General features: G+C 42.0%; 55 protein-coding genes and 2 pseudogenes (2 of these 57 running past the window's edge). 32 read left to right on the forward strand and 25 right to left on the reverse strand.

The window, feature by feature from the left end; translation table 11 throughout:
* Together E7X57_RS06750 and E7X57_RS06755 are read left to right on the forward strand one after the other, a co-directional pair.
* Positions 1–233, forward strand: the 3' portion of a protein-coding gene (locus E7X57_RS06750; RefSeq protein ID WP_135611917.1) for a CGGC domain-containing protein. 100 nt of this gene lie to the left of the window's left edge; only the last 233 of its 333 coding nucleotides appear in the window; its start codon lies beyond the left edge, outside the window; the stop codon is at positions 231–233.
* Between the two features lie 35 nt (positions 234–268).
* Positions 269–1,141 carry an ATP-binding protein gene (locus E7X57_RS06755; RefSeq protein WP_135611919.1) on the forward strand — a complete coding sequence of 291 codons (873 nt, stop codon included), beginning with the start codon at positions 269–271 and terminating at the stop codon, positions 1,139–1,141.
* Between the two features lie 37 nt (positions 1,142–1,178).
* On the opposite strand, the gene nadA is transcribed toward E7X57_RS06755, so the two are convergent.
* Positions 1,179–2,099: a quinolinate synthase NadA gene (nadA, locus tag E7X57_RS06760; RefSeq protein WP_135611921.1), complete on the reverse strand. Its 921-nt coding sequence runs from the start codon at positions 2,097–2,099 to the stop codon at positions 1,179–1,181.
* A gap of 255 nt (positions 2,100–2,354) precedes the next feature.
* Between nadA and E7X57_RS06765 the strand changes: the two genes are divergently transcribed.
* The 12 genes from E7X57_RS06765 (at position 2,355) to ftsA (ending at position 16,266) form a co-directional block, all read left to right on the forward strand.
* Positions 2,355–2,558: a heavy-metal-associated domain-containing protein gene (locus E7X57_RS06765; protein ID WP_135611923.1), complete on the forward strand. Its 204-nt coding sequence runs from the start codon at positions 2,355–2,357 to the stop codon at positions 2,556–2,558.
* 113 nt (positions 2,559–2,671) lie between these two features.
* Complete coding sequence (locus E7X57_RS06770; RefSeq protein ID WP_135611925.1) at positions 2,672–5,455, forward strand: heavy metal translocating P-type ATPase; 2,784 nt, start codon at positions 2,672–2,674, stop codon at positions 5,453–5,455.
* Between the two features lie 214 nt (positions 5,456–5,669).
* Positions 5,670–7,001: a hypothetical protein gene (locus E7X57_RS06775; protein WP_135611927.1), complete on the forward strand. Its 1,332-nt coding sequence runs from the start codon at positions 5,670–5,672 to the stop codon at positions 6,999–7,001.
* Positions 7,002–7,188: 187 nt separating this feature from the next.
* Positions 7,189–7,743 (forward strand): helix-turn-helix domain-containing protein, encoded by a 555-nt coding sequence (locus tag E7X57_RS06780; protein WP_135611929.1) that lies wholly within the window; start codon positions 7,189–7,191, stop codon positions 7,741–7,743.
* A gap of 61 nt (positions 7,744–7,804) precedes the next feature.
* Complete coding sequence (locus E7X57_RS06785) at positions 7,805–9,478, forward strand: AMP-binding protein (protein WP_135611931.1); 1,674 nt, start codon at positions 7,805–7,807, stop codon at positions 9,476–9,478.
* Between the two features lie 139 nt (positions 9,479–9,617).
* Positions 9,618–9,860 carry a ferredoxin family protein gene (locus E7X57_RS06790; protein WP_135611933.1) on the forward strand — a complete coding sequence of 81 codons (243 nt, stop codon included), beginning with the start codon at positions 9,618–9,620 and terminating at the stop codon, positions 9,858–9,860.
* Between the two features lie 25 nt (positions 9,861–9,885).
* Entirely contained in the window at positions 9,886–10,947 is a 1,062-nt protein-coding gene (locus E7X57_RS06795; RefSeq protein ID WP_135611935.1) for a 3-methyl-2-oxobutanoate dehydrogenase subunit VorB, read from the forward strand.
* A gap of 2 nt (positions 10,948–10,949) precedes the next feature.
* On the forward strand, positions 10,950–12,377 hold the full coding sequence (locus E7X57_RS06800) for a 2-oxoacid:acceptor oxidoreductase family protein (protein ID WP_135611937.1): 1,428 nt from the start codon (positions 10,950–10,952) through the stop codon (positions 12,375–12,377).
* Positions 12,378–12,418: 41 nt separating this feature from the next.
* Positions 12,419–12,595 (forward strand): hypothetical protein, encoded by a 177-nt coding sequence (locus E7X57_RS12480; protein WP_167880926.1) that lies wholly within the window; start codon positions 12,419–12,421, stop codon positions 12,593–12,595.
* On the forward strand, positions 12,596–13,018 hold the full coding sequence (locus E7X57_RS06805; RefSeq protein WP_135611939.1) for a GNAT family N-acetyltransferase: 423 nt from the start codon (positions 12,596–12,598) through the stop codon (positions 13,016–13,018). It begins immediately after the preceding gene.
* 219 nt (positions 13,019–13,237) lie between these two features.
* A complete protein-coding gene (locus tag E7X57_RS06810; protein ID WP_135611942.1) occupies positions 13,238–14,860 on the forward strand; it encodes an AarF/ABC1/UbiB kinase family protein in 1,623 nt (540 codons plus the stop codon).
* A 92-nt stretch (positions 14,861–14,952) separates the two neighbouring features.
* Positions 14,953–16,266, forward strand: a complete 1,314-nt coding sequence (ftsA, locus tag E7X57_RS06815; protein WP_244603631.1) for a coenzyme F390 synthetase — start codon at positions 14,953–14,955, stop codon at positions 16,264–16,266.
* Positions 16,267–16,810: 544 nt separating this feature from the next.
* Here the strand turns inward: ftsA and E7X57_RS06820 are convergent.
* Positions 16,811–17,215: a pyridoxamine 5'-phosphate oxidase family protein gene (locus tag E7X57_RS06820; RefSeq protein ID WP_135611946.1), complete on the reverse strand. Its 405-nt coding sequence runs from the start codon at positions 17,213–17,215 to the stop codon at positions 16,811–16,813.
* Positions 17,216–17,458: 243 nt separating this feature from the next.
* Here E7X57_RS06820 and E7X57_RS06825 point away from each other — a divergent pair, with 243 nt between their 5' ends.
* Positions 17,459–18,217 (forward strand): class I SAM-dependent methyltransferase, encoded by a 759-nt coding sequence (locus E7X57_RS06825; RefSeq protein ID WP_135611948.1) that lies wholly within the window; start codon positions 17,459–17,461, stop codon positions 18,215–18,217.
* Positions 18,218–18,287: 70 nt separating this feature from the next.
* On the opposite strand, the gene pdxT is transcribed toward E7X57_RS06825, so the two are convergent.
* The 5 genes from pdxT to E7X57_RS06850 all read right to left on the reverse strand — a co-directional run bounded on the left by pdxT (position 18,288) and on the right by E7X57_RS06850 (position 25,208).
* Positions 18,288–18,881 carry a pyridoxal 5'-phosphate synthase glutaminase subunit PdxT gene (pdxT, locus tag E7X57_RS06830; RefSeq protein WP_135612105.1) on the reverse strand — a complete coding sequence of 198 codons (594 nt, stop codon included), beginning with the start codon at positions 18,879–18,881 and terminating at the stop codon, positions 18,288–18,290.
* Positions 18,882–18,917: 36 nt separating this feature from the next.
* Positions 18,918–19,814, reverse strand: coding sequence for a pyridoxal 5'-phosphate synthase lyase subunit PdxS (gene pdxS, locus E7X57_RS06835; protein WP_135611950.1), 897 nt, complete (start codon positions 19,812–19,814; stop codon positions 18,918–18,920).
* A gap of 65 nt (positions 19,815–19,879) precedes the next feature.
* Positions 19,880–22,375 carry a DNA gyrase subunit A gene (gene gyrA, locus E7X57_RS06840; protein ID WP_135611952.1) on the reverse strand — a complete coding sequence of 832 codons (2,496 nt, stop codon included), beginning with the start codon at positions 22,373–22,375 and terminating at the stop codon, positions 19,880–19,882.
* Between the two features lie 11 nt (positions 22,376–22,386).
* Positions 22,387–24,291 (reverse strand): DNA topoisomerase (ATP-hydrolyzing) subunit B, encoded by a 1,905-nt coding sequence (gene gyrB, locus E7X57_RS06845; protein WP_135611954.1) that lies wholly within the window; start codon positions 24,289–24,291, stop codon positions 22,387–22,389.
* 308 nt (positions 24,292–24,599) lie between these two features.
* Positions 24,600–25,208 (reverse strand): ASCH domain-containing protein, encoded by a 609-nt coding sequence (locus E7X57_RS06850; protein ID WP_135611957.1) that lies wholly within the window; start codon positions 25,206–25,208, stop codon positions 24,600–24,602.
* 358 nt (positions 25,209–25,566) lie between these two features.
* On the opposite strand from E7X57_RS06850, the gene E7X57_RS06855 reads away from it, so the two are divergent.
* From E7X57_RS06855 to rpiA, 4 genes are all read left to right on the forward strand, one after another.
* Positions 25,567–26,073: a hypothetical protein gene (locus E7X57_RS06855; protein WP_135611959.1), complete on the forward strand. Its 507-nt coding sequence runs from the start codon at positions 25,567–25,569 to the stop codon at positions 26,071–26,073.
* Positions 26,074–26,141: 68 nt separating this feature from the next.
* On the forward strand, positions 26,142–26,468 hold the full coding sequence (locus tag E7X57_RS06860) for a hypothetical protein (RefSeq protein ID WP_135611961.1): 327 nt from the start codon (positions 26,142–26,144) through the stop codon (positions 26,466–26,468).
* A 167-nt stretch (positions 26,469–26,635) separates the two neighbouring features.
* The gene (aspS, locus tag E7X57_RS06865; protein ID WP_135611964.1) at positions 26,636–27,967 is read left to right on the forward strand and encodes an aspartate--tRNA(Asn) ligase; all 1,332 of its coding nucleotides are present in this window, start codon (positions 26,636–26,638) and stop codon (positions 27,965–27,967) included.
* A 45-nt stretch (positions 27,968–28,012) separates the two neighbouring features.
* Entirely contained in the window at positions 28,013–28,708 is a 696-nt protein-coding gene (rpiA, locus tag E7X57_RS06870) for a ribose 5-phosphate isomerase A (RefSeq protein ID WP_135611966.1), read from the forward strand.
* 111 nt (positions 28,709–28,819) lie between these two features.
* Here rpiA and E7X57_RS06875 read toward each other — a convergent pair whose 3' ends face one another.
* From E7X57_RS06875 to E7X57_RS06910, 8 genes are all read right to left on the reverse strand, one after another.
* Complete coding sequence (locus E7X57_RS06875) at positions 28,820–30,091, reverse strand: hypothetical protein (protein ID WP_135611968.1); 1,272 nt, start codon at positions 30,089–30,091, stop codon at positions 28,820–28,822.
* Positions 30,092–30,132: 41 nt separating this feature from the next.
* Entirely contained in the window at positions 30,133–30,783 is a 651-nt protein-coding gene (locus tag E7X57_RS06880) for a phosphatidylcholine/phosphatidylserine synthase (protein WP_135611970.1), read from the reverse strand.
* A complete protein-coding gene (locus E7X57_RS06885; protein ID WP_135611972.1) occupies positions 30,783–31,901 on the reverse strand; it encodes a histidinol-phosphate transaminase in 1,119 nt (372 codons plus the stop codon). Before E7X57_RS06885 ends, E7X57_RS06880 begins: the two co-directional genes overlap by 1 nt.
* A 229-nt stretch (positions 31,902–32,130) precedes the next feature.
* A complete protein-coding gene (locus tag E7X57_RS06890; protein WP_135611974.1) occupies positions 32,131–32,880 on the reverse strand; it encodes a phosphocholine cytidylyltransferase family protein in 750 nt (249 codons plus the stop codon).
* Positions 32,881–33,071: 191 nt separating this feature from the next.
* Positions 33,072–33,539 (reverse strand): hypothetical protein, encoded by a 468-nt coding sequence (locus E7X57_RS06895; RefSeq protein ID WP_135611976.1) that lies wholly within the window; start codon positions 33,537–33,539, stop codon positions 33,072–33,074.
* 496 nt (positions 33,540–34,035) lie between these two features.
* Complete coding sequence (locus E7X57_RS06900; RefSeq protein WP_135611978.1) at positions 34,036–35,241, reverse strand: potassium channel family protein; 1,206 nt, start codon at positions 35,239–35,241, stop codon at positions 34,036–34,038.
* 68 nt (positions 35,242–35,309) lie between these two features.
* Complete coding sequence (locus tag E7X57_RS06905; RefSeq protein ID WP_210409041.1) at positions 35,310–35,870, reverse strand: magnesium transporter; 561 nt, start codon at positions 35,868–35,870, stop codon at positions 35,310–35,312.
* A complete protein-coding gene (locus E7X57_RS06910; protein ID WP_135611981.1) occupies positions 35,867–36,487 on the reverse strand; it encodes a magnesium transporter in 621 nt (206 codons plus the stop codon). Before E7X57_RS06910 ends, E7X57_RS06905 begins: the two co-directional genes overlap by 4 nt.
* Positions 36,488–36,674: 187 nt before the next feature.
* Here E7X57_RS06910 and E7X57_RS06915 point away from each other — a divergent pair, with 187 nt between their 5' ends.
* The 3 genes from E7X57_RS06915 (at position 36,675) to E7X57_RS06925 (ending at position 38,347) form a co-directional block, all read left to right on the forward strand.
* Entirely contained in the window at positions 36,675–36,938 is a 264-nt protein-coding gene (locus tag E7X57_RS06915; protein ID WP_135611983.1) for a helix-hairpin-helix domain-containing protein, read from the forward strand.
* Between the two features lie 227 nt (positions 36,939–37,165).
* Positions 37,166–37,561, forward strand: a complete 396-nt coding sequence (locus tag E7X57_RS06920) for a hypothetical protein (protein WP_135611985.1) — start codon at positions 37,166–37,168, stop codon at positions 37,559–37,561.
* 96 nt (positions 37,562–37,657) lie between these two features.
* Complete coding sequence (locus E7X57_RS06925; RefSeq protein ID WP_135611987.1) at positions 37,658–38,347, forward strand: hypothetical protein; 690 nt, start codon at positions 37,658–37,660, stop codon at positions 38,345–38,347.
* 61 nt (positions 38,348–38,408) lie between these two features.
* Here the strand turns inward: E7X57_RS06925 and E7X57_RS06930 are convergent.
* Together E7X57_RS06930 and E7X57_RS06935 are read right to left on the reverse strand one after the other, a co-directional pair.
* Positions 38,409–38,854 (reverse strand): annotated as a pseudogene (locus tag E7X57_RS06930) (type I restriction endonuclease); the annotation flags it as partial.
* 207 nt (positions 38,855–39,061) lie between these two features.
* On the reverse strand, positions 39,062–41,038 hold the full coding sequence (locus E7X57_RS06935) for a DUF2341 domain-containing protein (RefSeq protein WP_135611989.1): 1,977 nt from the start codon (positions 41,036–41,038) through the stop codon (positions 39,062–39,064).
* Positions 41,039–41,622: 584 nt separating this feature from the next.
* Between E7X57_RS06935 and E7X57_RS06940 the strand changes: the two genes are divergently transcribed.
* Positions 41,623–41,778, forward strand: a complete 156-nt coding sequence (locus E7X57_RS06940; RefSeq protein ID WP_371413172.1) for a CxxC-x17-CxxC domain-containing protein — start codon at positions 41,623–41,625, stop codon at positions 41,776–41,778.
* Positions 41,779–42,168: 390 nt separating this feature from the next.
* Here E7X57_RS06940 and E7X57_RS06945 read toward each other — a convergent pair whose 3' ends face one another.
* Positions 42,169–43,434 (reverse strand): ABC transporter substrate-binding protein, encoded by a 1,266-nt coding sequence (locus tag E7X57_RS06945; RefSeq protein WP_135611993.1) that lies wholly within the window; start codon positions 43,432–43,434, stop codon positions 42,169–42,171.
* Between the two features lie 346 nt (positions 43,435–43,780).
* On the opposite strand from E7X57_RS06945, the gene E7X57_RS06950 reads away from it, so the two are divergent.
* A complete protein-coding gene (locus tag E7X57_RS06950; protein WP_135611996.1) occupies positions 43,781–44,626 on the forward strand; it encodes a metallophosphoesterase in 846 nt (281 codons plus the stop codon).
* A 21-nt stretch (positions 44,627–44,647) separates the two neighbouring features.
* Here the strand turns inward: E7X57_RS06950 and E7X57_RS06955 are convergent, their stop codons facing one another.
* Positions 44,648–45,103 carry a GNAT family N-acetyltransferase gene (locus E7X57_RS06955; protein WP_167880927.1) on the reverse strand — a complete coding sequence of 152 codons (456 nt, stop codon included), beginning with the start codon at positions 45,101–45,103 and terminating at the stop codon, positions 44,648–44,650.
* A 451-nt stretch (positions 45,104–45,554) separates the two neighbouring features.
* Here E7X57_RS06955 and E7X57_RS06960 point away from each other — a divergent pair, with 451 nt between their 5' ends.
* Complete coding sequence (locus E7X57_RS06960; RefSeq protein WP_135612001.1) at positions 45,555–47,078, forward strand: PAS domain-containing sensor histidine kinase; 1,524 nt, start codon at positions 45,555–45,557, stop codon at positions 47,076–47,078.
* A 166-nt stretch (positions 47,079–47,244) separates the two neighbouring features.
* On the opposite strand, the gene E7X57_RS06965 is transcribed toward E7X57_RS06960, so the two are convergent.
* Positions 47,245–47,592 carry a hypothetical protein gene (locus tag E7X57_RS06965; protein ID WP_244603632.1) on the reverse strand — a complete coding sequence of 116 codons (348 nt, stop codon included), beginning with the start codon at positions 47,590–47,592 and terminating at the stop codon, positions 47,245–47,247.
* A 322-nt stretch (positions 47,593–47,914) separates the two neighbouring features.
* On the opposite strand from E7X57_RS06965, the pseudogene iorA reads away from it, so the two are divergent.
* The 5 genes and pseudogenes from iorA to E7X57_RS06990 form a co-directional block, all read left to right on the forward strand.
* Positions 47,915–49,714 (forward strand): annotated as a pseudogene (iorA, locus tag E7X57_RS06970) (indolepyruvate ferredoxin oxidoreductase subunit alpha); the annotation flags it as partial.
* Positions 49,711–50,334, forward strand: coding sequence for an indolepyruvate oxidoreductase subunit beta (locus E7X57_RS06975; protein ID WP_135612005.1), 624 nt, complete (start codon positions 49,711–49,713; stop codon positions 50,332–50,334). The pseudogene iorA and the gene E7X57_RS06975, both read left to right, overlap by 4 nt.
* Before the next feature lie 18 nt (positions 50,335–50,352).
* Positions 50,353–51,669, forward strand: coding sequence for a phenylacetate--CoA ligase family protein (locus E7X57_RS06980; protein ID WP_135612007.1), 1,317 nt, complete (start codon positions 50,353–50,355; stop codon positions 51,667–51,669).
* Positions 51,670–51,806: 137 nt separating this feature from the next.
* Entirely contained in the window at positions 51,807–52,232 is a 426-nt protein-coding gene (locus E7X57_RS06985) for a zinc-ribbon domain-containing protein (protein ID WP_244603626.1), read from the forward strand.
* A gap of 162 nt (positions 52,233–52,394) precedes the next feature.
* A complete protein-coding gene (locus E7X57_RS06990) occupies positions 52,395–52,865 on the forward strand; it encodes a metal-binding protein (RefSeq protein WP_135612009.1) in 471 nt (156 codons plus the stop codon).
* A gap of 111 nt (positions 52,866–52,976) precedes the next feature.
* Here the strand turns inward: E7X57_RS06990 and E7X57_RS06995 are convergent, their stop codons facing one another.
* On the reverse strand, positions 52,977–53,180 hold the full coding sequence (locus E7X57_RS06995) for a hypothetical protein (RefSeq protein WP_135612011.1): 204 nt from the start codon (positions 53,178–53,180) through the stop codon (positions 52,977–52,979).
* Between the two features lie 493 nt (positions 53,181–53,673).
* On the opposite strand from E7X57_RS06995, the gene E7X57_RS07000 reads away from it, so the two are divergent.
* Positions 53,674–53,832 carry a CxxC-x17-CxxC domain-containing protein gene (locus E7X57_RS07000; protein WP_135612013.1) on the forward strand — a complete coding sequence of 53 codons (159 nt, stop codon included), beginning with the start codon at positions 53,674–53,676 and terminating at the stop codon, positions 53,830–53,832.
* A gap of 235 nt (positions 53,833–54,067) precedes the next feature.
* Here the strand turns inward: E7X57_RS07000 and E7X57_RS07005 are convergent, their stop codons facing one another.
* Both E7X57_RS07005 and E7X57_RS12485 read right to left on the reverse strand, forming a co-directional pair.
* Positions 54,068–54,247: a hypothetical protein gene (locus tag E7X57_RS07005; protein ID WP_135612015.1), complete on the reverse strand. Its 180-nt coding sequence runs from the start codon at positions 54,245–54,247 to the stop codon at positions 54,068–54,070.
* A 132-nt stretch (positions 54,248–54,379) separates the two neighbouring features.
* Entirely contained in the window at positions 54,380–54,538 is a 159-nt protein-coding gene (locus E7X57_RS12485; RefSeq protein WP_167880928.1) for a hypothetical protein, read from the reverse strand.
* 333 nt (positions 54,539–54,871) lie between these two features.
* On the opposite strand from E7X57_RS12485, the gene E7X57_RS07010 reads away from it, so the two are divergent.
* Positions 54,872–55,531: a DUF1614 domain-containing protein gene (locus tag E7X57_RS07010; RefSeq protein WP_244603633.1), complete on the forward strand. Its 660-nt coding sequence runs from the start codon at positions 54,872–54,874 to the stop codon at positions 55,529–55,531.
* Here the strand turns inward: E7X57_RS07010 and E7X57_RS07015 are convergent.
* Together E7X57_RS07015 and E7X57_RS07020 are read right to left on the reverse strand one after the other, a co-directional pair.
* On the reverse strand, positions 55,511–56,413 hold the full coding sequence (locus tag E7X57_RS07015) for an ATPase domain-containing protein (protein WP_135612017.1): 903 nt from the start codon (positions 56,411–56,413) through the stop codon (positions 55,511–55,513). The two genes, E7X57_RS07010 and E7X57_RS07015, sit on opposite strands and share 21 nt — an antisense overlap.
* Before the next feature lie 69 nt (positions 56,414–56,482).
* Positions 56,483–57,671, reverse strand: partial view of a dihydroorotase gene (locus E7X57_RS07020; protein ID WP_135612019.1) — the 3' portion only. 182 nt of this gene lie beyond the right edge of the window; the window shows 1,189 of its 1,371 coding nt (coding positions 183–1,371); its start codon lies beyond the right edge, outside the window; the stop codon is at positions 56,483–56,485.

A 57,671-nucleotide genomic window follows, 5' to 3' on the forward strand; every position in this document is an offset into this window, starting at 1 on the left:
AGTTCAAGGATGAGGATATTGATATTATTGGCATGGTCACATGCGGAGGATGTCCGGGAAGAGATTCGATTAGACAGATCAGGGAAATGATAAGGAGAGGAGCTGAAGTAATATTCCTCTGCACCTGCATGATAAAACCGATCCCTAACCCGCCTAAATGTCCTTATGCTGAAGAACTTGCAGAAGCGATCAGGGATATGTGTGATGTCAGGGTCATCATGGGAACACATTGATGTTTCCTGAAATATTTTGAGATCGGAGAAATAACATGAAACAGCTTACTATAATAAGCGGAAAAGGTGGCACAGGGAAAACTACTATCGCAGCAGCTTTTGCTTCACTTGCAGATAATGCTGTGATAGCTGACTGTGATGTGGATGCAGCCGATATGCACCTTATATTGGACCCGAAGATAACTGAAACAATCGATTTCTATGGGCTAAAGGAAGCATCCATTGATGACTCTCTGTGCATCAAATGTGGCTTGTGTAAAGAGGCCTGCAGGTTCGATGCAATTACTGATGATATCAAGATCGATAGCTGCGAATGCGAGGGCTGTGGGGTATGTGCCCATACCTGTCCTGAAGGAGCTATAACGATGGTCGAAAGAAAGGCAGGAGAAGCTTATCTTTCTGAAACCAGGTTCGGAACAATGGCACATGCAAAGCTCAGTGTAGGAGAGGAAGCAAGTGGTAAACTGGTAGCGTTTGTCAGGGAGAATGCCAGAGACCTTGCTGATAGATATGACAAAGACCTGATAATCATCGATGGTCCCCCTGGAACAGGTTGCTCTGTTATTGCTTCCATTACCGGTGTTGATATGGTTGCAGTCGTAACCGAACCCAGCGTATCAGGAATTCATGATCTCGAACGGGTTCTGGGCGTAGCCGGCCACTTTAATATTCCGGCTGTGGTCTGTATAAACAGGTACGATATAAATGAAGATAACACCCGTGTCATTGAAGATTATTGCAGAGAAAACGGGATCGATGTTGTGGGAAAACTTCCTTTTAGCAGAATTCCGACCGAGGCAATGATCCAGGAAAAAACAGTGATAGAATATTCAGATAATGAAATGTCAAATGAGTTTTCAGAGAAACTAAAAGAGATATGGGATAACATTGTGAGAAGCCTGAACTGAAATGTGGTTTCGTTTTCAGGCTATGCTCTCATTAATATTACATAGTGCGTTTTACCGCAAGCATCCTGTCAAGTGCTTCTTTTGCTTTGAGCCTTGTTTCTTCAGGAACTGTGATCACATATTCCATTTTCTCAAGTGAATTGAGCACTGACTCCAGGGTTGTGATCTTCATGTTAGTACAGATAGTGAACTCGGACACATAGTAGAACTTCTTGTCAGGATTCTCTTTCCTTAACCTGTGGAGCAAGCCGTTCTCAGTTCCAATGATGAATTCCTTTGCATCAGAGTTCTTTGCATACTTGAGTATTCCTGTAGTACTGAGAACCTCATCTGCAAGGTCCAGTACTTCTGTCCTGCATTCCGGATGTGCCAGGAACAGTGCGTCAGGATGCTCTTCTTTTGCCTTGATGACATCCGGTGCACGCATCTGGTGATGGGTTGGACAGAAACCTTCCCATGTAATGATCTTCTTGTCAGTGAAATGTGAAACATAGGTGCCGAGGTTCTTGTCAGGGACAAAGATGATCTCGTCCTCTTCAATGGAGTTGACCACATCAATGGCATTTGCAGATGTACAGCAAATATCACACTGGGCCTTGATCTCAGCAGAGGAATTTACATAGCAGACCACGGCTGCATCCGGGTGTTCTTTCTTTACATCGTCAAGGGAGATCACATCGACCATTTCAGCCATCGGACAACCTGCATCTTTATCAGGCAAGAGTACAGTCTTTTCCGGACTGAGTATTGCAGCACTCTCTGCCATGAAATCCACTCCACAGAAAACGATGACATCAGCGTCTGAATAGACCACCTGCTGGCTGAGTCCCAGGGAATCACCTGTGAAATCCGCAATGTCCTGTACTTCCGGACGCTGGTAATTGTGGGCAAGGATAACTGCATTATGTTTTGCTTTCAGGGTATTTATCCTGTCAATTATATCTTTCATGTCCTGCATATTCCCACCACGTTATAATTTATATTGCATAGTATATCAAAGCTCTTGGATTTTTATAAGGGTAATTACACCCCATTATGCTTTTTTGTTTTTATAAATATGGGTAGCATATACCTATAATATACTTAGGCATGGTATATTTAAGTAGGTTAACGGCGTTAACTAACCGGCTGACACATTAAGTAGTTTGCGCTGACATAAAAATATTGGAAAAAGTATTAATCTAATAATTACACATTTCTAATGGGAGTAAAAATGGTTGAAACAACTATAAAAGTAGAGGGAATGTCCTGTGGACATTGCCAGATGGCTGTTACAAAAGCAATATCCAGTGTTGAAGGTGTCTCTTCTGTTGATGTCGATCTTGAGAAAGGAGAAGCTAATGTTTCCTACGATCCACAAACAGCAGATCTTGACACAATTAAAAAAGCAATCAATGGTGCCGGATATAAGGCCTGACCTTATCTGACCTTATCTGAAACCTTATATCTTTAATTTTTGCTGCATGGTAGCACTGAAAGTACTGATTGATTGACGAACCTAAGTTTCTTTATTTTTTTTGGTGTGATAATATGAAAGTCACGATCGATGTCCATGGAATGACCTGCATGCATTGCCATGACAGGATTACGAAAGTAATTTCCTCTCTTGAAGGGGTGGAAAGTGTAGAGGTAAGTCTTGAGGAGAACAATGCTACTGTTAGTTTCGATCCTGAAAAAGTAACTCTTGATGAGATCAAACAGGCAGTTGAAGATGCCGGTTACGATACCCGTGAAGATAGCGGTTCAGAAGATCCATCAGAAATATCGACAAGAAGCTCAACTGAGACTCCATCAGAAGAGCCTGTAGAAGAGCCTGTAGAAGAGCCTGTAGAAGATACCACAGGGAAACCCGCGGATTCTACATTAAAAGTTACAGGTATGACCTGTGCTGCCTGTGCATTACGCATAGAAGATGCACTGAAGAAACAACCCGGTGTCCTTTCGGCGACTGTCAACCTCCCGCTTGAAAAAGCATCTGTGACCTATGACCCAAAGCTGATAACCACTAATAAACTAGAAGATACGATCGTAGACACAGGTTATGGAGTACTGAAAGATGAGATCGATTTTGATGTGGGAGGCATGGCCTGTGCTGCATGTGCGTCTAACATCGAACGTGCTCTACGGAAACTTGATGGTGTAAGTAATGCCAGTGTGAATTTCCCAATGTCAAGTGCGCATGCTGAATATGATTCCTCAAAGGTTTCTGTCGCTGACATGCTTAGCGCTATAGATGGGATCGGCTATACAGCATCCGTAAAGAAGGAAGGAAGACCTGCTGATCGTGAACAGGCTGCAAGGGACCTGGAGATCACTCACCAGAGGAACAATCTGCTAATTGCTTTCCTATTGACAATCCCGATCGCTCTTGGTGGAATGAGTGGGGGATTCCCACAGTATCTTTATTTTGTACCTCCTATACTTGCTGACAGGATTGTACTTTTTGTCCTTACTACTATAGTAATGGCTTTCCCGGGAAGGCAGTATTTTGTTGGTGCCTACAAAGGACTTCGACATGGTTCAGCTGATATGAACCTTTTGATAGCAACGGGTACTGGTGCTGCTTATACCATCAGTGTTGTGACAAGTTTCATCGATCTGGGACCGGGATACCAGCATACTTTCTTCGATTCAGCTGCAATGCTAATCACTTTCATAACCTTTGGACGTTACCTCGAAGCAAAGGCAAGAGGCAGAACATCTGAAGCTATCAGGAAGCTTATCGGACTGCAGGCAAGGACTGCAAGAGTCATGAAGAATGGCGAAGAGATCGAAGTAGCTGTGGAAGATGTGGTCACTGGAGACATTGTTGTTGTCAGGCCGGGAGAGAAACTACCGGTGGATGGTATCGTGACCGAAGGTACATCTTCCATCGACGAATCCATGATAACCGGTGAAAGCATTCCTGTTGAGAAGAATGTAGGTGACCAGATAATAGGTGCTACTGTTAATGGTACCGGTTCTTTCAGGTTCGAGGCTACAAAAGTAGGTGCTGATACTGCACTTTCACAGATCATCAAGCTGGTGGAAGATGCACAGACATCCAAGGCACCTATCCAGAGAATAGCTGACTTTGTTGCCGGTCGCTTCATTGTCGCAGTCATAGCAATTGCTTTACTTTCATTCCTGTTCTGGCTTTTTATCGGATACAACATGTTCGATGTTGGACAGTATTCTGTAATCACAAGTCCGTTCCTGTTCTCACTTCTGATCGGAATAACAGTTCTTGTGATATCCTGCCCCTGTGCTGTGGGACTTGCAACTCCGGTGGCCATAATGGTAGGTACCGGAAAAGGAGCTGAGAATGGTATCCTTATCAAGGGTGGTGAAGCACTTGAGGTCAGCCGCAAGATCAATACTATAATATTTGACAAGACAGGTACGCTTACAGAAGGAAAACCTGTATTAACTGATATTATCGCTTTTGGAGAACACACTGAAGATGAAGTGCTTTCCCTTGCAGCTACTACGGAGAAGGGATCCGAACATCCTCTGGGCGAAGCTATCGTGAACGCTGCTGTAGATAAAAGCGTCCCTATACTTGATGTTTCATCCTTTGACTCCATCCCGGGACATGGTGTAAAGGCAGTGATCAAAGAGCAGGAAGTACTGCTGGGTACCAGAAAGCTCATGGCTGACAGCAATGTTGACGTTTCTTCCCTTACTGGCAGGCTTGAAGAGCTTGAACATCAGGGCAAGACCGCTATGTTGGTCTCAGTTGATGGCAATGCAACAGGCATCGTAGCGGTAGCAGATACTCTCAAGGCAAATTCCATAGAGGCTGTTTCCAGGCTCAAAGAGATGGGACTTGAAGTTGTGATGATTACAGGAGATAATAGCAGGACCGCATCAGCAATTGCATCTAAAGCTGGTATTGATCGTGTTCTCTCTGAAGTGTTACCTGAAGACAAAGCCGCTGAGGTCAGGAAACTTCAGGATGAAGGAAAGACAGTTGCAATGGTCGGTGACGGTATCAATGATGCACCTGCACTTACCCAGGCGGAAGTAGGGATCGCCATGGGAGCCGGTACAGATGTGGCTATTGAGTCAGCACAGATCGTGCTTATCAGGAACGACCTGCTTGATGTGGTAGCTTCCCTGCGCTTAAGCCGCCTGACCATGAGAAAGATAAAGCAGAACCTGTTCTGGGCCTTTGGGTACAACAGTCTTGGTATCCCGATCGCTGCAGGTGTTCTTTATCCTGTTTTCCATCAGGTACTTGTGACCCCTGCAATGGCAGCAGCCTTCATGGCAATGAGCTCGGTGTCTGTTGTGACGAACTCACTGCTGATGAAAAGAAGCAGAATAAAATGATGAATCATTGGTTATTAGATTAGTTAATTGATCGAACAAATAATGATATGATCATCACTAAATTATTATCAAGTGGCATGTTTCAAGCATGCTGCTCTTTTTTTTCTTAATTTGATAACTACGAATTAATTTGAAGTTTAGACAATTCTTTAATAAGTTAAAATCATATTGTAACATGTCGAAAGACGATCACGATCATAAAGGAGAAATTTATATGAAGAAATATTTCGCATTTATCACACTCGGTATGCTGTTGCTCAGCATGACGGCAGCAGGTGTTGCTGTTGCAATCTCTGAGCCAGTGGCCGAAGAACCTGTATTAATAGCTGAAAAGATCGCTGCTGATGGATACTATCAGGACATCATCTACCCTGAAGCTGGAAGAGAAATCGGTCCTCTCTATGTTGATCCGGGATATTCCTACCTTACATTGAAACCCGGTGAGTCCGATGAAGTAATTGTGGTCCTTTACAACCATGGCGAAGAGGCAATAACTGTCGAACCATACCTTGCGCCACAGTTCTACAGCGACAATGAACTTGATGGGGACTGGGTTACCATATCACCTGCAAAGGCTGAAATGGAGACCGGAGAAAAACAGGAGTTCACTATCAAAGTCTCAGTTCCTGAAGATGCTGAACTTGGCTACTATAATGCAAACGTGTTCTTTAGCGGTTTTGAAGAAGACGTTACTTCTCTCTATCCAGGTTACAACGGAGCTCTAGAACTTTCAGTGAATGTATGGCTGCCACCAAATGTGGAGATCTTTAATTCATACATCAGCGACCGCGTGGAAGCAGGTGCTGAATATGAGTATAGCATCAAGCTCAAGAACGTTGGCGACAAGGCAATTTCCATTAATCCTGAGTTTGAGGAGATCGAGGATGAATGGTACAGATACAGTTCACAGGTATCTCTTGATGAGAAAGATGTTATTATCACAGCACCTTCTGTTATCAAGCCGGGAGAGAAAGCTGTTGTTAAGGTAAAGGTCAGTATCCCTGCTGATGCAGAAGGAAGTGTCAATGGAATGATCAACCTGAACATTGATGACAGGACCATCACTGAATGGAGTCAGAAGGTAAGCATGAACTTCGATGTCTGGCAACAACCCGAGGACCCATTCACAACAACTTTCACTGCAAGGACCGATGGTCCCATCACCATCAAAGTATTTTCAACGGACTATAACTATGGCAGCAGCAGCACATCTTCTGCAACACCTTCCTTTGATGTTCTTTTGAAGAATGCAAAAGGCGAGGTCAGACCAGTACTTGTAAGCACAAGCTACAGTGGCTCTGTCAGTCTTGGACAGCAGTATCCTGTTCCTTACATGATGGCAATGGATGAAGCTGCCAGCAGCTATATGGAAGTTGAATCTGTGATGAATGAAAATATGGAACAGCCTGATGTCTATCAGCAGGGTTCTACCGGATATTCAGAGACGTATCTTATCGATGGTGCTGTCGGTGAGTGGACACTTAATATCATGCCACACAACACAGAGAACTTTGAATATTCAATAAATATTGGTCCTGCAGATTGAATATCTGGTTCGGATCACTTAATTGTGCTATGTGCTAACATGGCACCCACTACCTTTTTTAACTTCCTGTATGTTAAAATGTGAAAAAGGATCGCAATATCAAGTTAAGTTGCTTGAATATTGTTTCTTTCAAAATTCTATTTTATTTTGTAAGTATCTTCCTTATTAACAAATAAAAGTTGATATCATGCAGGAAAAAATAAAGGAAATCTCGTCACGTATCCATGAATTGCGCGAGCTGTCAGAAATAAGTGCAGAAGAAATGGCAAAATATCTGAATATCCCTGTTGAAACCTATCAGCAGTATGATACAGGTGAAGCTGATATTCCTGCCAGCATACTTTTTGAGATCGCACAGTTCCTGAAAGTAGATATGACATTACTTTTAACCGGCGAAGAACCACGCATGCATATTTTTACTGTTACCAGGAAAGACAAGGGACCCACTGTTGAAAGAAGAGAGGCTTACCAATATCAGAACCTTGCGCCAAATTTCATACACAAAAAGGCAGAAACTTTCCTTGTTGAAGTTGAGGCCGGATCAACAGATGCTAATAACTCCATGAATTCCCACCCCGGACAAGAGTTCGATCTTGTTCTTGAAGGTACCTTGATGGTAAGGATACATGACAATGAGATCGTTCTTGAGGAAGGAGATTCCATTTATTTTGATTCCAGCTATGGACATGCAATGGAAGCCATTGGTGATAAACCTGCAAAGTTCCTGGCTATGATAGTCTGAAAAACATAAATTTGATCCAAATTTAAGAATTGATCTATTAGAAATGGAAAACGGTGTAAATATGTCATCTTTTTTAGAAGAATATGTTTCACGCACGGAATTCGAATCGTATGATGACTACAAGGAGAACTTTAAGATAAAGATCCCCGAGAACTTTAATTTCGCATACGATATTGTCGACAGGTACGCAGAGGAACAACCTGAGAAAAGAGCGCTTGTATGGTGCGATGATGATGGTGAAGAACTGATATATAATTTCAGGGAGCTGAAATACTACAGCGATAAAGCTGCAAATCTCTTCAGAAAATATGGCATCGGAAAAGGCGATGTTGTAATGCTGACCTTAAAGGGCAGGTACGAGTTCTGGATCTGCATCCTTGCCCTGCATAAGATCGGTGCTGTCACTCTTCCTGCAACTCATATGCTGACAACCAAGGATGTGACCTATCGTATCGAACTTGCAAAGATCAAGATGGTAGTAAGTGCAGACGATGAAGGTCTCATGGGTTACATCGATGAAGGTCACAAAGGGTACGAGGATGTCCTGCTTCACAAAGCCGTCCTTAATGTTGAGAAAGAGGGCTGGATCAATTTCAAAAAGGAGCTTGAGGAAGCTTCTGAAGATTTTACCAGACCTGAAGGCGATGAAGCAACAAATAACGATGATATTTCCCTTTTGTATTTCTCATCCGGAACAACCGGCCTGCCAAAAATGGTGCAGCATGATTTTGCCTATCCACTTGGCCACATAATCACTGCTAAGTACTGGCAGAACGTGATGGACGACGGATTACACCTTACAGTTGCAGACTCCGGCTGGGCAAAATGCGTATGGGGTAAGCTCTATGGCCAGTGGATCTGTGGTACTGCTGTCTTTGTCTATGACTATGAGCGTTTCAATGCAAAGAACATGCTTGAGAAGGCCAGCAAGTATGGTGTGACAACTTTCTGTGCACCGCCTACTATCTACAGGTTCCTTATAAAAGAAGACCTTTCACAGTATGATTTCAGCAGCCTTGAGTACTGTGTGGTTGCGGGTGAGCCTTTGAACCCTGAAGTGTACGAGCGGTTCCTTGAGTTCACAGGACTGAAACTTATGGAAGGTTTCGGCCAGACCGAGAGTGTTGTGACCATCGCAACCTATCCCTGGATGGAACCAAAACCGGGGTCCATGGGAAAACCATCACCTGAATACGATATCCAGTTATTGAACCTTGACGGGAAGCTCTGTGATTCCGGTGAGGAAGGAGAGATCGTTATCAATACTTCCAAAGGCAAGCCAGTAGGTCTCTTTGCCGGATATCGTGCAGATGAGGAGAAAACAAAAGCTACCTGGCATGATGGATATTACCATACAGGTGATATGGCATGGAAAGATGAGGATGGTTATTTCTGGTTCATCGGGAGATCTGATGATATCATCAAGAGCTCCGGTTACAAGATCGGTCCTTTCGAGGTAGAGAGTGCCCTTATAGAGCATCCTTCTGTGCTCGAATGTGCCATCACAGCTGTACCTGATCCGGTTCGTGGCCAGATCGTTAAAGCGACCATTGTGCTTGTAAAAGGATATGAAGCAAGTGATGAGCTTAAGAAAGAGTTGCAGAACCATGTCAAAAAAGCCACTGCACCTTACAAGTATCCAAGAGCTGTGGAATTTGTGGATGAACTCCCAAAAACCATAAGTGGCAAGATAAGGCGTGTCGAGATACGTGATCACGACAAAGCAACAAACTGATAAACCTTGATTACTTCATCTCAGGAAGCTAAAAGGTTTCCTGATATATTTATTAGAAAAATATTGAAGATACTCGATCTAAGAAGATCGCAAGACCGATCATTTAAGATCATATTTATCCGTTCATTGAGTTGATATTATGTCTGAGAATAAGGAAAAGATGCAACCATATCCTGAGCTGAACATTATTGAATGTAAAGGATGTGAGAGATGCGTAGCAGCATGTCCTAAAGATGTACTCTTTATGAGTGAACACATTAACGAACGCGGCTACCGCTATGTTGAATATACGGGAGATGGATGCATAGGATGCGGAAATTGTTACTACACTTGTCCTGAGCCACTGGCTATTGCTGTGCATATCCCGATCAAGGAAGAATAAGCCAAAAAAAATGAGGTGATGTTTTATGGCTACACAATTAATAAAAGGCAACTCTGCAGTTGTCATTGGTGCTTTATATGCTGGTTGTGACTGTTATTTCGGATATCCGATCACACCTGCAAGTGAGATCCTGCACGAAGCTTCCCAGACATTCCCGAAACTTGGAAGGAAATTCGTACAGGCAGAATCAGAAGAAGCTGCAATTAACATGGTCTATGGTGCAGCATCTGCCGGACACAGGGTTCTGACAGCGTCATCAGGCCCGGGTATGAGTTTGAAACAGGAAGGTGTATCATATCTCGCTGGAGCTGAACTCCCATGCGTCATCGTAGATATCATGAGAGCAGGTCCTGGTCTTGGTAACATTGGCCCTGAACAGGGAGATTACACACAGGTCGTAAAAGGTGGCGGACATGGAAACTACCGCAACATTGTCATCGCACCAAATTCCGTCCAGGAAATGTGTGACTTTACAATAAAGGCATTTGAGCTTTCAACAAAGTATCGCAATCCTGTCGTAGTACTTGCAGATGGTGTACTTGGACAGATGATCGAGCCGCTCCAGTTCCCTGAAGAAGCTGTGGAACCAGTCATTGACGAGTCATGGGCTGTTTGCGGAACAAAGGAAACACGTCAGAACCTTGTAACATCTATCTTCCTGGACTTTGACCAGCTTGAGGACTTTAACTACAGGCTTCAGGAAAAGTATGAGACCGTCAAGGAAAATGAGGTCGATTACGAGGAATACATGATGGAAGATGCATCAATTGTACTCGTAGCATATGGTATCAGCAGCAGGATCTGCCGTTCAGCTGTAGAGGTTGCAAGGAGAGAAGGTATCAAGGTCGGACTTTTCCGTCCGATAACATTGTTCCCATTCCCTGAAAATGAGCTGAAGGCCCTTGCAGATGCAGGTGATAAGACCTTCGTTTCTGTTGAGATGAGCAATGGTCAGCTGATAGACGATGTACGTCTTGCAACCGGTTGTAGCAAGCCTGTGGAACTTGTTAACCGCATGGGTGGAAACCTTATCACAATGGATCAGGTCATGGAAAAGATTAGAGAAATTGCTGCTAGGGAGGAATGAACATGGCAGAAAAGATCATTGGAAGACCAGCCGGAATTTATGAAGAGTTCCCACGCAAAGGCGGAGCGGCACCAACTGCAACCCACTATTGTCCGGGATGCGGACACGGTATTTTGCACAAACTGATCGGGGAAGCTATGGAAGAGCTTGATATCCAGGACAGAAGCGTCATGATCAGCCCTGTGGGTTGTGCAGTTTTTGCTTACTACTACTTTGATTGCGGAAACCTTCAGGTCGCACATGGACGTGCACCTGCTGTAGGTACCGGTATGTCAAGGGCACAGGACAACTCTGTTGTGATATCCTACCAGGGTGACGGTGACCTCGCATCTATCGGTCTTAATGAGACAATCCAGGCAGCAAACCGTGGTGAAAAGATGGCCGTGTTCTTTGTGAACAACACTGTCTATGGTATGACCGGTGGCCAGATGGCACCAACAACGCTGATCGGTGAGAAGACCGTCACATGTCCTGATGGCAGGGACCCTCGCTTTGCAGGATACCCAATGCACATGTGCGAGTTGCTGGATAATCTCAAGGCTCCTGTCTTCATCGAGCGTGTTTCAATATCAGATATTTCACATATCAGGAAAGCAAAGAAAGCAGTCAGGAGAGCTCTTGAAGTACAGAAGGAAGGCAAAGGCTATGCATTCGTTGAAGTGCTTTCCACATGTCCGACCAACCTCCGGCAAAATGCTGAACAAAGCACTGATTTCGTGAACGACCTGATGGAGAAGGAATTCCCTCTGAAGAACTTCAGGGACAATTTCGATGAAACAGAACCTCTATGGCGTTCAGATAGTGATTTCTCCAAGAAGGGGATCGATGATCTCTACAGCCTTGACAGCAGTGCATCCCCTGATGCTGTACCGGACCCTGAGTTTGGCCAGGCACTTGTTAAGATCGCCGGATTTGGTGGCCAGGGTGTCTTAAGCATGGGACTTACACTTGCTCGTGCAGGATGCCGTGACCAGCGCTATTCTTCCTGGTATCCTTCATACGGACCGGAACAGCGTGGTGGAACTTCCAACTGTTCAGTCGTTATCTCAGGAGAATCCATTGGTTCACCTGTCGTTTATGAGTCAAACGTGCTTGTAGCTCTTAACCAGCCATCCCTTGAGAAATTCGCAGGCGATGTGAAGAAAGGAGGTCTTATACTTTATGATGACACAATTGGTGATTTCGATGCTCCTGAAGGAGTAAGGGCAATTGCAGTACCTTCCATGCAGATCGCAAAAGATGCCGGATCAGTAAAAGCTGCAAATACAGTTATGCTCGGTGTGCTCATGGCACAGGGAGACACACGTCTTCCGGAAAAGGTGTTCAGGGAAGCAATAGAGGATACTTTTGCAAGCAAACCAAAGCTCATTCCTATGAATCTGGATATTCTTGAAGCCGGTGCAAAGTGGTCAATGGAAAACTTTAAATAAGTTGCCGGCCAATTGCCGGCTAGCTTTATTTTTTGACGACCATGATGAGAATAGTTCACTTTGCAATCGCTTTCATCGTATTCTCTATAGTAGCCATTGCTGTAACTGACCTGCTTCAGGAAATGATCTTTTTCTCTGTATTCGTAGGACTTCCTGCCGGCACAATTGCAGGAGTTGTAACTTTCATTTACCTCAGGGTTAAAAACAAAGGAGAATGAATGCAGATCAGATGGACGAAAGGCATGGAATGCTTTGATGATGCTTTCAGTGTCCGTAAGGCTGTTTTTATTGATGAGCAATCGATTCCGGAAGAGATCGAGATCGACGAGGTGGATGGCTATGCCACGCATCTTGTTCTTTTTTTAAAAGGGAAACCTGTAGCTACCGGCAGGTTATACGGAAAAGATAAAAGATCATACATTGGCAGGATCTGTGTTCTGGACACTCATCGTGGGACCGGGGTTGGTCGTGTTCTTATGGATTTCCTTCTGCAAAAGGCAGCTGAGTATGGAAATAACGATATTTACCTCAGTTCACAGATGTATGCAAGAGGATTCTACCAGTCCTTCGGTTTCGAAGAGTTTGGTGAAACTTTTGATGATGGCGGAATCGAGCATGTATGGATGCTAAAGAAAAGGTAAAAAATAAATTATTATAAATTAAATTTTGATCTAAAGTATAAATTGAAGTTTAGACTTAAATTCAAATTTATATATTTCGATTTTTAAAAAAATATAACACAATTGTTTATAAGGGGTATGAACCAGGATAGAGGACCAGTAAATATGGTTTGCAGCCAATGATTTTAGCTCTGCTTACCCCTCTCATTTATTAACTAGAACAAAACATACCTTATACCAATGTTCAAGAAGACACGACGATACTTATCCATTACAAAGGTCTTTTTCAAGTACAACTTGTTCAGCCTCCTATACAAAGATATACAGCAGAACTATGTTTCCAACAGAAAGGGAACCTGCTATATCGATGTTGAGATGCAAAAGAATGCAAGAAAGCTCAGGCTTGCATTTGAAGATCTTGGAGTAACGTTCATCAAATTGGGCCAGATCATGAGCAAGCGTCCTGATCTCCTTCCCCTGGATTATACCAGAGAGCTTTCACAGCTTCAGAACAAGGTCCATCCTCTTGAACTTGAAGAGATGGCCGAGTCCCTTGAGGGATTCCGTGCCAGTTGTTCCATTGCAGAAGCAGACGCTTCAACGGTCGTTTCTGAATTCCTTTCGAATTTTGATGAATTCAAGAGAAAACCTATTGCAAGTGCATCCATAGCACAGGTCTATGAAGCAAGGATCGATGGCAAAAAAGTAGCTGTCAAGATCGCAAAACCTGGCCTTATAGATCAGATCAATGTTGATCTTGCTATCATCAATGACCTCAAACCACTGATGAAGAAAGTGGGTGGTTTTGGAGACAATATCGATATTGATGATTTTCTCGATGAATTCCAGGATATGCTGAACAAAGAAGTAGACCTTTTGAACGAGGCTCGCAATATCAAGAGATTCGAAGAGCTATTTGAAGGCTCCCATGATGTACATATACCCGCAGTACACGATGAGTATTGTACCGAAAGCATTCTTGTAATGGACTATATGGAAGGTATTCTTGTAAAAGACCTTGCTGAAACAGACCAAAAGATAAGATCAAAATATGCACACATCATCAGTTCCAGTTATCTGAACCAGGTATATCTGTATGGTTTCTACCATGCAGACCCACACTCCGGAAACATTCTTCTTCGTGATGACGGGATCGCTTTCATCGATTTCGGGGCTGTTGGACTAATTGATTCCGAGCTTCGCAGGAACATGCTGAACCTTTTCTATGGGATCTACAAGAAGAACGTTGACATTGCTTTTGATGCTTTCCTGAAGATCGCTGACATCAATAAAGAAGAGATCAATGTACATAAGTTCAAGGTAGACCTTGATACGCTCATATCGATACAGAACTTTGCTTTAGGGGAACGGCAGAACGATAGTTATGCGAATCTTGCACTAAAATATAATCTATCCCTTCCAAGTGATTTCTCCACACTTGAACGTTCTCTTGTGATCGTGGAAGGTGTTTGCCTGGAACTAGATCCCAGGTTCAATATCATCGAAGATGCAAAAAGACTGATCTTCATGGTAATGATGAAAAGATATTCACCATTCAAGGTAGGTGAATACTTCCTGCTTGAAGGCGACAGGTATCTGGAGATATTCAAGAACCTGCCACAGGGTGTGAATGATGTTATTGAGACGATAAGAGGATATCGTATAGAGAAGCTTGAAGAAAAGACCCGTGAGATCAAACATGACAGGATGGTCGATGCTCTTGCAAAGTATGTATTCCTGTCCATCATTCTCGTATCTTCAGCTTATATGGCAGCACAACCCGAAAGCAATCTCTCGACACTTGGAGTAGCCGGATTCGTTGTAGCTATCTTTATGTTCGGGGTCTTGTTCCTTAAACACTGATAATAGAATTCAATGATCAGGATCTGCAATGCATATATTGATCAGGGGGTAATAATTTGGGCGGGGAGTACTACAAGAAAGAAATTGAGACCATGAACAGGGGCGATCTTGATTCCCTGGTAGAAGAAAAATTACGCTATACAATAGATTATGCTGTAAAGCATTCTTCTTTCTACAGGAAATGGTTTGACAAACATGATATTTCTCCTTCAGGCATTCGGGATCATGAGGATCTGCTGGAACTGCCACTCATCTCCGGTGAACTGATACGAAATAACCAGCCACCAAAGACAGATGATTTTCGTTTTATGAGTGCGAACTGGGATGAGATATACACGATCCATGAGACCAGTGGCACAAGCGGAACTCCTAAAGCATTTTTCCTCACATGGGATGACTGGGTACGTTTTGCTGAGAAATACAGCCGCAGTTTTCTATCCCAGGGTTTTGGTAAGGGTGACAGGATGATAATGTGTGCATCCTATGGGATGAATGTCGGTGCCAACACCATGACACTTTCTGCTCGTGATATTGGTATGGCGGTCATACCGGAAGGAAAATGCACATTTCCAACCCGCGTCCTGGAAAGCTACCAGCCTACAGGAATAGTTGCAAGCGTCTTCAAGCTTTTAAGGCTTGCACGCAGGCTCAATACGGAAGGGATCGATCCTAAGGAGACCAGCATCGAAAAACTGATCGTAGGAGGAGAGAGCTTTGCCGAGGAGAGCAGGACTTACCTGGAAGAATTATGGGGCTGTCCTATCTACAACACCTATGGAAGTACCGAAGGAACGATGTGCGGGGAATGCACAGAACAGAACGGCCTTCATGTTCCGGAAGATCTTGTCCATCTGGACATATATGATCCATACCGGAAGGAATTCCTTGAAGATGGCGAATGTGGAAGGATAGTGCTTACAACGCTTCTGAGTCCTGGTGAAAAGTGCGGTAGCCTTTTGATCAATTATGATACTGAAGACACAACAGTAGTCCAGTCAAGAGAAAAATGTGCATGTGGCAGGACCCACATGAAGATCGCCACTCCTGAACGTGAGGCTGAAACAAATTGGATCTCAGGTTCACCTTTCAATCGTGTGGATGTAGAACGGGGTGTCTTCCAGAGGGAGAATATGGATTACCTGACAGGTGAGTACGAAGCTTTCCTATATGAGGATGAAGACGGAACCTCTATTCTTAAGGTCAGTATGGAATGCATCGATGAAGTTAATTGTGACAAATCTGTCATCGAAGAGAACTTCCTTAAAGGATTTCTCAATACCATTACTGGTACTAAGGCTCTCTATGATAATGGAGAACTTGATGTTGATATAAAATTAACCGGCACAGGTGATCTGGAATTCTATAAATTAAAAGGAAGAGCAAAAAGGGTAATCGATCGAAGATGAGTTGATCCCTTTTAGCTTGCACACATCTTCTCAAAGAATGATGAGATTTTCTTTTATATCCCTATTATACCGGCGACATTCAGTACTTTAAGTATGCTGCAGTTGCTAAATAAAGAATATGAAATCGATAAAAAAGCTTCATATAAGGTAGCTATGAAAAAAGGTTGTTATGATAAATGAGGCAGGAGCGTTGCCTATGAGGTGACCTTATTAGGGGCCGGTTGTCAAGATCAAAATTTAATATTGATTGACAAAATGTCCTCACGCACCTGCTCTCATTCACCAATTGATTTTACTCTTAATGTTCTTTACGGTCATAATCTACAGCAATTTAAAAATATTCGGAGGAATCTAAATCGTAACTTGAGATGTTAAAATAAACATCTGTAAACCTAATTAACGAAAAATAAATAACTGATACTGAAATCAAAAAAGTTAATGGTAAATTCAGCTTATGATCGGAAATTTCATTCAAATTAATAAATGAACAAGCAAGAACATAAACTTACCATTAACTAAAAACTCCTTCAATTAATCCTTATACTCAAAGGAGCTTCTTTCCGGCATTGTCCCCGGAAACACATTCGAAGACTTCGGTGATCTTCATGACCATAAGAGCTTTTGCAGGGAACTTGTCACCCATTGCCTTTGCACCCGCATAGGCTTTATCATAGTCATCGCCACTTGTCTTGACCTCAACATCTCCCTTGATCTGGAAGCAGGCGCCGACCTCGGGGCCCCAGACAAAGATGGATGCCACAGGATTCTCATCCAGGTTCTCCCGGGTCTTCAGGAAATAGTTGTCCGTGACCCAGATCGTTTCATCATCAACTAACTTGCACATGCCTATAGGGATGACATTTGGCATTCCTGCCTTTGATGCTGTTGCAAATGGGAAAATTCTTACCTTTGAAAATGCTTCCTTCATATCTTCTGTGAGTTTGACCATCTAAATCACCATTTCTAATAAAATAATCATGATCTCTTATAAGACCTAAAGAGAAAACACGCTATACCTTAATAAGAATTTCTTATTTGTTTCATATTGCCACTATCAGAACATCTTTTCGTGAGATCTGATGGGCATTTCCTGAACCTGTGGACTAAAACAGTTATCTACTCAAAACAACATTATCATTACTGAGTGATATACTGAAATTTGAATTTTATTCTTATTATAAAAGGTGCAAGAATGGGATCCGATGTATTCTTAGAGATCTTTGACAGGCTTCCAAGACAGGGACCGGGTAAAAATGAATGCACGAAAAAAGCATTCAAAATGCTATCAGAACTGCCCGAAAGACCGCATATACTTGACATCGGTTGTGGTTCCGGGATGCAGACCCTTTTGCTTGCAGAACTTTCAGGAGGACAGGTAGATGCTCTTGATCTGTACAGGATATTCCTTGATGACCTTAACGAGAGAGCAGTAAAGAAAGGCATTTCAGATAGAATCAGAACATGTATTGGTTCTATGACAGACCTTCCTTATGAAAAGGAAAGTTTTGACCTGATCTGGGCCGAAGGCTCGATATACATCATGGGCTTTAAAGAAGGTCTTTCATACTGGAAGCAGTTCCTGAAAAAAGGTGGACATATCTGTGTGAGCGAGATAAACTGGCTTACAGATCACCCTTCTGAGAAAGCACTTTCCTATTGGAACAGTTATCCTGAAGTTGCAATGAAGACCGTTGAAGAGAACAAAGGTACGATCTCTGAGCTTGGTCTTGACTGCATTGATACTTTTGTGCTTCCTGAATCTGCTTGGTGGGACGATTATTATGACCCTCTTGAAAAGCGCCTTGGAGAAATGAAAAAGACGTATCCGGAGAATGCTGATTTTGCTGGCTATTCTGAAGAGATATATGATGAAATGGAAGTCTATAAAGAATGCTCAGCTGATTATGGATACGTGTTCTACATAATGAAAAAAAGAATGAAAACTGAATGAGCTGAAAAAGAGCAATGGATCAATGAAATTGCTACTGTTACAGTTTAGCTCTAATTGTCCTCTTTATAGTTCAGAATAGTTTATCAAGGAAATACTGGTGAATTCTCATATCCTCGGTAAGCTCTGGATGGAATGCCAGTGCCAGGACATTATCCTGCTCAGCAGCAACGATCTTGCCATCAATTGATGCAAGGACGTTCACATTCTCCCCTGCCTCAAGGATCGCTGGCGCCCTGATAAAGATCGCATTGTATGGTGAATCAAGTACGGATACATCAAGATCGATCTCGAAAGATTCGAACTGCCTTCCAAAGGAATTCCTGTTGACCTTTATATCCATCAGTCCAAGCAGGTATTGATGCGTCTTCTCGACCTGTGAATCTCCGGACTTTGCAAGAAGGATCAGACCTGCACAGGTACCAAGTATTGGGATACCTTTCTCTTTCGCCTGTTTGATCTCCTCGTCAATGCCTTCCCTGAGGATCAGGCGACCAAGAGTTGTGCTTTCTCCTCCCGGGAACACAAGACCGTCACAGGTAGGAACTATGCCTTTATGCTTGATTGTGACCACTTCTGCAGTTTCCCCGCGTTCAGCGAGTGCTCTCTCAACAGATTCAACATGTTCGGCAACATCGCCCTGAATAGCAATAACACCTATACGCATCATAAACACCGTAAAAAAAGAAAGAAAAGAAAAAGGTTACCAGCCGCGTGTCTGGAGAACCTGGTCATCCGGAATGGAATCAACACTGATTCCTTTCATGCCTGCGCCGATACCTTTTGAGATCTCTGCGAGCACTTCAGGATTATCATAGTTGTTGACAGCCTCAACGATAGCTTTTGCCATCAATGCAGGGTTCTCTGCCTTGAAGATACCTGATCCGACGAAAACACCGTCAGAGCCAAGTCTCATCATGAGAGCTGCATCAGCAGGAGTTGCGACACCACCGGCTGCAAAGTTCACAACAGGAAGACGCTGCATTTCTGCGGTCTCCATTACAAGCTCAATAGGTGCTTCGATGTCTCTTGCAGCCATAATAAGCTCTTCCTTTGTCATGCCCTTGAGGGTCCTGATCTCTCCCTGGATCTGCTTCATGTGGCGTACAGCTTCCCTGACATCACCGGTACCAGCTTCACCCTTTGTACGGATCATAGCTGCACCTTCGTTGATCCTTCTGAGTGCTTCACCGAGGTTACGTGCACCACATACGAAAGGAACAGTGAACTGTGTCTTATCGATATGGAAGCTTTCATCAGCAGGTGTGAGTACTTCTGACTCGTCGATCATATCAGAGCCAAGTGCCTGTAGGATCTCAGCTTCAACGAAGTGTCCGATCCTTGCTTTTGCCATTACCGGAATTGTTACGGATTCAATGATATCAGCAGTGACCTGTGGGTCAGCCATCCTTGCAACGCCGCCTTCCTTCCTGATGTCGGAAGGTACAGCGTGGAGTGCCATAACTGCAACAGCTCCTGCTTCTTCAGCGATCCTTGCTTCTTCAGGAGTTGTAACGTCCATAATAACGCCGCCTTTCTGCATCTTTGCAAAACCGCGCTTGATAAGTTCGGTACCATGTCGTAATTTTTCAAGTTCCATAAGATCATCCTTCTGTCGATTTATTGTACTAAATATAGTCAATGCTTAAAAGTGTTTAGTTCGTGTCATTCCTCATATTTAATTCTTGCAACACCCACGACCTTGTCGCCGGGTTTCACATTCATTATTTTAACACCCTGTGTGTTCCTGCCCTGTGCACGTATATCTTTCACAGGTATCCTGATGATTATGCCTTCTGAGCTGGTGACCATGACCTCATCGTCCTCATGAACGGCCTTCACATTTATGACCGGGCCATTACGCAGGCTGGTAACTATGGTGATGACTCCCTGGCCACCTCTTCTCATGCCACGATATTCATCAAAGGTAGTACGCTTTCCATATCCGTGCTCGGTTATTGTAAGCAACTTGCTTTCCTCGTCAACGATGTCAAGGCTTACCACAACATCATCGCCTGCAAGTTTCATACCACGAACACCTCTTGCAGCTCTTCCCATTGAACGTACATCGTCCTCAGAGAACCTGATGGCCTTTCCATGCCTTGATACCATCATTATTTCCTTTGAACCGTCGGTAAGTGCTACATTGACAAGCTCATCACCATCGTCAAGGTTGATAGCAATAATACCTGCCTTCCTGACATTGCTGAAATCAGACAACTGGGACTTCTTCACAGTACCAGATCTGGTAGCCATGAACAGGTATTTATCATCCTCGAATTCCTTTACAGGTATCATTGCAGTAACAGATTCGTTCTCTGCAAGTTCCAACAGGTTGACGATAGCCTTTCCCTTTGATTGCCTGCTTCCCTGTGGAATACCGTAGACCTTTTGCCAGTGTACCTTTCCACGGTTAGTGAAGAACATCAGGTAATTATGAGTGGAAGACACGAAGATATCCTCAACGAAATCCTCTTCCTTGGTCTCCATACCAATGACACCCTTTCCACCCCTGTGCTGCTGGGTGTAAGTGTCAATTGGCATCCTCTTAATATAACCGCTGTTTGTGATAGTTACAACAACATCTTCCTCAGGGATCAGATCCTCATCTTCGATCTCAACGTGGGAACTCATGATCGTTGTCCTGCGCTCATCTGCGAACTTGTCACGGATCTCCTGCAATTCTTCCTTGATGATGGTATATTTCCTTTCATCACTGGCAATGATCTCCTTTAGATCACCGATGAGCTTAATGAGTTCCTCATGCTCGTCCTCTATTTTTTGCCTTTCCAGTCCTGTCAGGCGCTGGAGGCGCATATCGAGGATAGCTTTTGCCTGTACCTCATCCAGTCCGAACTTTTCCATCAGTCCGCTCTTTGCTTCATCAACGGTCTTAGAGCCACGGATAAGGCTGATAACTTCATCAATATGATCAAGTGCGATCAGCAGTCCCCTAAGTATATGTGCCTTCTCCTCAGCTTTTCTCAGGTCGTACTGGCAGCGCTTGAGGATAACTTCGATCCTGTGCTCCAGATAGATCTGAAGTATTTCCTTGAGAGTAAGTTCCCTTGGAATACCGTCCACCAGTGCAAGATTAATGATACCAAAAGTTGTCTGCATCTGGGTGTGCTTGTAAAGCTGGTTCAGGATAACTTCAGGGTTCGTGTTCCTTGTAAGTTCAATAGAAACACGAATACCGTCTCTGTCAGACTCATCTCTGAGGTCAGAGATACCTACTATTTTTTTATCCCTCACAAGTGCGGCAATGTTCTCGATAAGTTTTGCTTTATTGACCTGATAAGGTAGCTCCGTTACGACAATACGATTCTTGTCATGCTTCATTTCCTCGATGGAGGTCACTGCACGCAGCTTTATAGGACCACGTCCGGTCTCATATGCCGATCTGATACCCTGTTTCCCGAGGATCGTAGCGGCGGTCGGGAAGTCCGGTCCTTTGACTATTTCCATGAGCTCCGGGATCGTAACTTCAGGGTTTTCAATCAGTTTCAATGTGGCATCGATCACTTCACCAAGGTTGTGAGGTGCCATGTTAGTGGCCATTCCGACCGCAATACCGGTAGAACCGTTAATAAGAAGATTCGGAAGTTTCGCAGGAAGCACGGAAGGCTCCTTGAGGGAACCATCGTAGTTCGGCTTGTAGTCTACAGTTTCCTTATCGATGTCTGAGAGCATCTCGTTAGAGATACGGTCCATACGGACCTCAGTGTATCGCATTGCTGCTGCTGAATCACCATCAATAGAACCGAAGTTTCCCTGACCATCAATGAGTGGATATCTTAAGGAAAAGTCCTGCACCATTCTCACAAGGGAATCATAAACTGCAGTATCACCATGTGGGTGGTATTTACCAAGAACGTCTCCCACTACACGGGCGGACTTCTTGTAGGCTTTATCTGATGTTATTCCCGCTTCCTTCATGGCATACAAGATACGCCTGTGTACGGGCTTGAGACCGTCACGTGCATCAGGTAATGCCCTTCCCACAATAACGCTCATTGCATAATCGATATACGAGTTCTTCATCTCGTCCTGTATCAACACAGGTACGACCCTTTCGCCTGTATCGGTAGGCCGGATGTCCAGAGGTGCTTCATCTTCTGGCTGTACGTCTGTAGGCTCATTATTCATATTATCTGCCATCTTATCTCACCTCACACATCCAGATTGACAACTTCCTTTGCATGCTTCTGTATGAACGCTTTACGCGGTGCGACCTCATCTCCCATCAGGATCGAGAATATCTCATCAGCAGCTACTGCATCTTCCATGCTTACCTGCAATAATGTCCTTGTCTCAGGATTCATTGTGGTTTCCCATAGCTGTTCAGGATTCATTTCACCAAGACCCTTGTATCTCTGGATACTGGTTCCTTTTTCACCGATCTCTTCAAGCTTTGCTGCCTTTTCCCTGTCAGAATAGACATAATGTTCAGTCTTTCCCTTCTTTATACGATAGAGAGGAGGCTGGGCAATGTAAACATAACCGGCATCGATAAGCGGTGTCATGTACCTGAAGAAGAAAGTAAGTATGAGGGTTCGTATATGTGCACCATCAACATCAGCATCGGTCATAATGATGACTTTGTGGTAACGTGCTTTTTCCAGGTTGTAATCCTCTCCGATACTTGTACCCATTGCAGTGATCAGGGAGAGCACTTCGTTGTTCTTCAGTACTTTTGCAAGTCGTGCTTTCTCAACATTGATGATCTTACCCCTGAAAGGCAGGATCGCCTGGAACTTACGGTCACGGCCCTGTTTTGCTGAACCGCCTGCAGAATCTCCTTCCACAAGATATACTTCACTAACAGAGGGATCCTTCTCGGAGCAGTCTGCCAGCTTTCCCGGAAGTGTGCCGACTTCAAGAGCGCTTTTCCTTCGAGTAAGTTCACGTGCTTTTTTGGCAGCTTCCCTTGCACGTCTGGCATCCAATGCCTTTTGGAAAATGATAGTTGCTACCTTTGGGTTCTCTTCCATGTACTCTGCAAGTCCCTCTGAGACCATGGAGTCAACAATACCCTTAAGTTCGCTGTTACCAAGCTTTGTCTTTGTCTGCCCTTCGAATTGTGGTTCTGTGAGTTTTACGCTGATAATGGCTGCAAGCCCTTCACGAATATCTTCACCTGAGAGCTTTTCATCACCTTTTACCACATTATTCTTCTTGATATAGTCATTAGCCACACGTGTTAGCGCGGTCTTGAATCCGATAAGGTGGGTTCCACCTTCGTGAGTATTAATGTTGTTAGCAAAAGAGTAGACGTATTCTCCATAGCTGTCAGTGTACTGCATGGAGATCTCGACTATGGTCCCTTCTTTCTCACGTTCGAAATAGATCGGCTCTTTGTGAAGCGGAGTCCTGTTCATGTTAAGATGCTCGACAAAAGAGATGATACCTCCTTCATATTCAAAGACATCCTGTTCCATTTCCTCCGGTCTTGAATCAGTTATGCTGATACGGAGACCTTTGTTGAGAAAGGCGAGTTCCCGAAGCCTTGTGACAAGGGTGCCATAAACGAACTCGGTCGTTTCAAAGATCGCACTATCGGGCATGAAAGTGCTCTTTGTTCCGGTGCCTTCTGCATCTCCGATAACAGATACATCCGAAACAGGTTTTCCATACTCATAACGCTGATAGTATAATTTACCGTCACGTTTTACCTCAACTTCCAGCCATTCGGAAAGAGCGTTGACCACGGATACACCGACACCATGGAGACCACCTGACACCTTGTAGTTGCTCTTGTCAAACTTTCCTCCTGCATGCAGGACCGTTAGTACGACCTCGAGAGCTGATTTCTTGTATTTCGGGTGAGTACCGACCGGTATTCCACGACCGTTGTCAACAACGGTAACAGAACCGTCTGTATTGATGGATACATCTATTGAATTACAGTATCCTGCAAGTGCTTCGTCTATACTGTTATCGACGATCTCGTACACGAGGTGATGAAGTCCTCTGGTGTCTACACTTCCGATATACATGCTGGGTCGTTTGCGTACTGCTTCCAACCCTTCAAGGACCTGAATGTGTGTTGCATCATAATCTTGCCTGTCACTCATCTCGATTTTCTCCATGTGATGTGGCTTTTAGCTCTTAAATAAAATCATTTATCCCGTAAATGATATTTGTAGATGAAAAGTCAGTATGAATTAATTTAGTTTCAATTTACCAGATATTGTTTTTTATCTAAATAATTTGGTCTTATTATGCATTACAGGTATATAAATGTATGATTAGCAATTGGGTTTAATCAGGAACCAAATTGTAAAAATATCGGATATATCGGAATAGTGCCAATACCGATACAATGAAGCAAATAAGAGGAAATAATCTGAAGTTAACAATTTAAATCTTACATTAGAGAACCTTAAGCAGTTTGCTGTAATATCTCAGTATCTGCCAAACTCCAGACGACCTCTCCATTGAACTTATAATCAACCGGCTCTATTACACGAGGAGACCTTAAAAGCCAACCCTTAATGTTCTCACAATAGTTATCTTCGCGATTCAAGTGACGTCTTTGGTCAAGTTTGAAATGAAAATCCGATTCATATTCCATACATTCGACCAGGTTTGCGGTCCCGATTATCATTCCAGTGGGCAGATCATCAAATAGGTCAGCAGGAACATCGCAGTTCTCATTCACCCATTTCAGGTCCTTTTTGCGAACAGGTGCTCTGCTCGCATAGATCGCTATCGTTCCCCGGATAGAAGTATTCTTCGAACGTATGTCTATATTTTTTAGCCCATGTATTACCAGTGATGCCCATGGCTGCCTTATCGCAAGTACATGTATCTTCGGATATGGTAATGCATGCTCGTCCCCCATGTCAATACCGCATTCGAAAAGCGTGGTCTGCTGATGTGTGGAAGGTAAGAAACGATCAAAATAAGTTGGTTCTTTTGGAACAACAGAAACTTCCCATTTTTCAGGAAATCTGATGTCTGCTTTTGTGGGTGTCTGCTCTTGAACCATCTTATTTATCCATATTGATTGTTATATAAATAATTTTATGTGGAACAGTGCGCTGCAGCCTTCTTCATAAATAGGTCTATTTTGAGATCTGAAGGTAATCGTTTTGGCCAACATGAACTCAATGCAGAGATATTGAATGACAATCCTGATGCTCTCTGAAATAGAGAAATCATAGATGTCCATCATGTTTCGGAGATTGGGAAACCTTTACTTCGGTTTCCAAGTGGATTCGTTGTGAGTGGTGGATTAGACTTTAAAGGGAAAGTCATTCACCATCTTAATGTAGTAAGTTCTAGCCTACATCAAAAGTTTTATAGTTGCATTAATTATATCCTAAAGTAGCAAGGAGTGAAAACGTATGAAACGAACACTTTTACTTATCGTCCTGGTGTTGATACTAATATCAATAGATACCGCATCAGCCTTAGTCACAAAAGAAGCAGATAATCTGCAATATCAAGTGAACCACTCTGACACTATTATAGTCGGAAAGGTAGTGGACCGTGATATTATCGGTTTTACAATAGAAATTGAAGAGTGCCTAAAGAACCCACAACCGACTGAAAATATAACAGTTACATCATTTAATGGCTTTGGTGTTCCACAAGACGATGTGCATTTTAATATGAATGAAACCGTAATCTTAATGCTTCGAAAAGATACATTGGATGAAAGTATGTTTCGTGTAGTATCTGAATCTTATGGAAAACACCCAGTATCTAATAAAGACGAAATTGTCAAAGCAATAGAATTTGAAAAAGAAACAAATGAAGAGATGGCAAGCAATGAGATCCCATTTATCGGACTTGCTGGTATGTCAATTGCCGTGTCAAGTGCTTTTTTGTTGTTAAGGAAATATGATTGAGATCATTTCTAATATGATGAATGGGTGGAATCATCCACTCCTATTTTTTTAATGAGGGGGGTAAATTAATGAATTTCGAATTAAAGATGTTGATTGGGAGTCTATTTCTATTAGCTCTAGTTTTTTTTAGCTTTATATATCAGCCAGGTGCTGGATTATATGTGGCTGCTTACGAAGTAAACGAAACCCCACCAAATTACATAGAAGTTACCATGGAAGAACTGGATGAGTATCCGTATATTAAAAAGGCTGTAATGCAACCAGGTAAAGAGATCAAAGTACCCACGAAAGAACAAATGGATGTAACTTCTTACAGAATATTTCGAGAAAGTGAATCAGATTGTATCAAAATCAATGATACGTATTATTGTCTAAGTCTAACCTTCGCTGATTGATCTTATTTTCTGCTATAATTCTTATCCGGATATCTTCTTTTCCAATAGTTAGCTATATTTACATGGATGCAATTTAGAGTACAAGAATAGTTTATATACTAACAGGCTTATCAAAAGCGTCATAAAGCGCTATACATATCATTTTGATAACTTTGTAAGGTGAATATATGTCATTAGAAAACCCAAGAACACATTATACCTCACAGATCGATCCGGAGAAGGTCGGAGATGAGAAGGTCACCGTCTGCGGATGGGTACATGAAGTAAGAGACCTTGGCGGTATCTGCTTCCTGGTTGTCCGTGACCGCGAAGGAAGGGCACAGGTCACACTTGTCAAGAAGAAGATCGACAAGGAGATCTTTGATACTGCAAGAAAGCTGGTGCGTGAGTCAATCGTGGCTGTGACCGGTTTCGCAAAGCCTGAAGGAAAGGCTCCAAATGGCTATGAGATCATCCCTGAAGAGATCGTTGTCCTCAACGAGGCTGAATCACCACTTCCAATGGACACCACCGGAAAGGTAGATGCTGAACTTGACACACGTCTTGATTCCAGGTTCATTGACCTTAGACGTGAAAAGACCACAGCGATATTCAAGATAAGGCATGAGGTACTTCGTGCAGTAAGGAATTTCCTGTCTGAAGAAGGTTTTATCGAGACATCAAGCCCGAAGGTCGTTGCAACAGCTACCGAGGGTGGTACATCTCTTTTCCCTATCACATACTTTGACAGGGAAGCATTCCTGAACCAGAGTCCACAGCTGTTCAAGCAGATCCTTATGTCCGGCGGACTTGACAGGGTCTTCGAGATCGGTCCTATCTTCAGGGCAGAAGAGCACGACACCCGCAGGCACCTTAATGAAGCTACATCCATCGATATCGAGGCAAGTTTCGTAGACCACTTTGAGGTCATGGAGATCCTCGAGAACATGATCGCTTACGTCTATGAGCAGGTCATCGAGAACGAGGCAGCTTCCCTTGAGAACCTTGGAATTGAGCTCGAAGTTCCAAAGACGCCTTTCATGAAGATCCCATACAGTGAAGCTATTGACATCGTCAATGCTAAGGGTGAGGAAATGATCGAATGGGGCGGGGATCTTGGTACCGTTGCAGAGCACACCATTGGTGAGCATGTATTCAAGGAAACCGGAGAATCACACTATTTCATCACTGACTGGCCAACCGAGATCAAGCCATTCTATGCTATGCCTTATGAGAACGACCCATTGATATCCAAGTCATTTGATATGATGCACAGGACAATGGAGCTTTCCTCCGGTGCACAGCGTATTCACCTGCATGACATGCTTAAGGAAAGGATCGAATCCCAGGGACTTAATCCTGATGGCTTTGACTTCTACCTGCGTGCATTCAAGTATGGTATGCCACCACACTCCGGATGGGGTGTCGGTTGTGAGCGTCTTGTTATGACAATGCTTGGTGTTGAGAATATTCGCGATACTGTTCTGTTCCCAAGGGACAGGAAGCGACTGTCACCTTAAAGGTGGCAGTTTTCATCATTTATTTTCCAGCAGAAGGGAATGAAAATGAAAGAAAGAAATGCAAATGCATCAAGTACTGAGAAGCAGGCAGCAGGTATTGCAGCAGCTGATCTTGTGAAGGACGGCATGGTAATCGGTCTTGGAACCGGCTCTACTACAGCTTTTGCTATTGCAGAGGTTGGAAGACGTGTAAGGGAAGAAGGCTTGAACGTTCTTGCAGTTGTTACATCCTATCAGGCTGAAATGCTTGCTATTGAAGCAGGTGTGCCACTTACAAGCCTCGCTGAGCACCCTGTGCTTGACCTTGCTATCGATGGTGCGGATCAGGTCGATGCTAACCTGAACGTAATCAAGGGCGGCGGTGCAGCACACACTCGTGAGAAGGTCGTTGCTCATTCAGCAAAACGCTTTGTTGTGGTCGCAGATGATTCCAAGATGAGCGAGAAACTTGAGCACTTCGTGCCTGTAGAAGTACTTCCATATGCAAGGGAACTTGTGAAAAAGCAGATGATCGAACTTGGCGGTGTCCCTGTAATAAGAATGGCATCCCGCAAGGACGGTCCTGTTATCTCCGATAACGGAAATGTCATCATGGATGTTGAATTCGGCACCATTGAGGACCCCGCAGAACTCTACCAGAGGCTGTCCACATGCGTGGGTGTTGTAGAACACGGTCTTTTCCTGAACACCAACGAGGTTTATGTTGGCAGGAAAGGCGGCGCTGTTGAGATCATAAAATAATCGTCGTATTACAATTTCCAATGCGTGGTCCTTTAAGATATATTCAGGACCTGCATTGTGCTTTTTTTATTTTTGGATTTTGATCGATAATATATTGACATATAAGATTGATCAAAAACTTTTGATCACCATTTCTTTCAATGATTCTTCGATATTAAAGATCTCATCCATATTCTCGGCTAAGAGTATAACAGCAAAATCTCCGGATAACGACAATGTATCACAGCTAAAAGGAAATACGGAATTTAATTTTTTGCCATCATAAAGTACTGGTTCAATACGTTCAGTTAGCTCAAGAAATGAACATGCTGTTGTTTTGATCTTTATAAATTTCCAGTATGGAACGGGGGAAAACAATTCTTTAATGTTATCTACGATCATGCTTACATAAGAGGAACCGTTAAAACGAGCATTATTTTCAACAGGAAATATACCATCATCCGATACAATATAATCTATACCGACTACACCCCGATATCCGAATTCAGCCATATTAGTTACAATTTTTGCAGATGTTTTTGTAATGCAATTTAAAGTATCTGCTGATGCATTTGCTTCTTTGAGAGTCCCAACGTGTACCATCCCCCTTTCGCATATTTGATCTCGCATGCCAAGTGAATTTATATTTCCATCTCTGCTGATCGCCAACTGATCATTCGGAGAAGAAGAAACATTCAGAAAAGGCTCAATGATAACAGATCTTTCACCGCTAACTGCGATTTCGTGATATATTTCAGAAATATCATTGCCTTTCGTTTTGTATAACGACATACCGGCTTCACCCAAAGTACCGCGAATAATAACAGTTTCGCAGGTTGACAGATATTCGTTAATGATGTTTTCCAGATCTGTACAATTTTCATTGTCTTCAGGATGTATTTCAAATGAAGTACCTTCAACAACAGCTATCCCTAATTCTTGACATACGGTCTTAAAAGCTGACTTATCATTATACTTTAGTGTTGCAGTTTCAGTTGCTCCAAAAAGATCAGCTCCAAGAACTTTTGCAGCTTCAGTTTCCATACGACCTGAAAACCATGGCACATATACAGGTTTTTTCCCGATCTGCCTGATGATCTTTTTAACTGGTTCAGGATCATTAACGATAAGTTCGGAGAGCGACATTCCTTCTGAATAAGCATTATATTCCACAATATGATCAGATCCCAGACCATGGGAACGCAGCCATTTATGATACTCGGAATCCAGCTTTCCGCGTAGAACTACCACATCATCAGGACGTGCTGCCGGAAGCACTCGGTCACATTTTGAATTAACGGATGCATCACGGCGCGGGAACTGTGAAAAACGATCTGCTCCGTAAATTATTAGCTCATTGTCATTGTTTGAGATGCATTTTCTGAGTGATTGATATTCATACATTAAATCTTCCTTTTTTTAGATAAGTAGTTCCCATTTTATTGTTACTTGCTCCACAGTATCCAGCTATAGATAACTGTTAACACCAGGACATAACCAAGGAGAACAGAAAACCACCTGCCGGAAAACTTGGGCGTTCGGATTGGTGCTAAATTAAAGACAGCCATAAACATAAACAGTGAATATATAGCGACTGAAAAGATCGGCTGACTGAAAAAACTGTCAAACAGGAAGATAAAAGCAAGAATCAGTATATTGTTGTCAAGTGCCAATCCCATGTATGTCGAATCATCGACCAGACCGAAAACATTGAAGTAACTCAACCGTATTGCACTGACAGCGACAATTACGAATGCACCAGGCAAGAACCATGGACTAAAATCCCCATAGCTCAAGAGAAATACAGCGGGGCAAATTCCAAAACTTACAATATCTATCAATGAATCAAGCTGTCCACCGAAAGCTCGATATTCATCAGTTCGTCCCTTCATCCTGCGAGCAATGAGACCATCGCCCCAGTCAAAAACAACAGCCCAGATCATTCCAATTATCGCAATCGGTAAATTGCCTAATATGGCATAGTATATACTAAGGACCGCACATAACAACCCTGCAAGAGAACAGATGTTTGGAAGATCCCGGGCGAAAGCAAGCATTCCTGTCTGATGTGATCGCTGATGGTCCGGATCATTCATCAGAATACTTCCACTTTATTGGAGTCAATAACATCTACTAATGCTTCAACCAATTTGCAATTTTCTGCTTCAGTACGGCTGGCGATACGAACATAACGGCCAGAGTCAGGTAGGGTCTTGTCCTGACAGTGTTTTATGTACATATTATGCTCAATGAACAATCTCCGTGTGACTTCAGGACCACTTTGTGCATGATCCGGGAGGCGGCAGAAAATAAAGTTTGCATCGGGTTTGTAAACAGTCATTCCCGGGATAGCACACAGACTATTATATAGATTATACCTGTCGATCCGTACCTGCTTACAGCTTTCAACAAATTCCTGTCTGTAATCGGGCAATATCCGCAGAAACTCTTCGGCAAATCCGTTAATATTCCATATATGTACACCTTTTCTTACAGATTCAGCAAATACTAAATTTGCAGTTAGCAGATAACCGATCCTGAGACCGCAGATGCCATAGGCTTTGCTCATGCTTTTAAGGATCGCTATGTTTGGATAACGTTCGAGTTCATGTTCCAGAGTTGCCTGATCCGGATCATGTGCAAAATCCATGAAGGACTCATCGATGATCAGCATACAGTCATGTTCTGCAAGTTTTTGTGCAAGCGATATTAGATCGGACCTGGGAACCAGGATCGATGTTGGGTTATTAGGTGTTACCACGACAGCAACATCTGCTTTAACCTTGATCGCTTCAGCAGCAAACTTGTCTACATCCAATTGAAAAGATGGAAATTCAAGAGGAAATTCAACTACTTTGCCTATTGGTGCTGCATTCGCATATTCATTAAAAGATGGCACTGGAACAATTAATTTGCTGGATATGTGACCGGATATGATCTTGATAAGTTCGGCAGCACCGTTTCCTACAACGATCCTTTCAGCAGGCTGATCGATCAGATCACCTATGAGCTCGTCAAGAGCATCCTGTGCAATAGGGTAGTTAAGGACAATGTCGTGAATTTGATCTTTAAAGCTTGTGAAAACTGCTTCTGGCGGGAAATACAGATTGTAAAGATAAGCATGATCAATAAAGTCATGGCGATAGTAACCACCATGCTGTCCGGAAATAAATTCATATTTTTCAGTTTGAGTCTCATAATTTTGTTGCATCATGTATTCCCTCCCTTGAATTTTTTTGATGTGACATTTTATTTTTTAAAGTCTTAGATTCAAGAAGTGGTCTTAGGTTGAAAGAGTTTGACTGAGGCAATGGCTTTAAACCTGAAAGTGAACGAGTAATCCCCACCTTCACTCCACATTTTGATTGTTGGAAAAACTGCCTTGGTCTTCCAGAGGTATGTGGCTTGGTGTCGTAAGGAATTATTGTTTCGTATTTATCCGCCTAAAATAGAGTCTCAGCCTTTGCCAGGTCTGCAACTGTATCGATCTCATACCATCGCTTGCTGTCAAAAGAGACTGTTTTAAGGTCGAGACTGCCATCAGCCACCATTTCTGCAAATACGGTTTCATAATAGCCATTTACTTTGCCGGCTGAAATGTACTGGTCAAGTCTTTCTGTAATACGATGCCATGAAGATAGTGAAAAACTGTAGATATTAACAGTCTTGTATCTGGTCTCATCAAGAGTCCCAGCAATACCATTTTGGAATTTCTTAACATTTTGGGATCTGTTGACTGTGACGGTGGAACCATTCATCCACGGTTGCATGCGTGCTACGGCAATTCTGTCAGGAGAGCACATGTCATCCAGAAGAGAACCATCAAAAACAAGATCACTTTCAACAAGTAAAAACGGCTCATTAATGATATTACGTGCCATCCAGAGTGAATATATGTTATTGGTGGTCGCGTAAAGGGGGCTTATAATAAAATCGATCTCCATTCCGCAAGCCCGTGTTTCTAAAAAATCACGAATGCATTTTTCCTGGTACCCTGTGACTACAACAAGACGTTTGAAGCCTTGCTTTTTTAAATTGATGACAAGTCTTTCAAGAATAGACGCCTCATGAACCATTGTGAGGCATTTCGGTGTGTCGCGTGTCAGGGGATAAAGACGGCTGCCCTTTCCGGCTGCCAATAATAATGCTGTAGTTATGGATCCATTACCACGATTACTGTGGTCTGAGTTCATTGTATATCCGATTGTGTTTTTTCCATCATATATAAAGGAGTTGTTAGTACTTAAGGAGGATGGTAGGAATATCGGTCAATTCTGCCTCAGCTGCTAAATTAATTTAAAGATGGATATGCTGAAATCATCAAGTAATTTCAACTTGCTGAACTGATCTTACAAAAAAGAGGTAGAAAGACCTGAAATGGTCATCAGACCGATAATGCATGTGTTTTCCACGTTCTTTTTAAATTTCTGCTCATGGGCCAATAAATGGTCTCCGTTGATGTTATATTGTATCCAATAATGCTAAATTCTGAAAGACCGGTGGTATTCAATTTCACCTGACCGCTGACCCCTATCGATGATGTTTCGTTTATGATCTTTTCCACAACTATAGTGTTGTTTTCGGTAACTATATTTTTTGAGAAATTCTCACCGAAAATTGGTTCTACCGAATTTACGTATACATCTTCATTCCCGGAATTATACAATGTGATATCATAAGACCAGATGGGAACGTCAGTATTGTTCTCATCAGCGAAATGCCCACCGGCTGACATTTCCGGTACTTGTATTCCACCGGGAACCTCTTCGACAGTTGCCATGTCATTAATACTATATCCTATTGCTATTCCTAAAAAAAGTATAAGCAGGCCATATACAACTGCTTTATCCATTTAGCAAAAACCCCCGCTACTAAAGATCAGGCTCTGTGGAAATCCATCTTTTCTTTTCATATTCTCACTTCATTTCATATACAACAGAGGTAAAATCACAAAAGCTTTAAACTAAAATTAAAACAAATGTATCTTGCCTTTTTGGTATGGGAATCAGCTGTTGCTGCCAGACTTCGCAGAGTTCAACTTTATAATAAAAATACACCCACTTATATAAATAGTATGTTAATTGTTTTTAAAATTTAATATTTGCCTTAAAAAATATTCAACAATCATTTCTTCCAAGTACAAATTAAATCTGGAAAATCAATTCATGTTGCAAAAAATCCAGACACATTGCTATTGCAATTCTGAAAAGAAAACATAGGGAGAATCTTTGTGCAAGGAAGTACGGAAATCAAGTAAAAGAAGTGAAATTTACGATATGATACACAACCCTGATAGGTATGTCAAGGTTATGTAATTAGTTTAGTTGAGGATTCTACAGAGCTAAAAATCAGGCATCCTCTCTTACCGGACAGGCACACATCTCGAGTAATGCTTCCTCGCTGGTCTGTGAACCACGTCCTATGAGAAGATCCCCTTCCCTTACCATTGTTCTTGCACCCGGGCTGTATACCCAGCGTTCATCGCGCTTGATAGCCATAATGTGAACACCGGTCTCTGTACCGAGATTTAGTTCCCTGAGACTTTTACCTATGATCGGTGAACAGCCATCAACCTGTATCTTTGCTATGACCTCATCGGATTCACGCACTGCTATGGTGATGATCGGGTGAAGGTCAATATCACGAAGAACAGCATCTGCAATGCCGTATGCAGCATCAGAAATAAATTCGGATGCATTGGCAAGATGAAGCAGACCACGCAGCTGGTTCACGTCAGGAACGTGTTTTGCAGTTTCAAGGACCCAGTGCTGGAGATCGTATTTCATCTCATCCATTTCGGATTCGAGGGCTTTGACCTCTTCAGCGATATCCGTGTTATCAAAGAGCAGGGCTGAATATGCAAGTCCTACAGAAAGTTCTGCGGTGTTCTTCATGTCAACGATGATGTCAACCGCTTTTTCAAGATCCCTTAGTACCCGCTCATGCTCGACCTTGCGTGGGGTGTATGCCCTCTGGGTGGCAAGCTCAACAAGCAGCGGTACGCCTTCATCGTGACCCCTGGCAAAGATCACATCATCTGCACGAACGCGTGTATCGTGATGCGGATCGTAGATCCAGTCATCATGCCTGCGAATCGCAATTACCCACATACCGGTCTCGACCTCAAGTTCAAGATCCCCAAGGGTGCGACCACACATATCTGAGTTCTCATTGATGGTAGCTCGCACAATGGTCTCTTCGGCTTCCCTGAGTGCAAGTTTAAGCTCAAGAGGGATACCCATGTCCATTTCTACGATCTTTGCAATGTCACCTGCAGCGTTGGCAATTGTCTCAGCGGATGCTGCCACCTGAAGAACCCCGACCATTTCTTCGGCTTCATCAATACGACGCGTGCTTAACATTGCAGCCATTTTCATATGGTAATGGAGAGTGTCCATCTTTTCTTCAAGATGAAGTACTTCCTCGGCAATATCCTCGTCATCATATACCATTGCAGAATAAGCAAGATCTACCATCAGTTCTGATGTGTCCTTCATTTCAATTAGAAGGTCCTTTAGATTTCTGGGAATGTACTTGATTTCTTTAAGGCTCATGTTAGTTATACCAGCTATTATCTATGATTTTTCAGTTATTTATATATAATCGTTTTTCAGGATCGTTTTTAGATTATCTGCATTAGATTTAATGTTATGAAAATGGCTGAAATTCCCACTATATCTCCTAGCGTTGCAATTATTGGAATGACCGTGTCATCCGGATCAATACCGAACCTGTGAGAAGCAAATGCTATGGCGATAGTGGATAAGAATACCGCTATAAGCTCGAGCATGCTTGAGATCGTGCATATTTTGAAGAGTGTGAAGAATCCAAATCCATGGCCGGCAAAACTGCCTATTATCCAGGCAATTATACTCAAAACAACCGAAGCGGACATTCCCACAATGAAAGCTGCGATCACGCTGTTCTTTACGACAGGGTTCTTCTGGATATGTGTGGTACCAATACCCATATGGAATGCAGAAGAAAGTCTTGCACCCAGCATACTTCCGGTGTCCCCACCGATCTTGATCAATGCAGGGATCAACAATAGTATGGTAGGGATAGCAATGAGGTTGTCAAGCTGTGAGTTTAGCATCTGTCCTGCAGTAAGTCCAAGCAGGGAAGTGAGGAACAGTATGGGCAATCCCCTGTTGATGATGCCACGTATTGTATAGTAGCTCATAACATAAGCACCACCTTTGCGGACAGGAAGATCATAAGAATGGATACGATGTCGCCAATAGTGGCAATGGCAGGCGTTACCACGTTGTCAGGATCAAAACCGAACCTGAACATACCTATTGCAAGTAAAACTGCGATCACAGAGAGGATAATCCCCGATGATACCCCTGCAAGTACTGCGATCAACGTAAGTGACAATACACCCGCACTTTCAAGCCCCAGCAGCACGGTCATGCTATGACCCAGTATCCCGAGAATTAATGACACGATCAAACCAAGCAAAAGCGACCCGAGTATATTATTGGTAAGCTCCGGATTGTTCTCGATCTTCGTAATAAGACCCATATGAATAGCACTCCCAAGCCGTGACCCGAGAGTACATGATATATTCCCACGCATACCAAGAACCGCAGGCGCAATGACGATCAGCCCCGGTATAAGCTCAAGCTCATCCGTCATCCCCACAAGAATAAGACCAGCCACAGCTCCTCCTAACGTCGCAAGGATCTGGAACGGCAATGCCTCTTTCACAATAGACCGAATACTGGCATAATCACCCAGGTATTCTTCTTCGATCTCAACATCGTCGTCCTCTTCAGCGTGGGAGCCGTAAGACATAGTCTGCTATTTGTACTTTTAGTATTAAATGATTTGTGAGAGTGTAGGAGGAAGCGATTGAGTTTAATCTTACATCAAACACAATATTTTACGGGAAGCAGGAGTTTTATATCAAAGATTTAATGGTTATGTTTTGGGATTTTCGAAGAGCGTTTGATACTAATAATTTCCCATTACTTTTTGAACAATGCCTCTGTCAAAACCAGATGATCTTGAACAGATTCCGAGCGTTGGGAGCAAGATAGCCCAAGAGCTACGGGATCTGGGTATTCATTCAATTAAGGATTTGAAGGGAAAGGATTCTGAGGAACTTTACTTCAACCTTTCCACCCGAAAAGGAATGCATGTCGATAGATGCGTACTCTATGTATTTCGTTGTGCTGTGTACTATGCTTCAAACCAGGATTATGATCCTGAACTATTGAAATGGTGGAACTGGAAGGATGTATAAATATCTAAAGATATGCTAGTGGAGTTCGAACTTTTCCATATTGTTACCCTCCCGCACGGACCAATGTCTATGATTCCTGCAAGCTGAAGTGCGGGATTTATGCGGTTAGTGAGCTTTGTCCTTTGAGTCTGGTTTGAAGCTGCTTTTGCTCTAAATCTTGCTCATCAATGCTGGTTTATCTGATACTATGAAAATACATTTAAGTATTTCTAGATTTATTTTGTATCATGCAAGATATGTCTCATCAAAAATACAAGTTTGTTTTTTACGAAGGACAGTTTGTACTCTATGGGAATAGTGTTTCAGATTTGTGGAATGACATATACGATGCATTTGATCTCTACCCTGAAATGTATGTTGAAAGAACAAACGGAAAGGAGATGAAGCAACGTGAAATCAGGGAATTAAGGGAAGAAATATTTGAAGATATGGAAGAAGATGTTCTTCGCCTAAGCAGTGAATATCGAAATAAAAAATTATATTTTTTTAATGAGGGCGATTTGTTTGTCGGAAATCGAGATGAACTCATTAAGAACATGAAAACTCTTTTTGAAGAAATGTTCTTTTGGATCGTTGATGATGCGAAAAATGACGTTTTTTGTGATTTTCTAGTTGAGAACTAATCAGAGCAACGATTTGTATTATGTGTTTATTTATGGTGTGAATCAGATAATTTTGATGACGAATTTGAGGAAACAAAGGACATAATCAATCAATTTTTGTCATGTGACTGTGGAGAATTTACTAAGTTAATTATAGATGGGTCAGATATTGAACAAGAGATTCAAACTATAGTTGGCAATAAAGTTGAGATAAAAACGGCAGATGAAATCCGAAAAGAGAGAAATTGGTTTGTTACTAAATGCGCCGATTCAATAGTATCTGAACCTTACTATTGTGATGAAGATGAATACGATCAAATTATGGCAGACTTGGTAACAAAAGCCCGAATATCTGAAACGAACAAAGAAAAAAAAGAAAGTCTAGAGGGACTTGGTGCTTATGTCTTTGACAATATTGATGGTATGAAAGTCGTGAAGAGAAACCTGCGTGGTACTTCTGAGGAAATTGATTTATTAGTTTCAAACGAAAGTGATGAAACATTTTTTAAAATGTTGGGTTCTCCATTTATGGTTGAATGTAGAAATACAGAATCTGCTTTTTCCAGCAAAGATGCGAGGGATTTTATTGGAAAAATTGAAAGCTTGGGTTTGAATGGTGGGATAATAATTTCCCGAAAAGGAATTACTGGAAAACTAGACCGTGATGCAAAATCATATCTGCGTGAAAAAAGGAAGGATGGTATTAGTGTTATACCACTAGAATTACGTGACATTAGCAATATCGCAGATGGTGCAAGTCCATTGAAGATCATGAAAAAAAAGTATTATGATCTGTTTCCCATTTGAAAACAGATCTCTTTTTTATTGGATGGATCATCAACAGTTAACAATAAAACCCCTGCAAACCTTCAATTTCCTTCCATTTACAGTAAGAATCCCAGAGTTCATCAGGTGATGGAAACTGTTCAAGCAAATTTCCTGTTCAATCAGATGTGAATTTCCTGAACGATCATGGAAAAGAAAAGCATCACCATTGGAGCTGAAAGCAAAAGGAACATCGACCATATCAGCATAGCCAAGGGCCTGCTGCATGCCTTCTCCAACCTCAAACTTGTTCTTCTTTGCTTCAACAACAGCAATTGGAATATTGGGTTTATGGTATAGAATGTAATCAGCACGTTTGTTCTTGCCACGGGATACTGTCTGACCACTGACAATTATTCGCCCGTTGGTAAGTGGTACTTCCTCACGTACCTGTGTATGAAGGTTCCATCCTGCTTTATCGATAGCCGGAGTGATGAACTTAGTACAAATATCTCGTTCACTCAGGTCGTTTTTATCAATTTCATCCATTTTCCAGCTTCCAATAATAATATCAGGATAATAAGTAGCAGCTATTACTTTGTAACTTAGAATATAAATTTTGATATAAATAATTAATTCAAGTTAGTTTACTAGAAGAGATTATTTAAAAAAAAGCTTAAGGAATGGATAATTGGAAAATTTTTTCCAAATATCCATCCTATTCACATTTTCAGCTATTCCGGTATACCAACAATCTCATTGCTTCCTTAGCCTAGATGCGATCGATAGCAAACCAAAGATCACAAATATAGCTTCAAATCCTGGTATTCCCTTTTCTTCGGCCGGGGCTGAAGCCTCCAGAACTTCTTGCAGGTCTTCATGCATTAGAAGAGAAACACCCAGGAATGCCGGATCATCAGAGTAGTAAGCGTATAGACTGTTCAACAGTTCATTAACTTCTGCATCATCAGATCCTTCGCTCACGACAACTGTGATCAGAGCATATTCTCCGGCCCCCCTGATCTCTCCCATTTTTGAAGCAACAGAATCCTCTATTTCTTCAGCCGTCAGCTCGATCTCATCCATGTCATGGGTCATTAGAACAAAGAGATCGACATTTGGTGCAATGCTCTCTATACTTGACCTGTCATACCCTGCCGGAATTCCTGCAACTAATAATATCTTTCCAGCTGTTATTTCATGGATGGCTTCCAGAAGCTGTGCATTTTCCTGACACACCTGTTCCAGTTCAACAGGATCGCAGGTTTTCAGGCTTATGTATATGCCATCAAATCCTGCAAGTGATTTCGTGTTGTAATCAAGGACTTCCTCGACAGCCTCAATTGAACTTTCGTCAATTCCATCCACAAAATCCTTCTTTTCATCAAGGATCATTGCGTAGACAGTTATGTTATTTTCATGGGCAGATTTTATGAATCTTTCAGAGTTCCATATATTGTTGATATCCGTTCTCAGGAACACTGTATTTATGCCACTGGCTTTGAGATCATTTATAGCGGAAATCGATCTGTTATCAGGATAAGGCTCAAAGATAAAGATCGCTTGTTTTCCAACCTCAGAGGCAGGCATATTAATATCTTTTAAAATGGGCTGAGGGACCTGCATCTCACTTTCCGGCAAGGGCTCAGGCTCTTGTGTGACAGTCTCTCCGGGCAGGAAAACGGTTGGTTCCTGTGGCGTATACTTACGTACAAATGCATGATCCACAGCCATGTATCCCATATTATTTATGGTGCTGGCTGTAGTTGAATACAGGTATAATTTCAATTCATTATCCGGGATGTGGTCAATTATAGTTTCATCTTCATTTTCAATGTCATAGGAATAATCCATCCTTGTATCTCTTACCCCGTTCTTGAACCATGAAACCTTTTTGAAATTATCCTCTTGATACCATGCAATACCTGATGTATACCATGTCCCCTCCGCAATACCAAGGTCTGTAAGATCTCTTGATTTGAACTTGTCGTCATCCCTGATCAGAGTCCACGTAACCTTGCTCTCATTGGTGAGTTCTGTACGATGGACTATCATATTTTCGCTTTCGTCTTGCGGATCAAGCAATCCCTGCTCCAGTACCGGACCCATTAGTTCGGTACCAGTGGTAACCTTCATTCTCTTGACAACGAACATGGAATTTATCCCAAATGCATCCGTGGAAGTTATTTCTGAAAAATCCGTAGGGTGTTTTTTCGGGTTTACCAGGCTGATGATCCCATTGCCAATGTCAATTTCCCCTCCACCGTTTGTATCTGATCTCCAGTTCGCAATGCTCAAGCGCATTCCTACAAAGTCATCGAAGAAATCGAACGTGGACACACCACTGCTAATGTCAATTGCAGACGGATTTCCATAATGCATTGTCACATAGGTCATTCCATTAGCGGGAATAAAAGGAACCTTGATCCATATTATAGCACTCTCTGATCCAGCATCCCACTCTTCGATCCAATGATACAATTGATTATCGTTTACGGTAAATCTGATATCTGACCCATCCGGGTTTGCTTTTGAGAAATCGAAATTTGAAGAATCCAGCAGAACCTGTAACTGGTAATTGCCTAAATCCTTACCAGAGTTCTCTTTTATTGTCATTTCTTCAGAGTAATTCCAGTCTCCTCCCCCTGCATTGGATAGAGCGAGGCCTGTACCTGTCATTCCGGTCAAAAGAATTATGGAAATGAGCAGAAATAAGATTATTTTTCTTTGCATACAACTCACCTACCTTATTTATTACTCTATTTCATTTATATTATATGTGCTAATTCTGACCCTGACTGGAGCCATGTTCAAGGAACTTGGAGCTGCTCACTCCTGGGAAGGTAGGCATTGCTTTATAGAGGTACTATGAAGAGGATACAGGACAAAATTAGGTTAGCTGGGGACATAAGCCTTAATGCAAGGTAATTATAAAGACGGAACAGAGTAAAAAGTCTTTATTCATCAAATATGTTCCAATTTCTCCACCTCTTCCTCACATGAGCATTGAGAGTAAATGACCTATCGCTCTTAGCATTCTGCTTCATGTAATGAAAGTAACCTTAGAAAAACCCATATTCTTCCATTCAGTATAAGGCAGGTCAAAAATCTTCATCCTCAACAGATCCATCTTGAGACAATCCAATAAATATATATTAAATTGAACACCTTTTTTTATCGGGGAAATGCAATTCGGGGTATTGCAGATTTTCTGGATCAATACAATATTGACGTGTATACTTATGCTGAAATATTGATTAAGAAAAATTATAAAGACAATATTAAATATTTCATAAATGATAATGGGAGTGGAACAAATGAAAAAAATAGATTTCAAAGGGCCAAGAGATATGCACAAATCAAAATGTAGTAACTGCGGTCAGGAAACAGAAGTGCCTTTCGTACCGGACCCAAACAGACCGGTATACTGCAGGGAATGCTTCCAGAAACACAAACCGTCTAAAAAAGACTAAGTGGATGTGAATAATAATATTAGTTAAAGCTCAAAGTGAAATGTGTGGTCAGATAGAATATTCCTATCATGATCGCACAACTATTTTTAGATCAATTTGTCGATCATTTATAAATCAAATTTTGTTTTAAGCAGTCTTGAAGATCATAAGCAATACTTTACTTGCCCTGATTCATCCCATGGAAAAAATCCAACATGAGCATCAAGACCAACTGAATTAATGATCATCAATATTCTGTTTATACTAAAAGTTAATACTTACTCGAAATGTAAATTCCGATATTAGTAAATGTGTCAATTTGCCCGGATGATAGTGATTTTGAAAAGTTTGCCTACAGAGCCAAAAAAGAGATAATAAAAATAAAAAAAGATGGTGAAAACACACCACCATTCATTGAGCAAATCCCAGATCTTCGCCCTGCATAATGAGCATATTATCCTCATATGGCAGAATTATCTTGCCGCAGAGTTCCCACTGGTAACTTCCATCTTCTTTAGTGACTGTCCAGATGTCATAGTTCCAGTATTTCCGGTCTCCGTTCTCATCGAGTATTGTCCATCCGCTCATTCCAAAATGCGTGTCTGTAATGGTCTTCATTGCCATTCTTGCACTTTCATCGTTATTCGGGATGGAATCCAGATCAACAAATGTAGCTATCCAGAGAGCATCATATGTTGTCAATGCATAAGATTCAGGAAGTCTTCCAAGTTGTTCTTCGATCCCGGGTGCGATCTCCTGATATCTGTCGTTTGCCCTTATGTACCCGTATATTGGTGCTTTGACATTGGTTGTTGCAGCAAAACCGGCTGCATCATTATCCTTGATCAATCCCTTGTTCAGCGCGATGCCATCTGTGCTGTACCAGTTGACCTCTGAAAGAGCAGGATAGTTACGGGCTAAAGCAAAGATCTCTGTTACTTCTCCGTAGGAACAAAGGACCACAGCTATGGAACCCTCATCATATTCTGAAGTGGCTGCTACTACTTTTTCATTGAGTGACTCTACTTCTGCAGAAAAGTCCGCATTTTCTGTTTCATACCTTACTCCCTCAAGCACTGTGCCGTTAAGAGTCTCAAAGTTCTTTCCAACCTCATCAACGAGTCCGTTACCCCACACATCATTCCTGTACATCGGGATCACAGTACTGATACCATCTTCCTGCATGAATGTAGCCAGTACCATTCCCTGATTTGTGTCGTCAGGTACAAGCCTGAACAGATTATCGTCAGGGATAGCTAAGGACGGAGCTGTTGATGCAGTACTCAGAAGGATGATACCATTCTCGTTTGCATACTCCAGGACAGCTTCTACTTCGTTGCTTGATTGCGGGCCGATAACCATCGTAATTCCCATTTCATCAAGTTGCTTGAGCTGCTCCAGAGCTGTCTCAGGATCGCTTTCAGTATCTTTTACAATTACTTCCACATTCTTTCCGGAACCAAGTCCTGAGAAATAGCCATTGATGTCCTCAGCTGATACTTCAAGTGCTGTCTGGCTTGCTTCTCCGATAGAAGCAAGATCTCCTGTCAGTGGTAAAAGTGCTCCGATCTTAATGTCTTCGGATTCACTGGTAGCCCCTCCGGTGGATTCAACACATCCTGACAGGAGAGTTGCTATAAGTAGTATACTTAATAAAAAACATGTTGTTTTTTTCATAAAATCACAGCAAGTCCAAAGACAATATTAATATTTATATATTTCTATTATAATATATTGTGTTTTGAGGCCATCGAATTAGAATTTTGCTTTAAAACCGGCACCTTTTTGGATTCTATAGAAATTCACAATGTAATGTTCAAAGGTCTACTAGATATTGCATGTTTCACATTGTGCTGAAATAGAATGAAAATGAAGTTTTGAGATCGGCTCAATTATTAGATTCATGTAACACAATTGCTGAGTAAGCAATCATGTTTTACTCTATGCGAACATGATTAGCATAAAGGAATGGATTGTCGTATTATTATTCCATATTTGCAGTAATTATAACAAGGAGGACTACATGAATATTTTACATATTTCTGATCTGCATTTCGGTTCTCGCCATTGGGATGGAGATGATCAGGTCCTGTTGGAGAAGATCAATTCATTTAATGCTGATATCGTCATCAATACCGGAGACAATACAACAGATGGCCTGGAAGATGAATGTGCTGAAGCGGGTTGCTTTCTAAAAAGCATTAATTGTAAAAATGTCATCTCCACCTGGGGAAATCATGACAAACGAAATATGCGATCCCATGAACTATTCCGCAAATATATTGACAAAACCGAGATAATTTCCATCTCTGAAACAATAAAAACACGGAAGAACAACATTTTTTTAGACCGGGAAATTACCAAAGTTGAAGATAATTTTACCGATATAAATTTCATCAAGTCCATTTCGATAAATGGAAAAACGGTATTAATAATCAGTATTGACACCAATGAACTGTACAGTAATGACGGGTATGTTGAAGAAGAGATCCTTAATGCTGTTTCAAAAGAAATTGAACAGACTGAATATGACATCCCTTTGTTGATCACCCATTATTCTATTTTAGGTACTGACGAATGTCCTCTAAAAAATTCCGCAGCACTGATAGATTTTGTGCAAAAACATAAAATCGAATACGTTTTTTGTGGTCATACCCACGAACTGGAAATTATGCGAACTAATGATCTATATCAGGAGTATTCCTTTACCCATTTTATGTGCGGCAGTTTGTCCTCTCGCAATCATTCCAACGACGATAACATGTTCTTGTATTATGAAAATGTGGGTAGCGATGATATGCATCTGCATCTGATACGAATCTTTTTAGAGATGGGTAAGGTATATTTCAAACAGGAAAAGGTCTTTTAAGATAAATCGTGCAGTAATTTGTTAAACATTGATCATTTTCCTCATGTAAACACGGGTATCGTCACGACAGATCTCTGACCAGCCCAAATGGTTATAAAAAGAAATATTCCCGGTCAATAATACATGGGTTGCTAAACGCATTTCCAAATAGCCTTTGCGTTTAGCTTCTGACTCCGCGAGATCCATTAGCTCCCGCCCTAAGCCAGTTCCCTGGAGATCAGGACGTACTGCCACATTTGCTACTGTAGTATAATAATCTTCGAAGATCAAGATCAGGCCACCGACTATTTCATTGTCAGATTCAGCGACCCAGACAGGGAAATGCGTGATCTCCTCTTCGTAATCAACATCCATGGGTGGAAGTCGTTCACCTTTGAGCCTGTCCAGATACTTTGTGTAAGCCAGATCCATACAACTTTTAAGACCCTGTGCATCATCAACAATAGCTTTTCGTATTTCCCAGCCTCTTTGTTTCATACTTTTGGTTTGCATTTTGATCATGAATATCAATAAATAAATTTACATACTATTCTAACAATTTATGATAGCATTGCTTAAGTTAATTTTGTTATTAGAAATTGCCACTGGAATAAGTTAATATACTAAAACAAATTAGATCGTATGGAATCGAACATTGTTGTTCCTGTCACTACAGCTGTAATGAAAAAGTTGAGACATAAGAACGAATGTTAAACAAATATGACTTGAAGATATATTCCAATTATTATATATATAACCATAAAATATACTAATTAACATATCTACATGATACAATCAATTCAACAGAATATAGAGGGAATATGGGGGGTCTAATCTGGATGGAAGTAATATAATTCTGCGTGAATTTGCTGTCGAAGAAACTTGTAAGAATCCTACTGAATTATTTGTAGATCCGGATATCTTAAACCCTATTTTTGATGATATTCCTATGATCATGATCCTTGTCAATCAGGAAGGGAAAGTTGAATACGTCAATCGGACTACTACTATTGCACTAGGGAAAGGAAAAAAAGATAGTATTGGCCTTCTTGGTGGTGAACTGTTTGGATGTGTGAATTCGTTCAAAGCAGAAGGTTGCGGGAAAAACAGAAAATGCTCAGAATGTACTGTAAGAAACTCTGTTATGCACAGTTTTGAAACCGGTGAAAGCATTTACAAACAGGAAAGCGAGTTGGAGATCGTAACCAATGGACAGTCTGTAACACTTAATTTTTTAATTTCAACAACACTGATACAAAAAAATAATGAACCACTTGTGTTGCTAACTGCGGATGACATTACTGAACAGAAGAACAATGATCTTGCCTTTGAGGAAGCAATTCGGAAACAGAAGGCTCTGGAAGAGATCATAAACAATAGCTCTACAATGGTATTCTTGTGGAGGGCAGAGGATTTCTGGCCTGCAGATTATGCTTCTGAGAATGTTTCAAAATTTGGATACTCAGCTGAGGATTTCGTACTTGGACGAATTACTTATGGTGATCTGGTCCATCCCGATGATTATCAAATGGTATGTGATACACTTGCAGAGAAGTGCGAGGATGGCAATGACAACTATACCTCGGAATATCGTTTGATAACAAAGGATGGAAAGTTATTATGGGTAAATGAGAAGACCTTTATTCTGAGGAATGAGGAGGGAGTAGCAACTCACTTCCAGGGAATTGTTCAGGATATCACCGAACGCAAGCAAGCAGAGGAGGCAATGCTACGTGCAAAAATTGCTGCAGAAGCTGCCAACACGGCCAAGACCGAATTCATCTCAAATATAAGCCATGAGCTAAGAACTCCCCTTACTTTGATCATCGGATTCTCGGATCTACTTTGCAGTGAAGATTACGGCTCTTTGAATGAATATCAGAAGAAATACATATCCAAGGTTCTTAAAAATGGAAATCATCTTTTGGAGCTGATCGATGATCTTTTGGATTTCTCAAACATTGAATCCGGGGAAATGGAACTTCACATTAATGAATTCTTTGTATCCGATGCTATTGATGAAATAGAAGCATTGATGAGACCTCTTTCAAAAAAGAAGGGCATTGGCCTGACATGTAATATCAATATTGAAAAGCCTACCATAAAAGCAGACATGCTAAAATTCAAGCAGATTCTTTACAACCTCGTGAACAACTCCATCAAGTTCACAGATCCGGGGGGTGCAGTGACCATTGGAGGTAATATTTCTGATAGGACTGTTAATTTCTTCGTAAAGGATATTGGAATCGGCATTTCACCAGAGAATCAGGAAAATTTGTTCAAGCCTTTCTTTCAGGTGGATTCATCAAATTCAAGAGAATATGGTGGTACCGGGCTTGGCCTTGCTCTTGTCAAGAAGTTTGTTGAAATGCATGGCGGTGAGGTCTGGGTCGAAAGTGAGCTTGGAAAAGGAAGTACATTTGGATTTAGCATGCCAAATTATCCTGAAAGTACGTCCTGTGATCAGTTCTAAGATGATTTGACAGATCTATCGGATCAGAAGATAGTTCTCCTGCAGATCTGCAACCTTCATTTGAAACTACAACAGGAATGTCACTCCATGCTTAGAATCTTAAGAAGATATTATGGATCCTCCATGATCAAATATCTTATTTTATTGGAAAATAAATTCTAAAAAGTTAAACATGATATTGAACATGGAACCTGTAAACAACCCTTATCTCATCCATTTCCCTGTATTCTACCTCAAACTTACTTTCATCCGCAACATATTTCAGGTCATCAAGATCTTTGAAAATAACCTCACAATTAATGTTCCCGGGGAGCAATGAGTTAAAACTATCACACTTATTGGTGATCTCCTGTATCATCCTCTTTGTCTCGCCTGCATCAAAAGTCCCATCCTTATCCGGATTATAGATTATTTCAGTTGTTAATGTTTCCTTGTCCAGCAACGTCATCCAGAATCCATTAATGCTGGAACCATCTATGGTGTAATCTTTTATTTCGAAACTCTTGTTGATCACATTCTTCAATTTTGAACACCTTTTATTTTATTAATGTCAATGCCATAAATCAGTTTTCATGATGTACCTACGTTTTAAAAGATAATTTTCAAAACAAAACATTTATATTTCATCAAAGAAGTGCATATGTCCGCATCAATGTATAAATATATCCAATGTTTCGGCTCCAACCTGTGGATATGTTGATTATCTACTGAATTATTTCTTTTCATACTTATCACATTCAAGAGGAACGATATTGACAAGTAAACGTATATTAATGGGAAACGAAGCGATCGCTTTTGGGGCGATGAAGGCTGGCGTTTAGCTAGCAAGCGGCTATCCGGGAACACCTTCAACTGAAGTGATGGAGACCATCATTTCCCATGCGAACAAATATGGCATATATGCCGAATGGGCGACCAACGAGAAAGTAGCACTTGAAACAGCTGTTGGTGCTGCTTATTCTGGTGCAAATGCCATGGTCACCATGAAGCAGGTGGGACTGAACGTAGCATCAGATCCCCTCATGAGCCTTTCCTATATTGGAGTAAAGGGTTCCCTTGTGATCCTCGTCTCCGATGACCCCGGACCCCATTCCTCCCAGACCGAACAGGATACAAGAGCCTTTGGTCACTTTTCAAATATTCCTGTCCTGGACCCATCCACACCTCAGGAAGCCTATGACATGGCAAAACTGGCCTTCAAGCTATCACATGAAATGGAGATCCCTGTGATACTCAGGACCACAACGCGTGTATCTCATGGATGTGCTGATGTAGTTATCGAGGACATCGACCCGGTATCCTGTGACATCGAAGGCTTTGTAAAGGACCCGAAGTGGGTCATATTCCCAAAACTGACAGCCCAAAGGCACCCCTGGCTCGAAGAGCTTCAGGTAAGGTTTTCAGATCGTTTTTCTGAGTACTTCAAAGAGAACTCATTCAACTCAATATCAAAAGGTAACAGCAAGATCGGCATTGCAGCTTCCGGGGTATCTTACCTGTACGCAAAGGAAGCTATAAAGGACCACTCTGAAACCTTCCCGCTTTTCAAGGTCGGAACAGTTCATCCCTTCCCGGAGAATGCAGCCCTTGAATTCCTCAGTAATATAACAGACCTGATAGTGACCGAAGAGCTTGACCCATACCTTGAGGAACAGTTCCTGCAATTGATAGGCAGGCACCATCTCGATGTGAACGTATATGGAAAGAAGAACGGTCATTTCCCAGTCAGCGGTGAATATGACGTAGATGCTATTATCGATGGATTGAACAGCTCACTTAAAGCCATCAATACAGATGTTCCTGTCCTTTTCCATTCATCACCAGTTGTCGGGAAGGAAAATATACCTGCACTTCCAGTAAGGGCACCGACCCTCTGTGCAGGATGCATGCACAGGACAGTCTTCTACGCATTCAAGAAGGCTGCCGGAAAATTCAGGACAGAAAATGGCATGGATTCCATATTCTCAGGAGATATCGGATGCTACACTCTTGGAAATGCCCAGCCTCTCAATATGGTGGACACATGTCTTTGCATGGGAGCAGGGATCAGTATAGCAGCAGGCCTATCCCACACACATCAATACCAAGGTGGCCAGAAGACAAAACAGGTTGCGTTTATCGGCGACTCCACCTTTTTCCATTCCGGGATAGCCGCTGTGATAAGTGCAGTCTACAACAATGCAGACATCACTATAGCGGTCCTTGACAACCGGACCACAGCCATGACAGGACATCAACCCCATCCGGGTATTGGTCTGACTGCCACAGGGGTTCCTACGAAGGTCATTGACATAGCCGATATCCTCAGAAGCTGCGGTGTCGAACTTGTCGAGACCATCGAAGCAAATGATCTTGGCGAATGCATAGATGCAGCTAAGAGAACCATGGACTTCGAAGGACCTTCTGCTATCGTGTTCAAAGGAAGATGTGTGGGAATCACAAAAGGAAAGGAACAATATGTGGTCGATGAAGGAAAATGCACAGGTTGCAACCTCTGTGTATCGCAACTTGGATGTCCTGCCATATTCTCAACATCTTTAAGACTGCCGACCATACAGGACAACTGCACAGGTTGCAGTTTGTGTGCACAGGTCTGTCCATCGGATGCAATTGTCCTGAAGGAGGAAATACAATGAAATTCGATATTCTTATCGCAGGTGTGGGCGGACAGGGAGTTGTACTTGCATCCCGTTTGCTTGCAACAGCGGCCATAGATGCTGGTTTCCATGTGACCACTGCCGAGACCATAGGCATGGCCCAGAGAGAAGGATCAGTAACCAGTCATATCAGGATCGGGGATGAGATCTGTGGTTCACTGATCCCATCTGGAAATGCCGACCTCATAATCGGACTTGAGCCTGCAGAAGCTGCAAGGAACATCCATTTTCTGGCAAAAGATGGAAGCATCGTAGTAAATGAGCATGCTGTGATCCCCTCTGTTCTAAATGGATGTGTTGAATACATTCCGGATCAGGTCCTTGAATTTCTGAAAGATAAATGCCACGATACCATATCCCTGGATTTTACACAGCTTGCAAAACAGGCAGGTACCCACAGGGCAGCGAATGTTGCCATGCTGGCAGCAGCTGCAGGTGCCGATCTCCTTCCATTTTCCTCCGGAGAATTATGGAATGTGCTTGAGAAGATGGTGCCGGAAAAGTACAGGGATGTGAACAGGAATGCCTTTGAGATGTCCCTCAAAAGGGTATCAGGTATAGAGGAAATTAAGCAGCAGACACAGGCACCGGATGTCTGATATCCGGAGATGATCAAAATGTGCAACGTTTGTGAGGATAATAAAATAAAGCAAAAAGCGCTCTTTCGGAAGGATGCGTTCTCCGGGTCTTCTAAGGAAGATCAGGTGGTCAAGCTTAAACAGCTTCTCAAAAGGGTTGTTTCAGGAAGTTCCTTCTATCAGAAAAAATTCGAAAGAGCCGGAATTGATATCGATTCTATAAAGACGCTGGAAGATATCACAAAGCTTCCGTTTACCACTAAAGAAGAATTGCGGGATGCTTATCCGCTGGGCCTTCAGGCTGTCCCGGATGAGGATATCATAAGGATACATTCATCTTCAGGCACTACCGGCAGTCCGGTTATCATTCCATATACACAGGGTGATGTTGATGTCTGGGCAGAGATGATGATGCGCTGCTACCAGATGGCTGGTCTTACCCGTAGTGACAGGATACAGATCACACCCGGATACGGACTCTGGACCGCAGGCATAGGTTTTCAGGCAGGTGCTGAGCTTCTCGGCGCAATGGCAGTTCCAACAGGTCCTGGAAACACCGAGAAACAGTTGCAGATGCTGCTCGACCTCAAATCCACAGCACTTGCAAGTACCTCATCCTATGCCCTCCTCATTGCAGAGGAGATCAACAAAAGAGGATTGAGGGACAATATAAACCTGAAGGTAGGGATCATAGGTTCCGAGCGCTGGAGCCCTAAGATGAGGAAACGTATCGAGGATGAGCTCGGGATAAAAAGCTTTGACATCTTCGGACTCACCGAGATATACGGACCCGGCATTGCCATCGATTGCTCCATGCATGACGGTCTTCACTACTGGTCAGACCACCTGCTCTTTGAGATCATAGACCCTGTCACAGAAGAAAGGTTACCCGATGGAACCCTTGGGGAACTTGTAATAACAACTCTTACAAAGGAAGGCGCACCCCTTATGCGCTACAGGACAAGGGACCTTACACGTATCATTCCCGAACCCTGCAAATGTGGCTGCATCTTCCCTCGCATAGATCGCCTGTTGGGACGTACCGATGACAGGATAAAGATCAAAGGGGTCAATGTTTATCCCGGCCAGATCGAGGATATCATACATAGGGTTGAAGGCGTCAGCAGCGAGTATCAGATAGTTCTAGAAAGAGACCATGGCAGGGATTCAATGCTTTTCAGGATCGAGATCGCTGGTGCAGATGAATCTGGAATAAATTCCGGGGCTGCAAAAGCACTGAATAAAGCCTTCAGGGACTTTATAGGTATCAGTGTAGATGTGGAATGCGTCGGAATTGGAGAGCTTCCACGCAGTGAGAAGAAGAGCAAGAGGGTCATTGACAACAGGGATATGTAAAACTACCCCTGCTTTTCTCAAAATACCTTCTCAAACATATAGAGTAAATAAGATCGCTGTAGTGTAATCCTTAAAAAGCAAACATTATAAATAGTTTATATAATAACAGAATTTGTTAAACTGTATGGAGACCACTAATGAGAAAGCCAATGAAGTTTTGTTCAAACTGTGGAGCAGAGATTGATGAAAAAGCTGTAATATGCCCCAAATGTGGAGTTCCTACTGGCACACAAGATCAAATGTTACAATCTCCCAAGAATCCTGGATTAGCAGCTGTTTTATCCCTTTTGTTCAGTGGTTTAGGACAAGTTTACAACGGTGAACTTAGAAAAGGAATTGGAATATTAGTAGGTGTCGTTGTTGGATGGGTTACGTTTCTTATTCCAGGATTAATAATATCTGTATATGGGGTTTATGATGCTTACACCACTTCAAAGAAAATGAATTTAGCTGAGATACCATTCAAAAAGCCAAAATTTTCAGATTATGTTATTTTTATTTTGGTTTTCTTGATCCTGATCGGAGTATTTGCTGCTATTTTACTCTGGATGGAGCTACTGTAAATACAGAATCGCTGTTTTACATCGAATTTTGACCCGGATTAAAGTCATTTTTTCCGGATGACATTTTTGTTCCCTGCTATGAGAACAGCACCATGATGCGAAGATATAAAGTTCCCAACATCATTAAAGATCAGAATTCATAGTCAAGGAACGGGATTAACAATGCCAGATGCAAAAAGACATGACACAATAAACATTGCAGTGCTGATAGTTGTACTGGCGGGCCTTTCCTATCTTACGATATGGAAACAATATGAGATGGCTGTCAGATATCTGGACATTTACAGGATATCGATCTTTTCTTTAGCCTACCTGTTTGCAACATTCTTCCTAAGCCCGGATCTTGATATTGAAAGTAAACCCTACAAAAGATGGAAGATGTTCAAGATCCTCTGGTGGCCATATAAGGTTATATTCAAACACAGGGGATTCTCCCATAATCCTATCATCGGGCCCCTCTCCATCATAATTAACCTTGCACTGATAGTGGCCGTATTGCTTCTGCTTATGGGAGTTGAACTGCACAAAGTACCTTTAAGGTTTATTATCGCAGCCACAGCAGGGATGTGTCTGTCAATGGAGATCCATATAATATCAGACTTCCTTATATCAAAAACGAAAAGTTATTTGTGAGAAGTTGTGAAAAGATTCGTTCTATTAAATTCCGGAAAGGTAATTTTGAGGAGTAAATGTGGATCTTGTGTATCGATCAGGATAATAAGTATCTTGAAAATAAACTTGATCTTATTCAATTTCAACAAATTCCACATAAGCACTTGAAGTTTTTATAGCTGAATCGAACATGTTCCCATCACGATTGATCTTCCTGATGTATTCAAGTTTCTCTTTATCCATATCAGCTTTATCCAATGCTCTAATAACGCAACCGATCAAAGCATGAACATCATTATTTTCACCGTAAAAAGCACATTTTGGTTTATCGGACATTATAGCTCCTATAACAGATATAATAAAATGAGTGAACATTTGCACTCATTCACAAAATGAAAAAATAAATCACTATCAATTATCAAAAACCTTTAAAAAAACTTATTGAGTATAATGTCCTCTATCCTTAATAAGGTTTGTATTCAATCACAGAAAACAAATTAAGCAAATTTTACAAATTAAGTAACAATTGACACATCAACCGATACCTTAACCTGCTTAACAATTTGAAATGCCGGGATCATCCTTGTTATCCTCAGACCAATGATCAATAAATTGTCCATAAACACCCTTTTAAGGATGATTCGAAAAGCAGCTCAACGTTTTGCTAACTTATCATTATTTTCAGATACCTGAAAACCAACAGTGATATATCTGGTCAGACCATGAATGGCATTAGTCAACTAGTTCATCAAGACCTCCCAAGAATAATATATTCCCAAGTGCGGCTTTTTGGATCGAATTGGTATAAAACATAAAGGGAGGAAAACAAATGGAAAGAAGAGGTTTCAACAACGGACCAAGAGATATGCACAAAGCAAAATGTGCAGACTGCGGTCAGGAAACAGAAGTGCCTTTCGTACCGGACCCAAACAGACCGGTATATTGCAGGGAATGCTTCCAGAGCCACAGACCACCTAAGAAATACTAAGTGGATGTGAATAATAACTCTTAAATATCAAAGTGAAATGTGTGGTCAGATAGAATATTTCTATCATGATCGCACTATCTATTTTTGGATCGATTTTATTACCAGTAACTTATTGTTGCTGATCCAGGTCAACATATGCACCTAAAACAACCCGGAGATCACTACCTGTGTCCGGACATAACATCACAATCAGAAGCAAGAATGCCTTTTCCTGCTTCCATGAAGCTTATTCACCTTACGAACTTGCTTCAAGTACATCGATGGATTTTATCATGTCCAATTTCAGCCTGACGATCTCCCTGACAGATGTCATGCTCAGGCATTCCCTGCAACAGTAGAATGTATTCAATCCTATCATTCGCTTTTCAAGCTCTGTGTTGCAATTCCCACATAACAGTTTTTCTTCTATTACCATGATTTACCCCTGGTCTTTTTCCCCATATCACCATATTCTATTGGCATCTGTACTTACGTATTTACTAATTTATTTATTTATTTATTTATTTATTTATTTATTTATTTACTTACTTACTTACTTACCTACTACTCACTTACCCAGCAGGCCTCCAAGCATGAACCGATAAAGTTCAAGCTCTTCAACATTCAGATCGTTACCCACATGTCCCCTGATCACTGAATGCTGGTCATTATTTACCGAAACAGTCTTTCCCAGGATACTGTTATTTGTAATTTGAATATTATTCATCAGTTTCCTCTTTTTTACTCTGTTATGCTCTGTTCTTTTTACATTTGAGAATATACATTTGTAACATATATATTCTTCGTAATTAGTTTATAGAAAAGAACATAAAATATATAGACTATTTAATTTATCAGTATGATCATTTTGATAAGCTCAAATAGTCCGAAAATTAGGATTTGATCAAATAAAATGAGAATCTATTGATAATAAAACTCTGAAGTATTAATATCTCCCCCAATCTTCCAATTGAATCAGCATTAGAAATATTTAATAACTAAAAAAGAGCTTTTATTAATGAGAACAATGAGAGGATATATCAATAAATCAGAAATACGGATGTTTTTGATCTTTGGAGCCATACTTTTACCTATAGCATTCCTGTGTTTCCAGCAGGAACTTTCGTTAGGGATAATATCTTCTTATCCGCTTTTCATCATATTGGTACTCATGCTTCTTGGTGCTAATATTGAGCTCCCTGTCAGTAAGATCAGGACAAAGAAAACGCAGGACCTTCAAAGAGATGCAGCAATATTGGAAGAGGTCTATTCAGTGCCTCTTGTAAAAGATATCTCATCCAGCATGAAACTGGCATTTGATACGGTCATTACCCTCAACGTCGGAGGATTCATAATTCCTTTTGCTGTAATGCTGATCATGATAGTCTTCCAGCCTGACTTCGTAGGGCTTGAGATAATGCTGATCATGATAGTAGCTGCAACACTTCTCTCTGATTTTGTCAACGGCATTGGCATTGTGATGCCGGATTACATCGGACTCATAGCAGTGCCTGTAGCATTGATCTTTGCACCGGAAAATGCAGCTTCCGTTGTATTCGTATCAGGTATTGGCGGTATCCTCCTTGGAAATATCACAGGACTCCTGATGCTTGATAAAGAAAATAAAGGAAGTGCTTTCATCAACCTTGGCGGGGTTGGAAGCTTTAAAGCAGTATATGTAACAGCAATAGTTGCAGCATTAATATCCTGGTTCATGTGAAGAAGAATTCTGATGCATGTTCATCCTCTCCTGAAGTTTGCTGGCCGTAAGGTTTACGGTCCTGTACTTTGAAATACCCTTATCTGTGAACCTGAACGGCTGTGGGGAAGCATCCACGCGGGTAGCCCTCATCTTCTGAACAGCCATAACAGGGGTCAGGTTTGCTTCGACCTCATTTGCCTGCATCTTATCAAGGAAGATGATACCATCCCCAAGGAAATCATATGTGTCATATGACTTGGTCTCAATTCCGAACTCTTTTTCAGTTACAAGGAAAGACGTGATATTTTTTGATTTAAGCATCTTGTGCAATGTACGCCATTCCAGGGATTTCCTGAACTCAGCAGGATCAGTGAACATGTTCAGGGAATCGAAAACGATCCGGCGTGGCTTATATGCATCTATGATCTCAGCGATCTCTTCAAAAGACAACATGGACATACCGAACACTTCAAGGTATCCATCATCGATGTGCCTGCCAATATCCCAACCAAACCGCATGAAATGCTGGATCAATTGCTGTATCCTTTCTTCAAAGGAGAAAAAGAGGCATTTCTCATCATTCTTGATACCTTCGATCAAAAATTGCATGCAAAGGGTAGTTTTACCTGTTCCCGGAGGACCTGTTACAACAACTGTAAATCCTTCAGGAATACCGCCTTCAAGCATATCATCAAGCCCGACAACACCAGTATTGATCCTTTTGATAGCTTTCTCTATATTGTTCGTGTCGATCTTGGATTTGAACTTGCTGCTATCAAGGGACATCAGTGCCTTTTCAAGTACAAGGTTCTTGGCTCCAAGTTCCTTCTCATACCTTTCAAGTATCTTAACCGCGTCAGAACTTAATGTTGTGTGAACAGGGAACTTGTTTCGTGCCATAAATGTAGATTGAAGACTATATATTTAAGGCTTACTTCACTGTGTCCACAGATTCAAAATTTGTGTACATTATTTCTCTTCTTCAGGATAGCCATGCCCTTCAAGGAACTTGCCCCTGCCTTTCTCAGCAATGACATCGTCCTCCCAAATGACCTCACCTCTTGCTATCGTTATCATCGGGAAGATGGCATCCATACCTTCAAATGGTGTCCATCCGGCTTTACTGTGAAGCTTATCAGCTTTTACAGGAGTTGCATTGCGTGTGTCCACAATGACAAGATCTGCATCATAGCCTTCCGCAAAAACTCCCTTTGAGTGGCGTGTATCAAGACCAAATATACGTGCTGGATTCCTGCTTGTGACCTCTATCATCCTGCCTATCGGAAGAATGTTCTTCTTGACAGCCATTAGCATAAGCGGCATAAGTGTCTCGACTCCCGGAACACCAGATGGTGCATTCCTTATATCAAGATCCTTATCAAACTCTGTGTGTGGTGCATGATCTGAAGCAACAGCACTTACAGTACCATCATTGATCGCATTCATGAGGGCTTTCACATTCCTGCGGTCACGAAGTGGCGGATTCATCTTTCCGAATGTCCCCAGCCTGTCCCAGTCCCTCGTAGATAAGAACAGGTGATGTGGAGCGACTTCACAGGTTACGGTATGTTCACGGTTCTCTGCTGCAGCCACGTATTTTTCCTTGCGGATCTGCCCCAGCGCCTCAAGAGTGCTGATGTGGCAAAAGTGGGACCGTGTACCTTTATCTGCAATAAGTTCAAGCGCTTTCTCCACAGCAAACCCTTCACAGAGATTTGAGCGTATCCGCGAGTGTGATGAGGGGGAAAAGTCTTTCTTAAGCAGTTTTTCATTTTCCAAACGTATGCACTCATCTTCTGCATGGATGCAGGCTACGGCATCAAGTTCCTTAATGATATCCAAAGCCTGTGCAAAATCCTTATCGTTTATGTTCAGCCCGCCAGTGGATTCTGCCATGAAGATCTCACCAAATGAAGTGACTCCCAGCTCCCAGAGCAATGGAAGGGATTCAAGGTTCTGGGTAACCCCACCATTGATACCAAAATCTATCACTGATTTCCGCTTTGCCAGCTTAAGCTTTTCCTTGAAAGATGATTTGTTAACGGTAGGAGGTATGGTATTCGGGTGCTCTAGAACAGTAGTAATTCCACCTGCTGCTGCCGAGCATGAACCAGTGTGCCAGTCTTCTTTCTTGATCATACCCGGTTCCCTGAAATGC

Source organism: Methanococcoides sp. AM1 (assembly GCF_900774055.1).
Classification (GTDB): domain Archaea; phylum Halobacteriota; class Methanosarcinia; order Methanosarcinales; family Methanosarcinaceae; genus Methanococcoides.

Coding starts and splice junctions, on each gene's coding strand:
- E7X57_RS06775 (WP_135611927.1), top strand. CDS start 5,670: ATGAAGAAATATTTCGCATTTATCACACTCGGTATGCTGTTGCTCAGC.
- pdxT (WP_135612105.1), bottom strand. CDS start 18,881: ATGCGTATAGGTGTTATTGCTATTCAGGGCGATGTTGCCGAACATGTT.
- E7X57_RS06855 (WP_135611959.1), top strand. CDS start 25,567: ATGAAACGAACACTTTTACTTATCGTCCTGGTGTTGATACTAATATCA.
- E7X57_RS06985 (WP_244603626.1), top strand. CDS start 51,807: ATGAGAAAGCCAATGAAGTTTTGTTCAAACTGTGGAGCAGAGATTGAT.
- E7X57_RS07015 (WP_135612017.1), bottom strand. CDS start 56,413: ATGGCACGAAACAAGTTCCCTGTTCACACAACATTAAGTTCTGACGCG.
- E7X57_RS06960 (WP_135612001.1), top strand. CDS start 45,555: ATGATCATGATCCTTGTCAATCAGGAAGGGAAAGTTGAATACGTCAAT.
- pdxS (WP_135611950.1), bottom strand. CDS start 19,814: ATGGAACTTGAAAAATTACGACATGGTACCGAACTTATCAAGCGCGGT.
- E7X57_RS06800 (WP_135611937.1), top strand. CDS start 10,950: ATGGCAGAAAAGATCATTGGAAGACCAGCCGGAATTTATGAAGAGTTC.
- gyrB (WP_135611954.1), bottom strand. CDS start 24,291: ATGAGTGACAGGCAAGATTATGATGCAACACACATTCAGGTCCTTGAA.
- E7X57_RS06860 (WP_135611961.1), top strand. CDS start 26,142: ATGAATTTCGAATTAAAGATGTTGATTGGGAGTCTATTTCTATTAGCT.
- E7X57_RS06765 (WP_135611923.1), top strand. CDS start 2,355: ATGGTTGAAACAACTATAAAAGTAGAGGGAATGTCCTGTGGACATTGC.
- E7X57_RS06980 (WP_135612007.1), top strand. CDS start 50,353: ATGTGCAACGTTTGTGAGGATAATAAAATAAAGCAAAAAGCGCTCTTT.
- E7X57_RS06770 (WP_135611925.1), top strand. CDS start 2,672: ATGAAAGTCACGATCGATGTCCATGGAATGACCTGCATGCATTGCCAT.
- E7X57_RS06810 (WP_135611942.1), top strand. CDS start 13,238: ATGTTCAAGAAGACACGACGATACTTATCCATTACAAAGGTCTTTTTC.
- E7X57_RS06780 (WP_135611929.1), top strand. CDS start 7,189: ATGCAGGAAAAAATAAAGGAAATCTCGTCACGTATCCATGAATTGCGC.
- E7X57_RS06890 (WP_135611974.1), bottom strand. CDS start 32,880: ATGAACTCAGACCACAGTAATCGTGGTAATGGATCCATAACTACAGCA.
- E7X57_RS06795 (WP_135611935.1), top strand. CDS start 9,886: ATGGCTACACAATTAATAAAAGGCAACTCTGCAGTTGTCATTGGTGCT.
- aspS (WP_135611964.1), top strand. CDS start 26,636: ATGTCATTAGAAAACCCAAGAACACATTATACCTCACAGATCGATCCG.
- E7X57_RS06875 (WP_135611968.1), bottom strand. CDS start 30,091: ATGTATGAATATCAATCACTCAGAAAATGCATCTCAAACAATGACAAT.
- E7X57_RS06915 (WP_135611983.1), top strand. CDS start 36,675: ATGCCTCTGTCAAAACCAGATGATCTTGAACAGATTCCGAGCGTTGGG.
- E7X57_RS06905 (WP_210409041.1), bottom strand. CDS start 35,870: ATGAGCTACTATACAATACGTGGCATCATCAACAGGGGATTGCCCATA.
- E7X57_RS06785 (WP_135611931.1), top strand. CDS start 7,805: ATGTCATCTTTTTTAGAAGAATATGTTTCACGCACGGAATTCGAATCG.
- E7X57_RS06895 (WP_135611976.1), bottom strand. CDS start 33,539: ATGGATAAAGCAGTTGTATATGGCCTGCTTATACTTTTTTTAGGAATA.
- E7X57_RS06820 (WP_135611946.1), bottom strand. CDS start 17,215: ATGGTCAAACTCACAGAAGATATGAAGGAAGCATTTTCAAAGGTAAGA.
- E7X57_RS06975 (WP_135612005.1), top strand. CDS start 49,711: ATGAAATTCGATATTCTTATCGCAGGTGTGGGCGGACAGGGAGTTGTA.
- E7X57_RS06910 (WP_135611981.1), bottom strand. CDS start 36,487: ATGTCTTACGGCTCCCACGCTGAAGAGGACGACGATGTTGAGATCGAA.
- E7X57_RS06950 (WP_135611996.1), top strand. CDS start 43,781: ATGAATATTTTACATATTTCTGATCTGCATTTCGGTTCTCGCCATTGG.
- E7X57_RS07010 (WP_244603633.1), top strand. CDS start 54,872: ATGTTTTTGATCTTTGGAGCCATACTTTTACCTATAGCATTCCTGTGT.
- E7X57_RS06825 (WP_135611948.1), top strand. CDS start 17,459: ATGGGATCCGATGTATTCTTAGAGATCTTTGACAGGCTTCCAAGACAG.
- E7X57_RS06885 (WP_135611972.1), bottom strand. CDS start 31,901: ATGATGCAACAAAATTATGAGACTCAAACTGAAAAATATGAATTTATT.
- ftsA (WP_244603631.1), top strand. CDS start 14,953: ATGAACAGGGGCGATCTTGATTCCCTGGTAGAAGAAAAATTACGCTAT.
- E7X57_RS06935 (WP_135611989.1), bottom strand. CDS start 41,038: ATGCAAAGAAAAATAATCTTATTTCTGCTCATTTCCATAATTCTTTTG.
- E7X57_RS06955 (WP_167880927.1), bottom strand. CDS start 45,103: ATGAAACAAAGAGGCTGGGAAATACGAAAAGCTATTGTTGATGATGCA.
- E7X57_RS12480 (WP_167880926.1), top strand. CDS start 12,419: ATGATGAGAATAGTTCACTTTGCAATCGCTTTCATCGTATTCTCTATA.
- gyrA (WP_135611952.1), bottom strand. CDS start 22,375: ATGGCAGATAATATGAATAATGAGCCTACAGACGTACAGCCAGAAGAT.
- E7X57_RS06995 (WP_135612011.1), bottom strand. CDS start 53,180: ATGTCCGATAAACCAAAATGTGCTTTTTACGGTGAAAATAATGATGTT.
- E7X57_RS06880 (WP_135611970.1), bottom strand. CDS start 30,783: ATGAATGATCCGGACCATCAGCGATCACATCAGACAGGAATGCTTGCT.
- E7X57_RS07000 (WP_135612013.1), top strand. CDS start 53,674: ATGGAAAGAAGAGGTTTCAACAACGGACCAAGAGATATGCACAAAGCA.
- E7X57_RS06900 (WP_135611978.1), bottom strand. CDS start 35,241: ATGAGCCTTAAAGAAATCAAGTACATTCCCAGAAATCTAAAGGACCTT.
- E7X57_RS06790 (WP_135611933.1), top strand. CDS start 9,618: ATGTCTGAGAATAAGGAAAAGATGCAACCATATCCTGAGCTGAACATT.
- E7X57_RS06940 (WP_371413172.1), top strand. CDS start 41,623: ATGAAAAAAATAGATTTCAAAGGGCCAAGAGATATGCACAAATCAAAA.
- E7X57_RS06945 (WP_135611993.1), bottom strand. CDS start 43,434: ATGAAAAAAACAACATGTTTTTTATTAAGTATACTACTTATAGCAACT.
- rpiA (WP_135611966.1), top strand. CDS start 28,013: ATGAAAGAAAGAAATGCAAATGCATCAAGTACTGAGAAGCAGGCAGCA.
- E7X57_RS06850 (WP_135611957.1), bottom strand. CDS start 25,208: ATGGTTCAAGAGCAGACACCCACAAAAGCAGACATCAGATTTCCTGAA.
- E7X57_RS06805 (WP_135611939.1), top strand. CDS start 12,596: ATGCAGATCAGATGGACGAAAGGCATGGAATGCTTTGATGATGCTTTC.
- E7X57_RS07005 (WP_135612015.1), bottom strand. CDS start 54,247: ATGGTAATAGAAGAAAAACTGTTATGTGGGAATTGCAACACAGAGCTT.
- nadA (WP_135611921.1), bottom strand. CDS start 2,099: ATGCAGGACATGAAAGATATAATTGACAGGATAAATACCCTGAAAGCA.
- E7X57_RS12485 (WP_167880928.1), bottom strand. CDS start 54,538: ATGAATAATATTCAAATTACAAATAACAGTATCCTGGGAAAGACTGTT.
- E7X57_RS06920 (WP_135611985.1), top strand. CDS start 37,166: ATGCAAGATATGTCTCATCAAAAATACAAGTTTGTTTTTTACGAAGGA.
- E7X57_RS06990 (WP_135612009.1), top strand. CDS start 52,395: ATGCCAGATGCAAAAAGACATGACACAATAAACATTGCAGTGCTGATA.
- E7X57_RS06755 (WP_135611919.1), top strand. CDS start 269: ATGAAACAGCTTACTATAATAAGCGGAAAAGGTGGCACAGGGAAAACT.